At 31.1% G+C, this 57671-nt stretch carries 61 protein-coding genes, 1 tRNA gene and 1 pseudogene (2 of these 63 cut by a window edge); 21 read left to right on the forward strand and 42 right to left on the reverse strand.

Annotation, left to right across the window (positions count from 1 at the left end; all coding sequences use genetic code 4):
* Together N1F73_RS00235 and N1F73_RS00240 are read right to left on the reverse strand one after the other, a co-directional pair.
* On the reverse strand, window positions 1-1192 hold the 5' portion of the coding sequence (locus N1F73_RS00235; RefSeq protein WP_260359379.1) for a glycine--tRNA ligase. The gene continues 167 nt to the left of window position 1, outside the view; only the first 1192 of its 1359 coding nucleotides appear in the window; the start codon lies at window positions 1190-1192; the stop codon falls past the left edge of the window.
* Window positions 1193-1212: 20 nt separating this feature from the next.
* Window positions 1213-2799 (reverse strand): hypothetical protein, encoded by a 1587-nt coding sequence (locus N1F73_RS00240; protein ID WP_260359380.1) that lies wholly within the window; start codon window positions 2797-2799, stop codon window positions 1213-1215.
* Between the two features lie 237 nt (window positions 2800-3036).
* Between N1F73_RS00240 and N1F73_RS00245 the strand changes: the two genes are divergently transcribed.
* Genes N1F73_RS00245 through N1F73_RS00255 form a run of 3 tightly spaced genes read left to right on the forward strand, consistent with a single transcriptional unit; the run spans window position 3037 to window position 5930 of the window.
* A complete protein-coding gene (locus tag N1F73_RS00245) occupies window positions 3037-3384 on the forward strand; it encodes an RNA-binding protein (protein WP_259290331.1) in 348 nt (115 codons plus the stop codon).
* On the forward strand, window positions 3384-4628 hold the full coding sequence (locus N1F73_RS00250) for a glucose-6-phosphate isomerase (protein WP_260359381.1): 1245 nt from the start codon (window positions 3384-3386) through the stop codon (window positions 4626-4628). Before N1F73_RS00245 ends, N1F73_RS00250 begins: the two co-directional genes overlap by 1 nt.
* Before the next feature lie 15 nt (window positions 4629-4643).
* A complete protein-coding gene (locus N1F73_RS00255; protein ID WP_260359382.1) occupies window positions 4644-5930 on the forward strand; it encodes a glucose-6-phosphate isomerase in 1287 nt (428 codons plus the stop codon).
* Between the two features lie 34 nt (window positions 5931-5964).
* Here N1F73_RS00255 and N1F73_RS00260 read toward each other — a convergent pair whose 3' ends face one another.
* The 3 genes from N1F73_RS00260 to N1F73_RS00270 form a co-directional block, all read right to left on the reverse strand.
* Entirely contained in the window at window positions 5965-10521 is a 4557-nt protein-coding gene (locus N1F73_RS00260) for an AAA domain-containing protein (protein WP_260359383.1), read from the reverse strand.
* A gap of 131 nt (window positions 10522-10652) precedes the next feature.
* Window positions 10653-11240, reverse strand: a complete 588-nt coding sequence (locus N1F73_RS00265; RefSeq protein WP_260359384.1) for a hypothetical protein — start codon at window positions 11238-11240, stop codon at window positions 10653-10655.
* 8 nt (window positions 11241-11248) lie between these two features.
* Window positions 11249-11977 (reverse strand): phosphotransferase, encoded by a 729-nt coding sequence (locus N1F73_RS00270; protein WP_259290336.1) that lies wholly within the window; start codon window positions 11975-11977, stop codon window positions 11249-11251.
* Window positions 11978-12072: 95 nt separating this feature from the next.
* Between N1F73_RS00270 and lepA the strand changes: the two genes are divergently transcribed.
* From lepA to N1F73_RS00285, 3 genes are read left to right on the forward strand one after another with little or no spacing between them, the layout of a single operon-like run.
* Window positions 12073-13860: a translation elongation factor 4 gene (gene lepA / locus N1F73_RS00275; RefSeq protein WP_260359385.1), complete on the forward strand. Its 1788-nt coding sequence runs from the start codon at window positions 12073-12075 to the stop codon at window positions 13858-13860.
* Between the two features lie 14 nt (window positions 13861-13874).
* Window positions 13875-15650, forward strand: coding sequence for an MAG1210 family protein (locus N1F73_RS00280; protein WP_260359386.1), 1776 nt, complete (start codon window positions 13875-13877; stop codon window positions 15648-15650).
* Between the two features lie 31 nt (window positions 15651-15681).
* Window positions 15682-16350 carry a LemA family protein gene (locus tag N1F73_RS00285; protein ID WP_259290339.1) on the forward strand — a complete coding sequence of 223 codons (669 nt, stop codon included), beginning with the start codon at window positions 15682-15684 and terminating at the stop codon, window positions 16348-16350.
* Window positions 16351-16369: 19 nt separating this feature from the next.
* Here the strand turns inward: N1F73_RS00285 and N1F73_RS00290 are convergent, their stop codons facing one another.
* Entirely contained in the window at window positions 16370-17194 is an 825-nt protein-coding gene (locus N1F73_RS00290; protein WP_260359388.1) for an HAD hydrolase family protein, read from the reverse strand.
* Between the two features lie 120 nt (window positions 17195-17314).
* Between N1F73_RS00290 and ychF the strand changes: the two genes are divergently transcribed.
* The 3 genes from ychF (at window position 17315) to N1F73_RS00305 (ending at window position 19021) form a co-directional block, all read left to right on the forward strand.
* Window positions 17315-18415 carry a redox-regulated ATPase YchF gene (gene ychF / locus N1F73_RS00295; protein ID WP_260359389.1) on the forward strand — a complete coding sequence of 367 codons (1101 nt, stop codon included), beginning with the start codon at window positions 17315-17317 and terminating at the stop codon, window positions 18413-18415.
* Window positions 18416-18433: 18 nt separating this feature from the next.
* Window positions 18434-18507, forward strand: a tRNA-Trp gene (locus N1F73_RS00300).
* A gap of 85 nt (window positions 18508-18592) precedes the next feature.
* Window positions 18593-19021, forward strand: a complete 429-nt coding sequence (locus tag N1F73_RS00305) for a hypothetical protein (RefSeq protein WP_260359390.1) — start codon at window positions 18593-18595, stop codon at window positions 19019-19021.
* A 27-nt stretch (window positions 19022-19048) separates the two neighbouring features.
* Here the strand turns inward: N1F73_RS00305 and N1F73_RS00310 are convergent, their stop codons facing one another.
* The 22 genes and pseudogenes from N1F73_RS00310 to rpsJ form a co-directional block, all read right to left on the reverse strand.
* The gene (locus N1F73_RS00310; RefSeq protein ID WP_260359391.1) at window positions 19049-19441 is read right to left on the reverse strand and encodes a hypothetical protein; all 393 of its coding nucleotides are present in this window, start codon (window positions 19439-19441) and stop codon (window positions 19049-19051) included.
* A gap of 251 nt (window positions 19442-19692) precedes the next feature.
* Window positions 19693-20118, reverse strand: coding sequence for a hypothetical protein (locus N1F73_RS00315; protein WP_260359392.1), 426 nt, complete (start codon window positions 20116-20118; stop codon window positions 19693-19695).
* A 277-nt stretch (window positions 20119-20395) separates the two neighbouring features.
* Entirely contained in the window at window positions 20396-20839 is a 444-nt protein-coding gene (rplO, locus tag N1F73_RS00320) for a 50S ribosomal protein L15 (protein ID WP_396888600.1), read from the reverse strand.
* Between the two features lie 85 nt (window positions 20840-20924).
* Complete coding sequence (rpsE, locus tag N1F73_RS00325; protein WP_260359393.1) at window positions 20925-21545, reverse strand: 30S ribosomal protein S5; 621 nt, start codon at window positions 21543-21545, stop codon at window positions 20925-20927.
* A complete protein-coding gene (rplR, locus tag N1F73_RS00330) occupies window positions 21545-21901 on the reverse strand; it encodes a 50S ribosomal protein L18 (protein ID WP_260359394.1) in 357 nt (118 codons plus the stop codon). The genes rpsE and rplR overlap by 1 nt, the downstream gene beginning before the upstream one ends.
* A 21-nt stretch (window positions 21902-21922) precedes the next feature.
* Window positions 21923-22462, reverse strand: coding sequence for a 50S ribosomal protein L6 (rplF, locus tag N1F73_RS00335; RefSeq protein ID WP_259290192.1), 540 nt, complete (start codon window positions 22460-22462; stop codon window positions 21923-21925).
* 9 nt (window positions 22463-22471) lie between these two features.
* Window positions 22472-22867 carry a 30S ribosomal protein S8 gene (gene rpsH / locus N1F73_RS00340; protein ID WP_259290193.1) on the reverse strand — a complete coding sequence of 132 codons (396 nt, stop codon included), beginning with the start codon at window positions 22865-22867 and terminating at the stop codon, window positions 22472-22474.
* A 2-nt stretch (window positions 22868-22869) separates the two neighbouring features.
* Entirely contained in the window at window positions 22870-23055 is a 186-nt protein-coding gene (locus N1F73_RS00345; RefSeq protein WP_259290194.1) for a type Z 30S ribosomal protein S14, read from the reverse strand.
* On the reverse strand, window positions 23055-23603 hold the full coding sequence (gene rplE, locus N1F73_RS00350) for a 50S ribosomal protein L5 (protein ID WP_396888601.1): 549 nt from the start codon (window positions 23601-23603) through the stop codon (window positions 23055-23057). The genes N1F73_RS00345 and rplE overlap by 1 nt, the downstream gene beginning before the upstream one ends.
* Window positions 23603-23929, reverse strand: coding sequence for a 50S ribosomal protein L24 (rplX, locus tag N1F73_RS00355; RefSeq protein WP_260359395.1), 327 nt, complete (start codon window positions 23927-23929; stop codon window positions 23603-23605). Before rplX ends, rplE begins: the two co-directional genes overlap by 1 nt.
* A 9-nt stretch (window positions 23930-23938) precedes the next feature.
* A complete protein-coding gene (rplN, locus tag N1F73_RS00360) occupies window positions 23939-24307 on the reverse strand; it encodes a 50S ribosomal protein L14 (RefSeq protein ID WP_130429719.1) in 369 nt (122 codons plus the stop codon).
* Complete coding sequence (rpsQ, locus tag N1F73_RS00365; RefSeq protein ID WP_259290197.1) at window positions 24307-24576, reverse strand: 30S ribosomal protein S17; 270 nt, start codon at window positions 24574-24576, stop codon at window positions 24307-24309. The genes rplN and rpsQ overlap by 1 nt, the downstream gene beginning before the upstream one ends.
* Complete coding sequence (gene rpmC, locus N1F73_RS00370) at window positions 24576-24770, reverse strand: 50S ribosomal protein L29 (RefSeq protein WP_259290198.1); 195 nt, start codon at window positions 24768-24770, stop codon at window positions 24576-24578. Before rpmC ends, rpsQ begins: the two co-directional genes overlap by 1 nt.
* Window positions 24770-25201 (reverse strand): 50S ribosomal protein L16, encoded by a 432-nt coding sequence (gene rplP, locus N1F73_RS00375; protein ID WP_259290199.1) that lies wholly within the window; start codon window positions 25199-25201, stop codon window positions 24770-24772. The genes rpmC and rplP overlap by 1 nt, the downstream gene beginning before the upstream one ends.
* Window positions 25179-25853, reverse strand: a complete 675-nt coding sequence (rpsC, locus tag N1F73_RS00380) for a 30S ribosomal protein S3 (RefSeq protein WP_259290200.1) — start codon at window positions 25851-25853, stop codon at window positions 25179-25181. Before rpsC ends, rplP begins: the two co-directional genes overlap by 23 nt.
* Before the next feature lie 13 nt (window positions 25854-25866).
* Complete coding sequence (gene rplV / locus N1F73_RS00385) at window positions 25867-26202, reverse strand: 50S ribosomal protein L22 (RefSeq protein ID WP_259290201.1); 336 nt, start codon at window positions 26200-26202, stop codon at window positions 25867-25869.
* Window positions 26203-26204: 2 nt separating this feature from the next.
* The gene (gene rpsS, locus N1F73_RS00390; RefSeq protein WP_259290202.1) at window positions 26205-26480 is read right to left on the reverse strand and encodes a 30S ribosomal protein S19; all 276 of its coding nucleotides are present in this window, start codon (window positions 26478-26480) and stop codon (window positions 26205-26207) included.
* On the reverse strand, window positions 26480-27325 hold the full coding sequence (rplB, locus tag N1F73_RS00395) for a 50S ribosomal protein L2 (protein WP_260359396.1): 846 nt from the start codon (window positions 27323-27325) through the stop codon (window positions 26480-26482). The genes rpsS and rplB overlap by 1 nt, the downstream gene beginning before the upstream one ends.
* A gap of 66 nt (window positions 27326-27391) precedes the next feature.
* The gene (gene rplW / locus N1F73_RS00400; RefSeq protein ID WP_260359397.1) at window positions 27392-27823 is read right to left on the reverse strand and encodes a 50S ribosomal protein L23; all 432 of its coding nucleotides are present in this window, start codon (window positions 27821-27823) and stop codon (window positions 27392-27394) included.
* A complete protein-coding gene (rplD, locus tag N1F73_RS00405; RefSeq protein ID WP_260359398.1) occupies window positions 27823-28791 on the reverse strand; it encodes a 50S ribosomal protein L4 in 969 nt (322 codons plus the stop codon). Before rplD ends, rplW begins: the two co-directional genes overlap by 1 nt.
* Window positions 28792-28970: 179 nt before the next feature.
* Window positions 28971-29594 (reverse strand): annotated as a pseudogene (gene rplC / locus N1F73_RS00410) (50S ribosomal protein L3); the annotation flags it as partial.
* A 70-nt stretch (window positions 29595-29664) separates the two neighbouring features.
* The gene (gene rpsJ / locus N1F73_RS00415) at window positions 29665-29973 is read right to left on the reverse strand and encodes a 30S ribosomal protein S10 (RefSeq protein ID WP_259290207.1); all 309 of its coding nucleotides are present in this window, start codon (window positions 29971-29973) and stop codon (window positions 29665-29667) included.
* A 408-nt stretch (window positions 29974-30381) separates the two neighbouring features.
* Here rpsJ and recA point away from each other — a divergent pair, with 408 nt between their 5' ends.
* The gene (gene recA, locus N1F73_RS00420; protein ID WP_260359400.1) at window positions 30382-31371 is read left to right on the forward strand and encodes a recombinase RecA; all 990 of its coding nucleotides are present in this window, start codon (window positions 30382-30384) and stop codon (window positions 31369-31371) included.
* 4 nt (window positions 31372-31375) lie between these two features.
* Here the strand turns inward: recA and recO are convergent, their stop codons facing one another.
* Complete coding sequence (gene recO / locus N1F73_RS00425) at window positions 31376-32059, reverse strand: DNA repair protein RecO (RefSeq protein WP_260359401.1); 684 nt, start codon at window positions 32057-32059, stop codon at window positions 31376-31378.
* A gap of 90 nt (window positions 32060-32149) precedes the next feature.
* On the opposite strand from recO, the gene N1F73_RS00430 reads away from it, so the two are divergent.
* The 5 genes from N1F73_RS00430 to N1F73_RS00450 are packed head-to-tail and all read left to right on the forward strand — an operon-like array spanning window position 32150 to window position 38771.
* A complete protein-coding gene (locus tag N1F73_RS00430; RefSeq protein WP_259290210.1) occupies window positions 32150-32440 on the forward strand; it encodes a hypothetical protein in 291 nt (96 codons plus the stop codon).
* The gene (locus tag N1F73_RS00435) at window positions 32433-34058 is read left to right on the forward strand and encodes a DAK2 domain-containing protein (protein ID WP_259290211.1); all 1626 of its coding nucleotides are present in this window, start codon (window positions 32433-32435) and stop codon (window positions 34056-34058) included. Before N1F73_RS00430 ends, N1F73_RS00435 begins: the two co-directional genes overlap by 8 nt.
* Window position 34059: 1 nt before the next feature.
* Window positions 34060-35073 carry a phosphate acyltransferase PlsX gene (gene plsX, locus N1F73_RS00440; RefSeq protein ID WP_260359402.1) on the forward strand — a complete coding sequence of 338 codons (1014 nt, stop codon included), beginning with the start codon at window positions 34060-34062 and terminating at the stop codon, window positions 35071-35073.
* Window positions 35066-35755, forward strand: a complete 690-nt coding sequence (gene rnc / locus N1F73_RS00445; protein ID WP_259290213.1) for a ribonuclease III — start codon at window positions 35066-35068, stop codon at window positions 35753-35755. Before plsX ends, rnc begins: the two co-directional genes overlap by 8 nt.
* A gap of 43 nt (window positions 35756-35798) precedes the next feature.
* Window positions 35799-38771: an AAA family ATPase gene (locus N1F73_RS00450; protein WP_260359403.1), complete on the forward strand. Its 2973-nt coding sequence runs from the start codon at window positions 35799-35801 to the stop codon at window positions 38769-38771.
* Between the two features lie 51 nt (window positions 38772-38822).
* Here the strand turns inward: N1F73_RS00450 and N1F73_RS00455 are convergent, their stop codons facing one another.
* The 12 genes from N1F73_RS00455 to gyrA all read right to left on the reverse strand — a co-directional run bounded on the left by N1F73_RS00455 (window position 38823) and on the right by gyrA (window position 49941).
* Window positions 38823-40019 (reverse strand): YitT family protein, encoded by a 1197-nt coding sequence (locus N1F73_RS00455; RefSeq protein ID WP_260359404.1) that lies wholly within the window; start codon window positions 40017-40019, stop codon window positions 38823-38825.
* 82 nt (window positions 40020-40101) lie between these two features.
* Complete coding sequence (locus N1F73_RS00460; RefSeq protein ID WP_259290216.1) at window positions 40102-40833, reverse strand: DNA-processing protein DprA; 732 nt, start codon at window positions 40831-40833, stop codon at window positions 40102-40104.
* A 108-nt stretch (window positions 40834-40941) separates the two neighbouring features.
* Window positions 40942-41217, reverse strand: a complete 276-nt coding sequence (gene rpmA, locus N1F73_RS00465) for a 50S ribosomal protein L27 (protein ID WP_130429698.1) — start codon at window positions 41215-41217, stop codon at window positions 40942-40944.
* 7 nt (window positions 41218-41224) lie between these two features.
* Entirely contained in the window at window positions 41225-41524 is a 300-nt protein-coding gene (rplU, locus tag N1F73_RS00470) for a 50S ribosomal protein L21 (protein WP_259290217.1), read from the reverse strand.
* 136 nt (window positions 41525-41660) lie between these two features.
* Window positions 41661-41915 (reverse strand): hypothetical protein, encoded by a 255-nt coding sequence (locus tag N1F73_RS00475; RefSeq protein WP_259290218.1) that lies wholly within the window; start codon window positions 41913-41915, stop codon window positions 41661-41663.
* 89 nt (window positions 41916-42004) lie between these two features.
* Complete coding sequence (locus N1F73_RS00480; RefSeq protein WP_260359405.1) at window positions 42005-42439, reverse strand: MscL family protein; 435 nt, start codon at window positions 42437-42439, stop codon at window positions 42005-42007.
* Window positions 42440-42470: 31 nt separating this feature from the next.
* Window positions 42471-43295 carry a nucleotide exchange factor GrpE gene (locus N1F73_RS00485; RefSeq protein ID WP_260359406.1) on the reverse strand — a complete coding sequence of 275 codons (825 nt, stop codon included), beginning with the start codon at window positions 43293-43295 and terminating at the stop codon, window positions 42471-42473.
* Window positions 43295-44302: a heat-inducible transcriptional repressor HrcA gene (gene hrcA / locus N1F73_RS00490; protein WP_260359407.1), complete on the reverse strand. Its 1008-nt coding sequence runs from the start codon at window positions 44300-44302 to the stop codon at window positions 43295-43297. Before hrcA ends, N1F73_RS00485 begins: the two co-directional genes overlap by 1 nt.
* 378 nt (window positions 44303-44680) lie before the next feature.
* Entirely contained in the window at window positions 44681-44893 is a 213-nt protein-coding gene (gene rpmE / locus N1F73_RS00495; protein WP_259290222.1) for a 50S ribosomal protein L31, read from the reverse strand.
* Between the two features lie 20 nt (window positions 44894-44913).
* Entirely contained in the window at window positions 44914-45510 is a 597-nt protein-coding gene (gene rpsD, locus N1F73_RS00500) for a 30S ribosomal protein S4 (RefSeq protein WP_259290223.1), read from the reverse strand.
* Between the two features lie 193 nt (window positions 45511-45703).
* The gene (locus tag N1F73_RS00505; protein ID WP_260359408.1) at window positions 45704-47260 is read right to left on the reverse strand and encodes an MAG5620 family putative phospho-sugar mutase; all 1557 of its coding nucleotides are present in this window, start codon (window positions 47258-47260) and stop codon (window positions 45704-45706) included.
* A gap of 2 nt (window positions 47261-47262) precedes the next feature.
* A complete protein-coding gene (gene gyrA, locus N1F73_RS00510) occupies window positions 47263-49941 on the reverse strand; it encodes a DNA gyrase subunit A (RefSeq protein ID WP_260359410.1) in 2679 nt (892 codons plus the stop codon).
* A 242-nt stretch (window positions 49942-50183) separates the two neighbouring features.
* Here gyrA and cypl point away from each other — a divergent pair, with 242 nt between their 5' ends.
* The 5 genes from cypl (at window position 50184) to N1F73_RS00535 (ending at window position 55852) form a co-directional block, all read left to right on the forward strand.
* A complete protein-coding gene (gene cypl / locus N1F73_RS00515) occupies window positions 50184-51533 on the forward strand; it encodes an ABC transporter thiamine pyrophosphate-binding lipoprotein p37/Cypl (protein ID WP_260359411.1) in 1350 nt (449 codons plus the stop codon).
* Window positions 51517-52266, forward strand: coding sequence for a phosphonate ABC transporter ATP-binding protein (locus tag N1F73_RS00520; RefSeq protein ID WP_260359412.1), 750 nt, complete (start codon window positions 51517-51519; stop codon window positions 52264-52266). Before cypl ends, N1F73_RS00520 begins: the two co-directional genes overlap by 17 nt.
* Window positions 52230-53978, forward strand: a complete 1749-nt coding sequence (locus N1F73_RS00525; protein ID WP_260359413.1) for an ABC transporter permease subunit — start codon at window positions 52230-52232, stop codon at window positions 53976-53978. The genes N1F73_RS00520 and N1F73_RS00525 overlap by 37 nt, the downstream gene beginning before the upstream one ends.
* Before the next feature lie 78 nt (window positions 53979-54056).
* Complete coding sequence (gene gltX, locus N1F73_RS00530; protein ID WP_260359414.1) at window positions 54057-55457, forward strand: glutamate--tRNA ligase; 1401 nt, start codon at window positions 54057-54059, stop codon at window positions 55455-55457.
* Window positions 55448-55852: a hypothetical protein gene (locus N1F73_RS00535; RefSeq protein ID WP_259290229.1), complete on the forward strand. Its 405-nt coding sequence runs from the start codon at window positions 55448-55450 to the stop codon at window positions 55850-55852. Before gltX ends, N1F73_RS00535 begins: the two co-directional genes overlap by 10 nt.
* 225 nt (window positions 55853-56077) lie before the next feature.
* Here N1F73_RS00535 and metK read toward each other — a convergent pair whose 3' ends face one another.
* Window positions 56078-57208 (reverse strand): methionine adenosyltransferase, encoded by a 1131-nt coding sequence (gene metK, locus N1F73_RS00540; RefSeq protein ID WP_396888670.1) that lies wholly within the window; start codon window positions 57206-57208, stop codon window positions 56078-56080.
* A 307-nt stretch (window positions 57209-57515) separates the two neighbouring features.
* Here metK and rpmF point away from each other — a divergent pair, with 307 nt between their 5' ends.
* Window positions 57516-57671, forward strand: partial view of a 50S ribosomal protein L32 gene (gene rpmF, locus N1F73_RS00545; RefSeq protein WP_259290231.1) — the 5' portion only. Its footprint extends 45 nt past the window's final position; only the first 156 of its 201 coding nucleotides appear in the window; its start codon is at window positions 57516-57518; its stop codon lies off the right edge, out of view.

The raw sequence follows: 57671 nt of genomic DNA on the forward strand, positions 1-57671 counted from the left end.
CGTCAAAGACAACCGAAATTCCTTTTTCAAGCAACATCTCATACACTTCAGTTGCTTTTTCGTTCAATTTTTTCACTAAAGGTAAAACAGCAACTCGATATGGTGCAATATTTTTATCTAAACGCATAACAAGTCTTGTTTCATTTTCTAGTTTTTCTTCGTCATAAGCTTCAATTAAGATTGCAAACATTAGACGATCAAGTCCCATAGATGGTTCAATTACGTAAGGTATAAATTTTTCGTTTGTAGTAGGATCTAAATATTCTAAGTTTTCACCGGTTGCGTTTTGGTGAGCATTCAAATCGAAGTTAGTTCGATTGGCAATTCCTAGTAATTCACCTCACCCAAAAGGAAATTGGTATTCAATATCACTAGTAGCCGATGAATAGTGTGACAATTCTTTCGGATCATGAGCTCTTAAACGTATGTTTTGTTCACTTAAACCAAGTTTTTTAACAAATTTCATTGCCTTTTCTATGTAGTAGTTGAAAATTTCATCTGCTTGATTTGGATGAGTGAAAACTTCAAGTTCCATTTGTTCAAATTCACGTGTTCTGAAAATGAAATTACCTGGGGTTACTTCGTTTCTAAAACTTTTACCAACTTGGCCAATACCCATTGGTAATTTTGCTCGCATAGAACGTTGAACATTTTTGAAATTAACCATTATTCCTTGCGTAGTTTCTGGACGTAAATAAATTTTACTTTTGGTCTCTTCAGTAACACCTTGTTTAGTTTCAAACATTAAATTGAATTTTTTGATATCACTTCACTCGGTTTTGGCACCCTCGTATTGTGGAAGATTTTTAACTAGAAAATCTTTCATTTCTTCAAAAGATAATGTTTCAGCAACGATGCTAGGATCAATTTCTTCGATTAATTTATCAGCTCGATATCTCTTGCCATTAACTTTATTTTCAATTAAAGGATCATTGAAATTAACAACGTGGCCTGAAGTAACTCAAACTTGAGGGTTCATTAAAATTTTCGAATCTAATAAGAAGTTATTTTTTTCACTTTGAATAAAGAAACGTTTTCAAACCTGTTCGATATTATCCTTTAATGTAGCTCCCAGAGGACCATAATCTCATGTGTTTGCTAAACCACCATAAATTTCGCTACCTTGAAACACGAAACCTGACGATTTCAAATGACTTATTAATGTATTTATATTTTTTTCTTTATTTAACATATTTCCTCGTGTATTTTCAATTAGAAAATATCTACGTTAGCAATTAATTCGTATGCTCTTAAACCAACAAAAATTATTAATAATAAAAGAATCAATGACACGAATACTAGAGAAAATAATCATCAGAATTTTTTAGGATTTGACATGTAACGTGTTGGTTTAAGTTTTTTATCAGCATCTATCAAGTATGTTTGAACTTCGTGTAAAGTAACATTATCTTTTGTTTCATTTTTATCAGCTTGAACATCTTCATCAAATATTTGTTCTTCTGGTTGTTCTAATTCATCATTATTTTCAACAATTTCTGGTTCAGATGTTATTGATAATTGGTCAATATCGTCTAAATCTGTTTTAGCAACTGACATATCTTCAGAAACAGTTTCAATTAAAATTGGTTCTTCTTCAACAACTTGTTCAACTAAAACTGGTTCAGCATTTTCAATACCTAGAACAGAATATGGGTATGGATTAGAAATGTTAAATACAACTTGTTTATCATTATGAACAACAAATGAAGTTTGGAATTTTAAAAGATCGTTTTCATTTTGATTTAGTAGAGCCAAACCATCATTTTCTGGTTTATCTTCAGCATTGTAATCGATTACTAAATTATCTAAAATTTCATTGAAATCATGTTTGATATTGTCGTAAGCTTGTTTAGTTTCAGCTTTAAATGAGTATTTTTTGTGTGATAGTAGATCATCAAGTAACTCTTGAATGTCATTTAAGTTTTGTTTAGTTCTAAAGAAATCTGCTTGGCTAACAGTTTGACGTTTAAAGTTATTTTTAATTAAGTTTAATTTATCTGAATATTTAGTTAAAGCATGCAATAAATCTTCTTCTGGTAATGAAGTATAGTGAGTCAATTCTAGATAATCACCACCCAATACTTCAGTGTTATTTAGGTCCATATCTGTGTTATTAACATCTTCAAGCGCAATAGTTTCGTCAATCATTTCAGTTTGAATTGATTCAATATCGCTAGTTGATTCGATAGGTGTTTCTTCAATTGCCATAGATTCAGCTTCGATTAAAACTTCATTGTTTGGAATTTCTTCTACTGTTGAAGTTACAACAATTTCTTCAACAACTGGTTGTTCTGCCACTTTAGGTGATTCAACAGCAACATTAGTTTCTCTGTGTACTAATTCAGTTAATGCAGGGTATTTATAATCTTTAACTGGTACAAAAATTACGAATTTATCATCTACGATAACATATGATGTTGAATAAGAAGTCAATGAAAGTTGTTTATCACCTGCTAATTTGTGATATGCTCTTGTTTCAACTGAATCTGATGCTGTATAGTCGATTACGTATTTAGAGAATAGTTCGTTAAAATTCTCAACTATTGAAGCATATAAAACTTTAACTTCTTGTAAATAATTGAATCTTGAAATAGTTAATAAATCATCAATTAAATCTTCGATATGGTCGAAATTATATTTAATTCTGAAGTAATCAGTTTGGCTAATTGTTTGTCTCGTTGTTGCTTGATTAATGGCGCTAAGTAGTTCGTTGTAATTTGCAATTGCTCTATAAATTTCATTTTCATTTAGTCTTGTTAAATATTTAACTTTCAATAAAGTGCTTTTTTCTTTGTTCATATAATCCTCTTCCGTTTGCTTGCCTACTTTTTTGAAAAGACAAAAAAGATTAGCTATATAATTTATTATTAAAATTATATTACAAAACTGCTTTTTTAAATGGTAAATAAATTTAAAATTAAGCACTTAAAATGAGTTAAATTTGTCAAAAGTATTTTCCAACGAAAAATATTAATGACAAAAAAAGCCCTAAATAATAAAATTTTCATGTTTAAATTAATATTTTATAATTCAAATATGAATAAAAAAGGCGACATATTATTTGGAAAAATTATCCGTATAAATTCTGAAGGTTTAACAGTAATAACAAACAAAAATTACATCTTCACCATTCCAATAAAATTAATCACTGACTACAATTGAAAAAATATTTTTTATGAGTTCAGTTTAAAAGATAAGGTCAATTTTTATGTTGAAGAAATTAATCACGAAAATAAAACAGGAATTGGGAATTTCAAACAAAATCACCCATATTACTGCAAAAAGCCTTTCTCCGAAGAATTAAAAGAAACCAAACATGGTTTTAGCACTTTAAAAAAATCAATTGACACAGAAATTAAAAACTACGAAAACCGAGGTAATTAATGTCAAAATTAGAGATCAAGGCGTACAATTATCATCCTGATTTTAGTAACGAAAGTTTGATAAAAAAAGGCGTTGACATTTTGCGAGAAATTAAATTCAAAACTATAGATGGTTTTGAATATTTTGGTTTTCATGAATTAGCACTTAATTTTGGTCAAAATAACACCAATGAATTAAATAATTTTGCCAAAAATATCATTTATAACAATTGCAAAAATATAGTTATTTTTTGTGATACAAGAACAAAAAATAATTTCCAAAGCGCTCATAATTTTGTTTTAAAAAATGATGTACTGGTCGATAAAAAAATTCAATTTTTTTTTATATGTGATGACGAACCTTTTCAAAATTGATTCAATATATTTGAGTATTTAAAAGTAGATATTGATTTTAGTGTAACATCACTTATTTTGAGTAAAATGAATAAATTTAGCAATAAATTTATTGAATTTATCAAGATTTTTTACAATTTTGTTCAGCAAAATTACGGGTATTACAATACACTAAATAAATCGTTTTTTGTTGGTCGTGAAATCGCTGAAAAAAGCATTAAATTTCTGGATATTGAAGAAAATAACATTTTAATTACGCCTGATATTTTGCATCATCGCTTTGCATTTTTTAACGAAATCAATTTGTTGTTAATGCTGATTAAGGGCATAAATATTAATGAAGTCTTGCAAGGATATACAACAGCTACACTTGATTTTGTGTCTGAAAACATTAAGAATAATTATGCATTTCAATACGCATATATGTGTTCTGTCTTAAAAAAAGAGAGAAAACACAATTTACTGATTGGTTCATCACCAGAATTTAGTGAAATTTTCGGCTTATACTCACGAATGAGTAATGAAAAAGATCTAAAATCAGAAAAATGGACTAATTCAATTATTTTCCCTAATGATATTTACACTTATTCGCCATATACTTTAGGAATGGCATCGACATATTTTGCAACATTTTTTAAATTTGAGAAATTTAAAAATGACTATCGAATATCTCCTGAATTAAGTTTTAATGATGGTGTTCCAAAATTAGAACAGAACAGATTAAGTCAATTTACAAAAATCAGCAATCTTGGCATTGCCACAACTTTATCCGAAGTTATCAACGTGCCGACAATAGAAATTAAGCTAATTGAAAACAATGAATCAGTATTAGGTATGCTCATTTGCTTTTTGTACTGAGCAATAGTTTTTGAAGCATATCTCAATAAACAAAATCCATTCGAATTGAATTAGATAAAAGGAGTAAAAATGAAACCAATAAATTTAAAATTAGATAAAGCAATAAATACACAAAATCTACTCAAATTTCAAGACAAAGTAGACAAAATTCACACAGCTTTGATGAATAAAACAGTAGTCGAAAAAGATTGACTTGGTTGATATCAATTACCTTTCAATTTACACAATGACGAATACAATAAAATGCAGAGAATTGCAGAAAAATGAACCAACATGAATATTGATGTATTAGTTGTTATTGGTATTGGCGGTTCTTATTTAGGGGCTGCTGCTGGCTATGAATTTATTTATGGGCCATATAGCCAAAATAAACCAAAAATTGAATTATTATTCAGTGGAAATTCTTTAAGTTCAGATTCCTTAGCATCGCAATTATTGTATGTAGAAAACAAAAAATTTGCTATAAATGTGATTTCAAAAAGTGGAAAAACATTAGAAACTAGTATTGCATTTAGAGAATTTCGTAAATTACTTGAAGCTAAAGTTGGCTCAGTTAGAGCAAAAGAATTAATTGTTGCAACTACTGATAAATCACAAGGAATTTTGTATGACTTGACAGTGAAAAAAGGTTATGAAAAACTAGTTATTCCTAGCGATGTTGGTGGCAGATTCAGTGTATTAAGTCCAGTAGGTTTATTGCCATTTATGTGTGCCGGAATTGACACAGAGCAATTATTAAAAGGAGCACAAAAAGCTCTTAGCGATAATAGCACTAGCAATATCAATTCAAACGATGCTTACTCATACGCCTTAACTCGTTATATTATGGGAAAAGATTATTCGATTGAATTATTAGTAAGCTATGAACCAAAATTGCGTTTTCTTCAAGAATGATGAAAACAATTATTCGCTGAAAGCGAAGGCAAAAATGGACGCGGAATTTTTCCGGCTTCATCACAATTTTCAACTGATTTGCATTCTATAGGTCAATTCATTCAAGATGGTTCAAAAGTTTTATTCGAAACAAATTTAATACTGAAAAACCCTAATCAACATTATTTAATGACACGTGAAAGCGAAGACATTGAAAGATTAAATTATTTAGATGGTAAATCAGTACACAAAGTTAATTGAGCTGTTTTTGAAGCAACAATCAAAGCACACAACGATACATCAAAAATACCGAATATTGTAATCGAATTTGAGAAAATGGATGCTTACAATCTTGGTTATTTATTCCAATTCTTTATGATATCTTTAACAATGTCGGCTTACTTGTTAGGCGTTAATCCATTTAATCAACCTGGTGTTGAAGTGTATAAATCAAATATGACAAAAACTTTAAGTGAAATATAAAAATATCAAGTCCAAAGTGGCTTGATATTTTATATTATTTACTTTCCAAATCTAAATCGTACAGAATCTTATCGATTGAATTTTGCTCAATATCGCGGCTCAGATCATTTTCCATTGTTTGTTCTGATGCATCATCAATAGAATCATGCAATGCTTGAATTTGCGGATCATACTTATTTGCAATATTTTGATTTGAATTATATTCATTGTTTTCTAACTCTGTTGATTGAGTATCTGACTGTTGTGTAAATTTGCTTAAATTATCAGAATCTGAATCTTGTTCAGTGTGTGCATTGGAAATTTGCTCAATATCATTGTTCAATTCCAACAGCTCAGTTTCAGAAGGTTCATCAAATTCATCTGTGTATTCGACACTTTGACTATCGTCAATATCAACTTCAGACGAGTTAGCATCAATATCGCTATTTAGTTCTAATAGCTCAGTTTCAGAAGGTTCATCGAATTCTGCCAACTCATCCTCATCAACATTTGTTTGGTCAAAGTTAGAATCACTTTCTTGATCTACATCATTGTTTAATTCAAAAAGTTCAGTGTCAGAAGGTTCATCAAATTCATCTGTGTATTCGACACTTTGACTATCGTCAATATCGTTATTTAGTTCTAGCAACTCAGTTTCAGAAGGTTCATCAAATTTCGCCGACTCATCCTCATCAACATTTGCTTCATCAAAGTCATTTTCTTGGATTACTTCATTGTTTAATTCAAGAAGCTTAGTGTCAGAAGGCTCATCAAATTCGTTTGTGTATTCTTCTGATTCATTATTGTGATCATAATCATCAATTTGTTGATCTATCTCTTGCTCGCTTGTATTATCAATGTCAACACTCTCATTATCATTCAAGATGTTATTTATTGCAGTATTAATATCTTCACTAAATTGTTGATCTGACTTTTCTGTTTCGCTGTTTGCAAGATCATAATCATGATTTTCAGTTAATAATTGATCATTTTGTGTGATAACTTGTGTACTTTGTTCAGTTACAACTTCTTTTGTTGAATTTCTTCTTAGAATTTCGTCAATATCGTAAGTATCATCAAACTCAGTATTATCATAATTATTGTCTCTAATAAATTTGCTTATATCATCAAGCTCTTTATTCATTTTAAATATTTCCGATGATTCAGCAACAATTTCTTTATCGTATTGATGATTTTCATCGTTAATATCAGTGTGTATATTGAGATTTTGGTCGCTAATTGTTGATTCACTAAGAGAAGATAATTGAATTAGTGTGTCATTTGTAACTTCATTAGTTACTGTTGCGATGTTCTCGTTATTAATATTTTGAGTGTCAACTGTCTCACTTTGTGTTTCTTTGTCTAAAATTTCTGAATTGTCGCTTTGTTCATTTTCAGTGACCGGATTAGACAATTCATTATTGTCAATAAACATCTCCTGACTATTTTCACTTAAATCAGCATATTCATTATTATCTAGATAATTATCCGGCAGAGTTATTAAACTTATTATTTCATCTATTTGGTGTTTATTTTGTTCTCATAATGTTCTGTCAAATTTAAATGTCTTATATTCTTTTGCTGCAATAAATTTAATATTGTCATGGAATTTTAAATACTCACTAGGTTTATTAGCGTATTCGTAATCATCAACAATTAAAGCAAAAATACTTTCTTCGCCTTTTTTCAACATTAAATCAACATTCATTGTCCCTAAATTGTAATGAGTGTGTAATTGTATTCAAGGTTTACCTTTAATTAATTCAAGAATATATTCCTTAATTTCGCCAAATAACTCGCTTTCACTAGCTTCGTTATTTAGGTTAATTCCACGTGTTTGTTCAAGGTCAATAGATAAGAAATCTTTCTTTTCTTGATCGCTTAATTCAAGAAATTCCAATCATTTCTTGAATGTTTCCATGTCTTCATTAATACCGTTCATTCCAGTGATACTTACATCGCTTGAATGCAATGACTTAATAACTACCATTTTTTCTTTAGCTCGTGATATAGCAACATTTAAGGCGTTTCTACCACCAGGGCGACCAACATATGTTGAATAAATTTTCGCATTAGCGTCATAACCTAAAGTTGCAACTACTAAATCGGCTTCATCACCTTGAATATTTTCAATATTTCTCAATAATAAAACGTTGTTTCTCAAAGCATTTTCTAAAGTTGGTCTAGATTCAAAAATTGTTTTAGTGATAGCTTCTTGCTGTTTAGCGTTAAAGCATAGCAAAATCATTTTTTTGTAATTTTTTAAATTTTTCTCAATAATATTCAGTGCAATTTCTGCTTCAACAGTATTTTGTGAATCAATTCATTCCCCATTAGCTTCAATAACTTCAATAGCTTTAGATTGAGAAGTAACATGAGCTGAATCAATAACATCGAGACTAGAATTGTAAAAATGTTTTGAACTAAACGTCATCAATGACGCATGGTTTGAACGATAATTTTTGTTTAATAAAATTGTGTGAACTCCTGTATTTTTAGCAAAATCCAATAGAGATTCAGTAATTCCATACACAGTTTCTTCATCCGTTACCCTGATTCCAAATCAGTTAGATGGTTTCATTTGTTGATCATCACCAGCTAAAATTTTAATTTTCGCTAGATACAACACCGGCAAGCCTTTTTCGATAAAAATTTGGCTAGATTCATCCATTATTGCGTAGTTGAATTCTTCTCGTTCTCAAGCTGATAAATCCGCTTCGGGTGTAACTATAATGATTGGGAATATTTTTTTAATAATACGAGCAAAATTGCTAATGAATTTATATGGTTCTGTTTGCCCATTTCTAATAGTCAATGCAAATTCACCATAGGTTTGTTTGTCTTCATCACTCAGTGTTTCATAACGCTCTACAATTAGGCGCGCCACATGTTTTTTAATTTCTTCTTCATCGCTAACTTGTGGTTTATCTTCTGAAGGTAAAATTGATAATAGTGAACGAATGAATTTAAAATCGGACATTTCGCTATTTCTTGTTATAGCGACCAAATGTTTAATATTTAGATTTGAACCATTGAATTTATCAAATAGCTTATCGGCAATATTAATAACAATTTTTCGTTTTTTATCAAAAAATTTCAAAATGTTAAAACCGTTATTTTTTAACATTCATTTTTGCAGTTCTTTTTTATCTGAAAATTTAATGATTTCTGGGTATTTATAAAAATCAGGCAGGGTTAAAATTGTCTCTCATTTATCCTCCTCTAATTCTTCTAAGTATTGGTTAATTTCTGGGATGATTTTGGTAATTTCAATAAAACGAGAATCTTTAGCATAGTTGCCTATTTCTTTAATGTATCTCAATTCTTTATTGGTTAGAACACGCAAGGCTTTTAATCTAACATCATCGTCAAAATGTTCAATGTAATCAATATATTCTTGCAGTGGTTTATAGAATGATTTTTTGCTTCCTTCTGATGAGTTAAACATAAACAAACAAAATTGTTTTAATGCCCCCATCCGATTAGCTATGACTTCCAAGGCAGCTTTTTTCTGTGAACAAACTACCGCTGTGCGGCCATATATTAAAATATTTGTTAATAGATTGACAATTGTTTGTGATTTACCAGTACCTGGAGGACCTCATATAACAGTGTTTTGTAGCAATGATGAAGCAATAGCTTGATCTTGACTGAAATTAGTTGGCGAAATTTTAAATAAACTCTTTTTAGGATCCAAAATCATTTCGTCAATTTTTTTGACATAACTATTTTTATTGAAAGAAACAGGAATAATAGTTTTGATAGCGTCTTTTTCAATAATTTCAATCATTCTATTACGTATATAACCACCAGCAGGTTGAAATAAACCTAAAACAATACCTGGCGCAAAAGTTAATGCTTCATTAGTAATTTGTTCAGGGTTTAATTGTTCAAAATTAGCACCAATTTCAGTGATATTTGGATAAGTATTGACTCAGATACTTTTTACATCTTCATACAATTCTTTGATTGTTTGACGAGAAAATTTCGAACTTGTATCAACATCAAAATCGTAATGTTTTAGTAAGAAAAATAATTTGTCGTTAGGTTTAATTTCACCTTTTGAAAATAATTTAGGACGGGCATTTTCGAAAGTTAAATAAGCCTCTTTTAAAAACAAAGGAGCATAAATAGATTTATCACCTACATTTACTTTAACGTATAAAAAACCTAAATGGATAGGTCAAATGTTTGTTTGTTCGTTGATTTCTTTTGCTCTGTTAAAAAACATTTTTCACTTAACTGATTGCTTTTGAAATTGCATCTCTAATTCTTCAGATATTTTTTCAATACCTTGTGCAAAATCTTTTTTCAATAAACGTTTTTTAATATCGCTAATTTCTAGATCAAAATCTGCAATAACTTGCATTGCTGATTCATAATCTTGAGTTTGTAATATTTTATCTTTTGCGTGTTTTAATCTTTCTTCAATTAACTCGATTTTAAACTCTTTTTTAGTATAAATTTTCTCAAAAGCTTTTTGACCAAACATCTTGTAAAAATCGAAGAAATAATTATTATCTACACGTGTAAAAACAGCCTTATCATTAGGACTTAAATCCAATAAATTATTCAGTATAGCTTCGAATTTTTTTTGTTTATTACTAAACATACACACCCCCTATTCTTAGTTATTTAATTATAAATTAAATACAAATTTTAATTCATTTTATTTTAAATTTAAGTTGTTTAATGATAATTTTAAATTAAAAATTCCACCTGATGGCGGAATGATTTATATGTTTATTTTCTATATTTAAACACACCTATTATTGAAAGAATCAATGTTAGGGTATTCAATACAAATATAGAGATAAATTGTGAGTGTAAGAAAGAAAATAAAACTTTAATTTGGTTTGGATTTTGGGTTGATTTAATTTTGATTAAATTTGTGCCAGATAGTATCATCAATAACGCTACAACAATAGTTATCAATATGATGATTGAAGGGATTGTGAATCTTTTTTTGAAAAATAAGATAATTGAATAAATAAATGTTAAGAATATTCAAATAAACACTGAAGCAATTACAATAAAACCATACAAAACACCAGCGAAAAAGACTATTTTAACTAATGGTGAAGCCGAAGAGCCAGCGAAGTTCTTGTAAAATTCCATTGTCTCTGAAAAGTTTCTGAAAAAGTTAACAGTTACTGATACAATCCCTGAATAATTTTTTTCTAAATAACGATAAAAATTTGTGTTTCTAAAATTGTTTGAACTATGATCAACCACAACACGAACTAAAAATTGTTCAATAAAAGGAATCAATAATATGACTGCCAAAAATATTGATAATAATAAAATTTTTTTAAAATTTTTGCTTTTCATTTTCACCTCTATGAATTTAACATTTCTTTCAATAATTGGTCATATTTATAAATTCTTTGTGCGTACTCATCAGTATTGAATGGTGGTTGTGTTTGTGTGTGTACTCATAAAATAACTAAGTAATTAACTAACATTTTGTGACGCAATAAAAAGACCTCGTTGTAATCCCCGTATGCTTGCAAAAACTTATCTTCAACTTCTTTACTCATACTGCTTGCCTCAATAATATAGGCCAATTCAAAATGTTTATCACCTAACGTTGCGTATTCTCAATCTATAAAGAAAATTTTATCATTTTGTTCAATCATATTGAAAGGTCATAAATCATTATGTAAAGGCGTATCTTTACGCATGTTGGCTAAAGTTTTGTTGATTGGGCGATAAAAATCCTCAAGCACCTGCACACTACGTTGACATTCTTTTAATTGACGGCGGTAAAACTTCACTCTCGCAGCATGATTAGACGGTGGAAAAGGCAATTTTGATTCGTGAATCTGTCTAACTTGTTTTGCAATTAATTCAGCATTTTCTAAAGTAATTGTTGGTTGAGCTCCTTCAATAAACTCTCAAACGATTTCTTTTTGCTCTTCTTCCAATAATTTGGGTACAAAATCAAATTTTTCAAGCAAGGTGTAATCAATCTTGTGATTGAAACCGTTATAAACTTTTTCTTGAATAAATTTATCTCCGTAACGATATGAAATATTAGTATGTCCTTTTTCAATTTTTATTTTCATATGTCTCCTTAGAATATAATAATTGTTAATTATAATAGATATTATATTAAAATTGAATAGCAATATTTTACACAACAATTTAAAAGGAGGCAAATATGGATAAATCAAAAATTCGAAACTTTGCAATTATCGCACATATTGATCATGGTAAGAGTACATTAGCAGACAGAATTTTGGAACTAACTGAAACTGTTGCTAAAAGAGACTTAGAAGAGCAAATTCTAGACACAATGGATCTAGAACGTGAAAGAGGAATAACGATTAAATTAAACGCAGTCCAAATTAAATATAAAGACTACATTTTTCACTTAATTGATACACCAGGTCACGTCGACTTTACATACGAAGTTTCTCGTTCGCTAGCAGCTACCGAGGGTGCTTTATTGATTGTTGATGCCACCCAAGGTATAGAAGCACAAACGTTGGCAAATGTTTATTTAGCATTAGAAAACAATTTAACAATTATTCCTATCATCAATAAAGTTGACTTACCTTCGGCCGATATTGAAAGAACTAAAGCAGAAATTGAACGTGTAATCGGTTTGCCTACTGATAACGCTGTTGCGGTTTCTGCTAAAACAGGTTTAAACATAGACAAAGTTTTGGAAGCAATTGAAAAATATATTCCCGCTCCTGTCGCTGACGACAATAAACCGTTAAAAGCTTTAATATTTGACTCGTATTTCGATGAATATCGTGGTGTCGTTATGCTTGTGAGAATTGTTGAAGGTAAATTACACAAAAACGACAAAATCAAATTTATGTCCAATAATAAAATTAATCAAGTTGCTGAATTAGGAGTTAAAAGTCCATGAGAGGTTAAAAAAGATTATCTTGAGGCCGGTGAAGTTGGTTGAATTGCTGCCACAATTCGCGACGCGCGCGAAGTGAGTGTTGGTGATACAATCACATTAGTGGATAATCCCGCCGAAAAACCTTTACCTGGTTACAAGAAAAAACAACCAGTGGTCTTTACTGGATTTTATCCAGTAGATACTCGTGATTATATGGAGCTTAAAGAGAGCTTAGAAAAAATAGCATTGAGCGATAGTTCAATTTCTTGAGAACAAGAAACATCAAAAGCATTAGGTTTTGGTTTTAGAGTTGGTTTTTTAGGCATGCTACATATGGAAATTCTTCAAGAAAGACTGAACCGTGAGTATAAAATCGGTGTTATTGCAACATCTCCATCAGTTGAGTATAAAGTTTATCGTACAAACGGCACATTAGAAATGGTATCTAACCCAGCCCTTTTACCTGATAAAACATTCATTGATCGAATAGAAGAACCATACATTTACGCAACTATTATTGTTCCTGACAATTACATTGGTAATGTAATGGAATTGTGTCAAGGAAAACGCGGAATTTATCGTGATATGGAAACTTTGGACGGTAATCGGAGTAAAATTACTTATGAGATGCCTTTAGCTGAAATTGTTGTCGATTTCTTTGACCGATTAAAATCATCAACCAAAGGTTATGCTTCTTTTGAATATGATTTATTTGGCTATAAAGAAACCGATTTAGTTAAAGTTGATGTAATGTTGAATGGAGATAAAATTGATGCCTTTACCATAATTACACACCGCGACAACGCATACTCCCGTGGTAGAGAATTATGTCAAAAACTAAAAGAAGCAATACCTAGACAAAACTTTGAAGTACCAGTGCAAGCAGCTATCGGGGGTAAAATAATTGCTCGTGAAACTATAAAAGCATACCGTAAGGATGTTACAGCTAAATTGTATGGTGGGGATGTTACACGTCGCCAAAAATTATTGAAAAAACAAAAAGAGGGTAAAAAGAGAATGAAAATGTTAGGTTCTGTTGAAGTTCCTCAAGAAGCATTCTTAAAAATTCTTAAAACCAATATTGATTAAAATTTGGAGAAAAAATGGAAAAAATTATTTATATAGATAAACCAATCGATGAGTATGATGCATATCGCGAAAAACATGAACAAAAAACAAACGAATATTTTGATGAACTAACTCGCATTTCGAAAATTAATGTTGAAGAAAATCGTGCGCAATCAAAAAAAATTAACGACTTGTTTGCCAAACACGAAAACGCAAAAAATAAATATAAAAAAATTAAGGCCGGAAGCGTAATCAATATCATTTTATTTATTTTTGCTTTTATAATCGGTGGATTGTTATTATGAATGGGGATTGTATCAAGCGAATCAAAAGTTAATACGATTTTGATTTCGGTTGCGATTCTAAGTCTTCTGATTGGTATAACTTTATTCACTATTCAATTTGCCGTAATACTGAAAAACTTAAAAAATGCCAATGAACTTGAACAAAAATTGCAAGAAGAATACAATAAAGAACGTGAAATCGGGTATGAACAAACTGCTCCTCTTCGCTCTTTATTCGGACCTGGGATGAAGGTTAAATTATTTCGCGAAGCAATCCCATTCATCAAACTTGAAAACTTTTTAAAAAATGAACAACTTGCAAAAATGGTTGAAGAATACGGCATGGGGCGTCTAACAAATTCAGAAAGCAATATTGACTATGTTCAATCAGGAGAAATATACGGTAACCCATTCCTATTTGCTCGTGTATTAGAACACGAATTGGGAACCAAAATTTATACAGGACATTTAACCATTAGATGAACAGAAATGGAAAGGGGTTCAGACGGAAAAATGAGAACAGTTAATAGAAGTGAAGTATTAACTGCAAGCGTTGAAAAGCCATATCCGTTTTTTAATAAGGACACAAAATTCATTTGAGGTTCACAAGCTGCGCCTGATTTGTCATTTGAAAGAAATTTTGCTCACGTCGAGCAATATAGTGACAAAGAAATACGAAAATTAATAAAAAATACTGAAAAATTATTGAAAAAAAGAGAAAAAGACGACATCAATTTCACTTCTCTATCTAACACTGATTTTGAGGCTTTATTCAATGCTTTTGATCGTGATAATCAAACCCAATTCAGACTAGCATTTACTCCTTTAGCTCAACAAAACATGGTTGCTTTGTTACGTGACAAGGAAAAAGGCTTCGGTGATGATTTTACATATGAGAAAAATAAGAAAATAAATATTATTAAACCCGAACATTTAGCTGATGCTTCTTTACAAGACGTTTTAGGCGTTTATTACAATTATGACTATGATGAAATTAAAACTAGTTTCAAAAATGAAATGCAAAATTATTTTAGACATGTTTACTTCACTTTTGCACCAATGTTTTCTGTTCCTATTTTCCAACAAACTAAATCACTAGACTTCATTTATAAAAACTGAATTAACGGTAATTTAAACGAGTATGAACACGAACACCAACTATCATACTTGCCAAGAAGATTATTCACTCACCGTAAAGTTAAAACTAACTCAATCATCAAAACTCAATTTATTCAGAGTGAAGGAGAGCAAGACACAGTTAGAGTTAGCTCATTCGGTTACGATATTAAACCACGTATCGATTATATACCTGTTTATGGTAGCGACGGAAATTATCATGATGTTCCAGTTCACTGAGATGAATATATTCGCTTAGATAACGATGTCTTAGCTAATATAACCAAACTTAATTCAGATCCAACCGATAGAAACGCATATGAAAGCGAAATAAATCAAAAAATTAAACAAAATCAAGATAATAAGGATGATTCCTTATTCTCGCCACATTCAATCATTAATATAATATAATTAAAATGCAAATTAAATTAAAGGAGAAAAAATGGCTAACCAACTAGATGAAATTAACGGCCCAGTAATGGATGGCGGTCGTGACGTCAATGTTATCAACAAACCTATCGAAATTAAAACCGGTGCAGGTTCGATATTTTTTGAAGTTATGCTTTGAATTTTATTTATTATTCCAGGAATAATTTTTCAATTCAAAAAAACAGCAGCCAAAAACCGTTTGGCACAACTTGAACAAAAAATTCAACACAATGCATCACAAATCGACAACTTCTTAGAACAAAGAGTTATTATCCTAACTAACGCTGCATCAATTTTGGATAAATCAATTAATTTAGATAAAGGCGTAATGGAAACAATCGCTGCATACCGTAGCGGAATTAACTTAAACAACGAATCAAAACCTGAAATGTGATCATCAGTAGATTCAGCACTTCGTTCAATTAATGTTCAATTCGAAAATTACCCTAATTTAGAAGCTCACGGGGAATTGAGAGATGTTTTACAACAAAACTCATACCTACAAAAAGAAATTACTGCTGCTAGAGAATTGTATAACGACACAGTATTCCAATGAAATAGAGAAGTTAATGAATGACCTACAAAAATGATTGTAGCTTCAAGATTACACTATACAACAAGAATCCCGTTCGCTACTTCAAAAGAAGTCAAACAACAAGCAAGAACTAATTTCTTCAAATAAACAAAACAAAACAGCCTTATTATTCGGCTGTTTTTGTTTCGTAATTTTCAATCAAACTTATGATTTTACCCACGCCACCGTTTTCTTTATTTGCCCCAACTCAATCAGCATTTAATTTTACATCCTGCGGAGAATTGCCCATAGCAATGAAATAACCAATTTCGGGTTTGGCACTAACATCATTACCAGAATTGCCAATATGTACGCTCTTTAATGGGTCAATATTCAACAATTCACACACAAATTTAGCACCTTTTCCTTTGGTGGCAGCAGCATTTGTAATTTCAATTGAATAACCACCAGAAACCATATGAAAACCTAAATCACTAAATTCTCTCTTTCATCTATTAGCCAATTCATTCATTTGTTCTATAGAAGCGCCAAAAACAATAAACTTATAAATTTTAGCTGCCTTGTTAATTTGCTCATAATTTAGACGTTGATAATTTTTAGCAAAATTACGCATTAAACTTATATTCGATGAGCTATCACAATATAAAATTGGTTCTTCATTGATTATTAAAAATAAATGTTTATCAATAATGCTATTAATAACTGCGTGGTTAAATTGAATTAAATGCTCTTTAATAATTTGGCCTTGATTATTGACAATTTGTGCCCCGACCATCGCCACAGCATATGGCGAATTAATTTGTTGCATTAAATCGTGCAACTTAGCATCGTATTGACGTCCTGTTGAAACAATGAAATACTTATTCTCGTTGACTTTACGTGCGACCATAAGATTAAATTGAGAAATAGGATCATCATAACTAGCTTGGTCAAAAAAAGTACCATCCAGATCGACAAAATAAGCTTGGGGATTAATAGATAATTTATTCATAATCAAAATTATAAAAAATATATTGTAATTTGATTGAAATTAACGCAAAAAAACACTAATTTACGAGCCTAAAATTACTTTTTGGTAAAATATACATATTAAATAATTTTGGAGGTAAAAATGTCATTAAAAGCAGGTATTGTCGGATTACCGAATGTGGGCAAAAGCACCCTTTTTAGTGCTTTAACTAAATATCAAGTTGAGGCAAGCAATTACGCATTTACAACGATTGAGCCTAATATTAGTTCAGTTCCTTTAAAAGATCCACGTTTATATAAATTAGCCTCACTGGCTAAGCCAAATAAAATTGTGCCTGCAACCTTTGACTTTGTTGACATCGCCGGTTTAGTTCAAGGTGCTTCGCGTGGTGAAGGTCTTGGTAATAAATTTTTAGGAAACATTCGTGAAGTTGATGCAATTATTCATGTTGTTCGCTGTTTTGAAAATAAAGACATAATGCACGTGGCTAACGAAATTAACCCTGTTAATGATAAAGAAGTTATTAATCTTGAATTAATTTTGGCTGATTTAGAAACTGTTAAAAATATACAAAATAGAGTAGCAAAAAAAGCCAAAGCAGGAGATAAATTGGCAATTTTAGAACAAAATTTATGTGTTAAACTACAACAAAATTTAGAAAATTCAATTCCGGTAAGACAACTAACAAATATTAGTGTCGAAGAAGAAAAAATTATGCGTGGTTATCATTTACTAACTGCTAAACCAATGATTTATGTTGCCAACTTATCAAGCGAACAAATAGCTAATTACAAAGAAGATGCGTTATACAATAAGTTTGTTCAGTCTCTAGATGAAAATGACAAAGTATTGCCAATTAGTGTGCAACTTGAAAGCGAAATTACGCAAATGGATGAAGATGAAGCGGCTGAATGACTTGATTCATATGCTATTAAATATAGTGGCCTAGATTTATTAACTCGTGAAGCCTTTGATTTATTAAAATTAAAAACTTATTTTACTGTTGGTGAAATAGAAGTTAGAGCCTGAGTTTTCAATGATGGTATGTTAGCACCACAATGTGCCGGAATTATTCATAGTGATTTTGAAAAAAAATTCATTAAAGCTGATATTATCAGTTATGATGATTTTGTTACCTTTGGTTCAGAAAACGCAGTTAAAGCTGCTGGTAAAATCCGTTCAGAGGGGAAAAATTACATTATGCAAGATGGCGATATTTGCCACTTTAAATTCGGAAAATAATAGCCTTCGGGCTTAAATGGGGGTTTAGTATAGTGGTAGTACTGCAGTCTCCAAAACTGCTTGCAAGGGTTCGATTCCTTTAACCCCTGCCATTTGAAAAAAGGCTGTTAAAAGCAGCTTTTTTTCATTAAACTAGATAATGATATAATTATTTCGATTAAATTACAAAGGAGAAAAATGAAAGAGTTAGAAAAAGCGAAAAAGATTGCTGTTCCGTTATTAGTTTTAAGCATCATTCTTTATTGTTCAATGATAATATTTGTTTATGGACAAGGACTTTGATTTGTAAAATTCGCAGGAACAACTTCAAACGAATCGAATAGAGAAGAAGTACGCTCACTTAGCGTAGCATTACTGATATTCATACCATTGATATTACTTGGTATTTGAATTAGTGCATTAGTTTTACAAATTTTATTAACGATCCGCGCAAGTAAAATTGACCAAACAGCAATGATATTATTAATTGTTGGTTTCGTGGTTCCTATTGTATCAATAGTTGGAACAATCTTTATATTAGTCAAAAAAGATAATGACCCAAAACCACTTAACAGTGATAGCATTGAAACTACAGCCGAAAATATTACTGAAATTGATAAAAATTAATTAAAAAAAATCGCATCAGCGATTTTTTTAATCCGTTTGACTTGTACGATAAAGATTGTAAGATAATGATTTATTAAAAGATAGAACATCTAACCATTTACTTTGTTTTTCAATTTTTTGTTTTAACCTATCGTGATTTTTTTTGTCGGTTATTTCTTTTATTCGTTCTAATTTATACACAAAACTATTAATTAATATCAGAACCATAAAAACATAAATCCCACTAAAACCAAACAAAAAAACAATAAAGCCATAGGCGATATATCAACTTCTAATATTTTCCTGAGCAAAAGGAAAAACCTTGTTAACCCATAAAAAAGAAATAACAACAGTGATAATTGAACTAACAACTAAAACAAGATAATAGATCTTGCCAAAATATTTATATTTTTCGTACTTATTCTTTTCTAGATTTTGCATGTTGAATTATTATACTAGAATTAATGCGATATTTTTAAGGTATTTTTGTTAAGGTGTTTTTGTATAACTCATATGGATATGTTGCTCAAAAAATGTTTTTATGTTTCATATTCATAGATTAAACAAATATAAATAAAATAATTAATTGAAATTTTTATACGATAATAACCAACAATATGTTTGATATTTCCATAAACATATTTATTAAAAACATCAAAGCTATATGCAATGATGTTTAAATTATAAATTAATTAAGCTGTTGCGTGTTCATCAGCAGGAGCTGGTTGTCCTTCACCTGTAGAAGTTGATCCACCTTCGTGGCCTTGTGCGCCGTCAGCAGGAGCTGGTTGTCCTTCACCTGTAGAAGTTGATCCACCTTCGTGGCCTTGTGCACCGTCAGCAGGAGCTGGTTGTCCTTCACCTGTAGAAACTGATCCACCTTCATTACCAGTTGTTGAAGGGTTAGTTTGTGTTGTGCCTTGGTTTCCAGTTGTTGTACCGTTGTCGGCTGGTGTTGTTGATGGGTTAGTTGGTGTTGTACCTTGGCCGCCAGCTGGTGTATCAGGTTTTGCTGGAGTTTCTTTATCTTTATTAGCAGCACATGCACTTGCGACAAATGGGATTGTTGTTAGTGAGCTAAGTGCTGCTAATGTTAATGATAACTTAAATTTTTTCATGTTTTTCCTTTCAGTATTTTTTTATGATAAAATTATACGTAAATTTTAATATTAATGAATAAATTTATCGATAAAAATATCAATATTTTTTGCAAAAATAGCGTTAATATGCATTATTTCCACATTATTATTAATTATTTTTTCAAAATTGCAAAATTGCTTGATTTTAGCATTTTTTTAAGAGAGTAAATAATTGTGTTTTGTAATTTTATTTAATTAAAAAACAGAAGAACAAGCTTCTGTTTAGTGTTTTTTTGCCCGTGGGCAAAGAAAATTATTAGGTTAAAGATAGAGTTTCGAATTTTCCACCAGCAGCTTCAATTGCTTCTTTAGCACTTTGTGAGGCAGCGTGGGCAAAAACAGAAAGTTTTTTAGTAAGTTTACCGTTTGCTAGAACTTTGATTGGTAAGTTTCTTTTAATTAAATTAGCTTCAATTAAGGTTTCGATATTAACAGTATCATTAGCACTAAATCTTTGTTCTAAATCTTTTAAGTTTACAACTTGGTATTCAACGTGGTTAACATTAGTAAATCCACGTTTTCCGATACGACGGAATCAAGGAGTTTGTCCCCCTTCGAAACCAGGTCTGTGTCCGTGACGTTTATTTTGTCCTGATTGTCCTTTACCTGCTTGTTTACCTTTACCAGCGGCATGACCTCTACCTACACGGTGTTTATCTTTACGTGATCCGGCAGTTGGTTTTAATTCATGTAATTTTATTTCCATAATATTTCCTTTCATGTAATTACTAATTCGAAAAGTACTTTTGAAACTTGTGTTTCAAGTTGCTTAACTAAATTAATAATTATCTTAGGTCTTTAACTTCTTTACCTCTGATATCGGCAATAGCTTCAGCAGTACGCATTTGAGTTAGGGCTTTTAAAGTTGCTCTAACAATGTTTGATTTTGAACGTGAACCATATGTTTTTGAATAAACGTCGGTGTAACCAGCAAGTTCAACAACTGCACGAACAGTTGAAGAAGCAACAATCCCTGTCCCTTTTGAAGCAGGTTTAAGCATAACTTTAGATGCTAGGAATTTTGCTTCATTTTCGTGTGGAACTGTCCCTTTAACAACTGGTAAAGTAATTAAATTGTTTTTAGCATCTTTAATTGCTTTTTTAATTGAATCAGGAACTTCGTTAGCTTTTCCGTGTCCAAATCCAACACGACCTTTTTTGTCTCCGACAACAACAAAGGTTGAGAATGAGAATCTACGTCCACCTTTTACAGTTTTAGAAACTCTCGAGATTGAAATAACTTTTTCACTGAAACCATCATTGAAATTGTCATTTCTACGACGAGCTGGACGAGCTGAACGTTCACGATTGTTTCTTGGTTTTGCTTCTTTTTTAGCTTCGACTTTTGCTGGGTTTGCTTTAACCACTTCGGTAGTTGCAGCTGCGTTTTGGTTTACTTGTGACATTAGAATTTAACTCCTTTCACGTTTTCTCTGACTGCTTCAGCGAACGCTTTTACACGCCCGTGGTAAATGTAACCTGAACGGTCAAAAACGATTTGAGTTAGATTTAGTTCGTTAATTTTTTGTGCCATTAATTTTCCTGCTTCAGCAGCTGAAGCGATGTTACCATGAAATTCACCTTTTACTAAAGTAGAAACACTAGCTAGTGTTACGCCTTTAGAATCATCAATTAATTGTGCGTAGAAGTTTTGGTGTGATTTGAAAACGCTCAAACGTGGTTTAGAAGCGGTACCAATGATTGATTGACGCTCACGTAAATGTTTCTTTTGACGAGCTTGGTTTCTTGATAATATAGCCATATTTTTATTTTCCTTTCACAACTACTTAGCAGCAGTTTTCCCTTCTTTACGACGAATAACTTCATCTTTGTAAGCAATTCCTTTTCCTGAGTAAGGACTAGGTTTTCTAGTAGCACGTACAATTGCAGCGAATTGTCCAACGCTTTCTTTTGAAATTGATGATAATGTGATTTCAGTTGGTTTTGGTAACTCAACGTTAACATCGGCTGGAATGTCTAGTAATTCTAAATGTGATTTACCAACTGCTAATTCTAATTGTTGTCCTTTAAGTACAGCTTTGTAACCAACCCCTTTAATTACTAATTCTTTTTTGAAACCTTGTGAAACACCAATTAGCATATTGCTAATTAATGCGTTAGTAGTTCCGTGTAATTGTTTGGTTGATTTTTCTTCGTTTGCTCTTAAAGTGCTAATTTTGTCTTCTTCAATTTTAATGGCGATTAAAGGTGAAAAAGTTGCTTCTAAGCTTCCTAATTTACCTTTAGCACTAAAAGTTGTACCTTCTAGCTTAACTTCAACGCCTTGAGGGATGCTTAATATTCTGTTTCCAACACGTGACATATTAACCCCCTATCAAATGATAGCGATAACTTCACCGCCAACATTTTCCTTGCGTGCTTGTTTTTCAGTCATCATTCCTTTTGAGGTAGAAACGATAGCTGTTCCGTATCCTGATAATACGTTTGGTAGTTCTTGAGCTGAAGAATAAACTCTTAAACCAGGTTTTGAAATACGTTTGAAATCAATGATTGCTCTTTGGTTTCCTTTGTATTTTAAACTTACTTCTAATACTTTATTGATTCCTTCGCCTTTAACATTTAAGGCTTGGATGTAACCTTCTGCTAAAAGAATTTCTAGGATTCTTTGTTTTTTATTTGAGAATGGAATGTTAACTGATTTGAATTTTCTTTGGTTGGCGTTTTTAATACGCACAATCATATCTGAGATTGGATCTGTAATAAACATAATTATCAACTCGCTTTCTTGTATCCTGGAATTTGTCCAGCGTGTGCTTTAACACGGAAACAAATACGGCAGATTTTAAATTTTCTTAAAACTGCGTGTGGACGACCACATATTTCACAACGAGTGTAAAAACGGGTTGAAAATTTCGCGTGTTTTTTTTGTTTTGCTTTTAGTGATACTTTAGCCATTATTTATCTCCTTTAACAAATCTCATTCCAAGTAGTTCAAGTAATCTTTTAGCTTGTGCATCTGAATTTGTAGATGTGATTAGTTGAACATCTAATCCTTTAATTCTTCTAATTTTGTCAAAATCAATTTCTGGGAAAATGATTTCTTCTTTAATACCTAATGAGTAATTCCCTCTACCATCAAAGGCTTTAGGATTAGCACCACGAAAATCACGAATACGAGGCATTGCAATGTGAATTAATTTTTCTAAAAAGTCTCACATTCTATCTCTACGAAGAGTAACTTTACCCCCCATAGGCATGCCTTCTCTTAATTTTCATGAAGCGTTTGATTTTCTAGCAACAGTTTGGAAAGGTTTTTGGCCAGAAATTAATGTTAATTCGTTTAGAACTTCTTCGATTGCTTTTGAATTTGTTACTTCTCTACCTGCGGTCATATTTAAAACGATTTTTTCAAGACGTGGAACTTGCATAATTGATTTAAATTTAAATTCTTCCATTAAAGCTGGAACGATTTTGTCATTGTAATGTTTCTTTAAGTTCATAATTAATATTCCTTATTAGTTTTCTTGATAATTCTTGTTTTTTGACCATTTTTTGCCACTTGATATCCGATTCTTGAATACACAGGAGCACTAGTTTTAGTACCTTTTTTAGCAACTACTGCCACGTTTGAAGCGTGGATAGGACCTTCTTGTTTTTTAATGCTTCCTTCGCTTGCTTGTGATGGTTTTTTATGTTTAATTTGCATGTTAACATCTTTGATGTATACTGTATTATTTTTAGCATCTACACGAACGATACGCCCTTGTTCTCATTTGTGAGAACCGGCAATAACGATAACTTCGTCATTTTTCTTGAATTTCATCTTCATATCGCTCTCCTATAATACTTCCGGTGCAAGAGAAACAATTTTTAAATATCCCTTGTCACGTAATTCACGAGCAACTGGTCCAAAGACACGAGTTCCTCTCATTGATTTATCATCTTTAATAATAACTACAGCATTGTCATCAAATTTAATGTGTGATCCGTTTGGTCTTTTAATACCGTAACGTGATCTAACAATCACAGCTTTAACTACTTGACCTTCTTTAACAGCACCGTTAGGTAATGCTTTTTTAACTGAACACACGATTACGTCACCAATATTAGCAGTTTTTTTACGTGATCCGCCTAATACTCTAATTACACCAACTTCTTTAGCTCCTGAGTTATCAGCAACTTTTAATTTAGATAGTTCAATAACCATTATTCTTCACCTCTTTGTACTTTGTGTTTAATTTCTACTAAACGGAAGTGTTTGGTTTTTGAAAGTGGACGTGTTTCCATGATGCTAACGATGTCACCAACTGATGCTAGTAATTTTTCATCATGAACAGCAAAACGTTTAACAACTCTATATCTTTTTGAATATAAGTTGTGTGAACGGTAGCTTTCCACTTCGACAAAAATAGTTTTATCACCACGAACAGATGTAACTTTACCTGTTAGAGTTTTACGTGTTGTTAATCTTTCCATTATTTGTCTCCTTTAAGTTGTGCAATAGCAGTTAGAGCTTTAGCGATATCTTTTTTAACTGCGTTAATTTTGTGACTTTGGTCTAATTGTCCAGTTCTGTTTTTAAAACGAAGGGTTAGTAATTCTGCTTTTAGGTCGTTAACTAGTTTTTGTAATTCTTCAACTGATTTCGCTTTTAAATCTTTAAAAACCATTATTGTTGACCTCCTTGTGAATCTTCTTTAGTAACAATTTTTCATTTAACAGGTAATTTGTGACCACCTAAACGAAGTGCATCACGAGCAATCTCTTCTTTAACACCTGATACTTCAAACATCATAGTGTTAACTTTAACTGGTGTATATCATTTTTCTGGTGACCCTTTACCTGATCCCATACGTACACCAATTGGTTTTGATGTTTTTTGGAAGTGAGGGAAGATTCTAATGAAAACTTGCCCTTCACGACCCATACGACGAGTAATCGCAATACGGGCTGATTCGATTTGACGAGCATCTACTCATGCTGATGTAACAGCTTGAAGTCCGAACTCACCAAATGATACTTTATTACCTTTATGTGCTTTACGTTTGTCGTGACGTAATAAGAAAGGTTTTCTGTATTTAGTTCTTTTTGGTTGAAGCATTGTTTAATCCCCCTTCCAAAATTTCACCTTTAGAAATTCACACTTTAACACCAATAGCACCATATGTTGTACGAGCGGTTGCTTGTGCGTAATCAACATCTTGTCTTAAGGTGTGTAGTTTCATTTCACCACGTGAATATCCTTCGGTACGAGCCATATCAACACCGTTTAGACGGCCTGAAACAGCGGTTTTAATACCTTTTGCTCTTGCTTTTAACGCTTCATTAATAACGTATTTTTGAGCAATTCTGAAGCTTTCACGATTTTCTAATTTAATCGCAATTGCTTCGGCAGCTAAACGAGCATTTAATTCTGGTTTAGCAATTTGGTTAACTTGTAGATTAATATCAAGTTTTTTGTCTTTTAAGTGTTTGTGTAGAGCAACATTTAATGCGTTAATGTTAGCACCACCTTCACCTAAAATTCTTGCTGGACTAGCAACATGTAAAACAACAGTTATTTTATTTGCTTGTGTTCTTTTAATTTCGATTTGACCGATTTGGTATTTACGTACTAATTTATCAAAGAATTTGTAAATTTTGTCATCTTGAACTAATAATGTACCAAATTCTTTTTTCTCTGCAAATCATGTTGTATTACGTTGTTTGGTTACGCCGTAACGAAAACCATTTGGATTAACTTTTTGTCCCATAATTTTGCCTTTCTTAGTTTCTTTCTTCTAAAACTACTGATAAATTTGATGTACGTTTGAAAATTGAAAATGCTCTACCTTGTGAGTGAGGTTGAAATCTTTTAAGTGTTGGACCTTCATTAACTAAAACTTCTTTAACAAATAATTTAGATGCGTCCATTCCATGGTTGTTTGTTGCGTTTGCAACTGCTGAATTGATTAATTTAATAAATAAACCCGATGCTTTTTTGTTGGTGTTTTTAAGAATACCTAATGCTACCCGCACATCTTTTCCACGGAAAAGAGCGGCAACTAAAGCAGCTTTACGTACGCTAATACGTTGAATTTTAACGTGTGCTTTTGCTTGCATAATTATTTTTTACCTTTATCAGCACCATGACCTGTGTAGGTTCTAGTTGGTGAAAATTCACCAAGTTTGTGTCCTACCATATCGTCAGTTACATAAACATCAATAAAGCTTTTACCGTTGTGTACTTGGAATGTTAAACCAACAAAATTTGGGAAGATTGTTGAACGTCTTGATCAAGTTTTGATTGGTTTTTTTGCTGCGCCACCTTCGACGATAGCTTCAACTTTTTTCATTAAGTGGTCGTCGACAAATGGACCTTTTTTAAGACTACGAGCCATTATTTAGCATCCTTTCTTCTTCTTAGAATCAATTTGTTTGAAGATTTTTTAGTTTTTCTAGTTTTAACACCAAGAGCTTTTTTACCTCAAGGTGTAAGAGGTGATTTACGTCCAATAGGTTGTTTACCTTCACCACCACCATGTGGGTGATCTACTGGGTTCATTACTGAACCACGTACAGTAGGACGAATACCTTTGTAACGATTTCTACCTGCTTTACCTAAGTTAACTAGTAGATGTTCTTCATTTCCAACTTCACCAATTGTAGCACGAGCTCTTGCTAAAATACGACGTGTTTCGCCTGATTTTAGACGTAGAACTACATATTTACCATCATCGTCTTTACCTAAAATTTGAGCACTAGCCCCAGCTGAACGAGCGATAATTCCGCCCCCTCCTGGTTGCATTTCAATGTTGTGTACTAATGTACCTTCAGGAATTGATGATAAAGGTAGTGTGTTACCTACTAAAATATCAACATCGTTTCCTGAAATAACTGTTTGTCCTACTTTAAGACCTTTCGGTGTTAAAATGTATCTTTTTTCTCCATCAGCGTATGCTAATAATGAAATATTAGCCGAACGGTTTGGATCGTATTCAATTGACTTAACCACTGCTGGAATATTGTCTTTATTACGTTTAAAGTCAATTAATCTGTAAAATCTCTTTACACGACCTCCATGGTGTCTTACTGTAATTTTCCCTTGGTTATTACGACCAGCTGGGTTTTTCAAAATTACTAGTAATGATTTTTCAGGAGCATGTCCTGAAAGATTTTTACCATAGTCAAGAGATGACATATTACGACGACCGTTAGTAGTTGGCTTGTAATGTTTAATTGCCATTATTCTCTCCTTTGCTTAAATATATATGAGGAATTTGTCATTTAAGCAATTTAAAATCCTCTTAAATTATTTTTCATCTTTTTTTGATGATTTTTTAGTTGTTTTTTTAGCAGCAATTTTTTGTGCTAATTTTTCTTCAGCTGCTTGATCTGCTTGTTTAACTTCTTGAGCTTTAGCAGCTTTTTGAGCCATTTTCGCTTCGTCTTGTGCTTCTGCTTCGTTAGGGTAGAAAACAATTTTGTCTTCTTTAGCTAAAGTAACAATAGCTTTTTTGTAACGGTTTGTAAAACCGTTGAAACGCCCAACTCTTTTGGCTTTTTTACCAACTTTAATTGTGTTAACATTTTCCACTTTTACTTGGAAAATAAATTCCACTGCATTTTTAATTTGGTATTTGTTAGCGTGATAATCAACTTCGAAAGTGTATTTATTTTCTTGTTGTAGAAGGTTTGTTTTTTCGGTTAGGATCGGTTTACGAATAATTTGAGTTAATTCCATTATTTAGCTCTCCCTTCGAATGTTTGTAGTCCTTCATTTGATAATACTAACACGTCAGCTCAAATTAAAGCTTCAACAGTAACTGATGCTGGTTTGATAACCGTAACGTTAGCTACGTTTGCTAGTGATTTATATACATTAACATCACTTGAAACAACTAATACGTGTTTTACGTTAGCAATATTTAAACTTTGTAGTTTAGCAACTGCGTTTTTGGTTGAAATGGTTTCTAATTTGAAATCATCAACTAAAACAGCTTTGTCTTGTGCTAATAAGGTTAAAGCACTCAAGAAGGCTGCTCTTTTAACTTTTTTGTTAACTTTTAGACTGTAGTTTCTTTCAGTTCTAGGTCCAAAAGCACGTCCACCACCTACTCAAATTGGTGATCTGGTTGAACCAGCACGAGCACGTCCTGTACCTTTTTGTCTTCATGGTTTTTTACCACCACCTCTAACTTCAGCACGTGTTTTAACTGAGTGAGTTCCTTGTCTTTTTGAAGCTCTCTCTGACATAATTGTGTCAAAAATTGCTTGTTCGTAAATTTTTTCTAAACTAAATACATTAGCAGGTAATTTAGAATTGTCAAATTCAAATTTAGCATTTTCATCGACTTTTTTAACTTCTACTTTTTTAGCTTTAGTTTCTTTTGTTTTATTAGTTGAAACATCAACTAGTTTTTCTTCGTTTAAGAATTTAATTGTTTCTTCGTCTTTAACGTTTTTAGATGCTAAAGTGTCGATAATAGTTTTAACTTTAGTTGTAGCAATTGAACCAGAGAATTTACCATCTCTGTGGAATCAAACTCTTGATTCACCTTCAAGTTTAGCAGCATCTTTTTCAAATTCTTCTAAACCTTCTTTAAAAGTTTTGAAGTTTTTGGCTTTTTTAACACCTTCTTTTTTAAGGTTGAATGAGATGTTTCTGTCTTTGTCGAATTTTTCTGATAAATAGAATTTATTAACAGCCATTATTTATCTCCTTCTGCAGCTTCATTTGCTTCTGCTTCAAGAATTAGAGGTTCTAATTCATTTGAACGCATTCCAACTTTAACTTCAATACCGTATTTTTTTGCTCTTTCAACTAAGTCATTCATTTTAACAACTTCTTCAACGTCAACCAAGACAACTGGTTTGTGCGCTGGTAAACCTTTAACAGCTTCTTTAACGATAACTAGTGATTTTTTAGGTCCTGGAATTGAACCTTTAACTAATAAAATGTTATTAACAACATCTACCTTAACTACTTCTAAGTTTTGTACTGTGGTTTGAACAGCACCTAAATGTCCAGGCATTGTCATACCTTTGAAAACCTTGTTTCCGGCGATATCACCAAGTGATCCTGTTTGTCTAACTGGTTGGCTACCACCACCACCACCGTGTGATTTAGGTCCGATGTGTTGGTTTCATCTTTTAATTGTACCGGCGAAACCTTTACCTTTTGAAGTTCCGGTAATGTCAACTAATTGTCCTGATGTAAAAATATCTGCTTTAATTAGTTGTCCTAATTCGTAACCTTCCATGCCACGAATTTCTTTAATGTAGCGCTTAGGTGTTGTGTTAGCTTGTTTAAATTGACCAGCAAGTGGTTTATTAACTGCACTAGCTTTTAATTCTTCAACAGCTAATTGTGTTGCAACATATCCATTTTTATCAGCTGTTAGAACTTTTGACACAACATTTGGTTTAACTTCGATTACTGTAACTGGAACTGATAGTCCTTCTTCAGTAAAAATTTGAGTCATACCAATTTTACGTCCTAAGATTCCTTTCATATTTTCTCCTTCACGTTATAAATAACGACCATTGCTTCATTTGAAGTTGGATTTGTTTAAAATAAATTAATTAATTTGTTTTAATGTCGCTGATTTGTACTCCAGCTGGAAATTCGAATCTACGAATTTGGTCTAAAGTTTTCGCATCAGCATCAATTAGAGTAACGATTCTTTGGTGTACTCTTGCTTCGAATTGTTCACGAGATTTTTTATTAATGTGTACAGATCTAAGAATTGTAACAACGTGTCTTCTTGTTGGCACAGCTACAGGACCTGAGAACTTAACATTATTTTTTTGTGCGATTTCAACTATTTTTTTCGCAGCAAAATCAAGTTGTTCATGTTCGAAAGCTTTTAGCTTGATATTGATTTTACTCATGTTGTCTCCTTTGTTCATTTTTGAACGATACTCCACATAAATTTCTTAAGCAGTCCTCAACAACTCATGGCCGCTTAACAACCTTACGCTTCTAAGTATAGTTGCTTAAATATTCTAATATAAAATCAAAAAAAGCGAAACTAAAAAAATAAATATTTTTAACACGAAACACCAATAAGCGTTGTTGATTCTCATTTTTTCATTTTTTTTGGAACACCGACAAGCGTTGTTGAATAAGAATGGAGCAACGAAATATAATAAGTAATATAATATAATAATTAAATAAAGAGAAATAATAGATGTTGCTGTCTTTTCGGAAAAAAATAATGTTATTGGGCTAAAAATAATAAAAAAATTTTTTCTTAGCAAAAAAGACATGAAAACTTTTTAGTATAGCGAAAGGAAATTATGGACAAAGATCAAAAAGAAATAAAATTAAATCCTGCTGTACAAGAAGCAATCAGTGAAATAACTAAAAAATTTGGTAAAGAGGCAATAACTTTTTTTGACTCACAAGATTTAGATGCTACCGTTGATGTTATTCCAAGTGGTTCGTATTTATTAAACCAAGCATTAGGGATTGGTGGCTATCCACAAGGTCGAATTATCGAAATTTTTGGACCGGAAAGTGGCGGAAAAACTACTTTGTGTTTGCACGCTATTGCCGAGGTGCAAAAAAAAGGTGGTGTGGCAGCTTTTATCGATGCCGAACATTCAATTGACCCTGTTTATGCCAAAAATTTAGGAATTGACCCTAATAAAGTCATAATCTCGCAGCCAGATAGTGGCGAACAAGCCTTGGACATTGTCGATTACTTGGCAAAAAGCGGTGCAATCGATTTAATCATAGTCGATTCCGTTGCCGCTTTAGTTCCTGAAGCCGAACTAAACGGCGAAGTTGGTGATAACCAAATTGGATTACACGCACGTTTGATGTCAAAATCATTAAGAAAAATTGTAGCATCGTTAAATAAAACTAATACCACGATCATTTTTGTCAATCAAATACGGGAAAAAATTGGTGTAATGTTTGGTAACCCTGAAACCACAACCGGAGGTCGAGCCTTGAAATTTTACGCATCGATCAGATTAGAAGTGCGTCGTGTTTCAAGTATTGTTGAAGGTAAAGAAATTGTGGGAAATGACATTAAAGTAAAAGTTGTTAAAAATAAACTTGCTGCCCCATTTAAATCATTCCAAACTGAAATAATTTTCGGTAAAGGAATTGACTCATTAGGTGAATTAATTGAGTTAGCAACTCAAAAAGGAGTACTAGTTAAAAAAGGTTCTTGGTTTGCTTATAAAGGCGAAAATATTTGTCAAGGTAAAAAAGCCCTAAAAGATATATTGAGTCAAAATCCGGAGTTGCGCAGCGAATTAGAAACACTGAGTTTGTAATTTATTAAAAATCAAAATAAATTCCGTTACTTTGATAATAGTCTAACAATTCGTGCTTTATTAGGGCAACAATACTGTCATTAGCCATAGCAAGAAATTTATCTAAATCATAAAACATAAAATAAATTGTTTTTAACTCTTTATTTCATCTAATGCTTTTTTTGTGATTATCACACAAAAAGCCGCCTAAATATCAACTAAAATCGCACAAATTTGTGTATTTTTGGCAAATAACACACCTATCAGGAATTGGCATAAGACCAAAATATGATAAGGCATTGGCCAGGACAAATAAAAGCAATCTTTCATTATAACCTTCGTGTAATTTTTGAATAGCAGATCAGTAAGCATCAAAAAGTCTTACTGATTTATTTTTAATTTTTTCAAAAATTACCAGTATTTTACTGACAAATTTCAAATTTTGTTCATTGCTATAATCAACATTTTCGAGTAAATTTGAACGTTTAAGACGGCCAACACTATTGATTCTGCGAGCCTTAAAATATTCAATTTGTGCTACTGAGCCAATTTGTAAATTAGCACGGTTTTTAGATTGTGCTTTATTAATGCCTTTTGCTAATAATCTAATGCGACCACTCGTAGTGAAAAAATCAACAAAAGAATCGTCAACACTTGTTGGCGAATCACTGATTCCTAAAATGATTGCGTTTTCTATTGTTTCTGCCATATTTTTATATAATACATTATATTTATAATTTAATATATAATATGATAACTTTATTTACTCGTTGGCACTAAATAAAGTAATGGAGGCAAAGTGGATAAATTAGATGTAAGCAAAATTTTTATTGACATTCTCGAAACAACACCTGGCGTTTTTAGTATTAAATGTCCTTACGATGAACAATCACACATTCATGATGATTGTGTGATTGTAAATTCGCGTGATAACGTGTGAGATTTTACAGCTTCAATAACAATTTTAAAAAATAGTAACTTAAAAAATATTGTTACTTCGATTAATTCTTTACTAAGATTCGCACTTAGAAAGAAAAATCAAAAATTAGGAAAACTAAATATTTTAATAGGAGGTCTAAATAATGACTAATAAATTAGACGGTAAAATGTTTTATGATTTGTGTCTGTCCGGGGCAAATAATTTAATTAATGCAAAAAACAGAATTGATGCATTAAATGTTTTTCCGGTGCCTGATGGCGATACTGGAACAAACATGTCTTCAACAGTGAAATCAGCTATCGATGCAATTGACCGCAGCAACGCTAACTTGGGAGAAGTGGCGAAAAAGTTTTCTAAAAGCATGCTATTTGGTGCTCGTGGAAATTCAGGAGTTATTTTAAGTCAAATTTTTAAAGGATTTTCACTTGCTTTCGAAAATGAAAAAAGTGTTGATGTTCTAGGTTTGTTAAATGGATTTAAAAAAGCTACTGAAAAAGCTTATGCTTCAGTGTTGAAACCAATTGAAGGAACTATATTAACCGTTATTCGTGAAACAACCGAGGAGTTAACTAAGATTATTGATAAAAATACAACTTTTGAAGTATTTTTCGAATTAGCAGAAAAATTTGCTCGTAAAGCTTGTGACAATACACCTAACTTATTAAAAGTTTTACGTGAAGTTGGTGTTACCGATTCAGGTGGTGAAGGTTTTTACACAATTTTAGTAGGGATGAATTCATTTATCAAAGGACAACCAATTGCAATTAGTGAAGAGTCAAGCGATGTAAATACTTTCATTCAAGATGGCGAAGTTTATGATGGCGAATTTGGTTACTGTACAGAATTTATAATTGAGCTAAATGATTGCAAAAATTTTGACAAAAAATATTTTGAAAAAGAAATCGGAAAACAAGCCACAAGTTTAGTTGTTGTTCAAGATAATGAAATTTTAAAAGTACACGGACATACCTTAAAACCAGGTAGTTTGTTGAATTTTGGTCAAAAATACGGTGAATTTATCAAAATTAAGTCTGAAAATATGAGTTTACAAGCCGAACAAACACGTAATAAAAATGTTACTTTATCAAACGCTGTCTTATCTGAGGACGAAAAAGAATGCGCAATTATTTCATGTAATTTAGGAGCGGGCATAATTTCGAGAATGCGTGAGCTGGGCTGCGATGCGATTATTGAAAGTGGTCAAACACAAAATCCATCAGCCCAGGATATTGTTGACGCAATTAATTCAGTAAATTCGAAAAATGTTTTTGTTTTACCTAATAACTCAAACATTTTCCTAGCTTCTGAACAAGCCGGAAAAATTATCAATGATAAAAATGTTTTTATTATCCAAACAAGAAGCCAATTACAAGGAATTGCCGCAATGTTGAATTTCAATCATGATTTAGATGCACAAAGCAATCTTGAATTATTAAACGAAGCAATAAAAACAGTTACAACTGGTGAAATCACACAAGCAATTCGTACAACAAAAATGCACAATATCAAAATAAAAGAAGGTAATTTTATTGGTATAGCGGATGGCAAAATTATCACTAGCCAGTCAACTTACATAAAAGCAGCCAAGGATTTAATTGATAAAACAATTACCGAAGATCATGAATTTATCTCAGTATATTACGGTAATAATATTTCAGAAAAAGACGCAAGTGAAATTCAAAGTTTTATTGAAAGTAAATATGATGTTGAAGTTGAAATATACAACGGAAGTCAGCCAAATTACCACTTTATTATAGGATTTGAATAAAATGAATAGACAATTTAAAATCGCTTTCGATATTATGGGTAATGACAATGGAATTTTAGCAGCATTAAAAGCATCTTACAATTTTGCAAAATCAAACCCTAATTTCACCATAATTTTGGTGGGTGATGAAAATGAAATTAATACAACAAAAATTCAAGGTTTTGACCAGAAACCTAAAAATATTTCAATTGTGCACTCACCGAACTTGGCTAATGATCCAGAAAATTTCAGAGCCTCTTTACACGAAAACACATCAATGAATACTGCAATCGATTTAGTAAAAAATAATGAAGCTGACGCAGTTTTAAGTTCAGGAAATAGTGGATTATATTTAGCGACAAACACATTTAAATTAAAACGACTAAAAAATGTTTCCCGTGCCGCATTTATGCCAATTATGCCAACTATTACAGGACGCAAGTTTGTCATGTTAGATGTTGGTGCTAACATTGATGTTCAACCTGAATATTTAGTTGAATGAGCCACAATTGCCAATGTTTTTGCACAAGTTATGCTCAAAATCAACACTCCACGAGTAGCCCTAATTAATATCGGAACTGAAGATAATAAAGGAACTGAAAACATTAGAGCAGCACACCAATTACTTAAACAAAAACAAGAAATTAACTATATCGGTTTTAGAGAACCACGGGAAATTTTAAATGCTGTTTGTGATGTAGCTGTTATTGATGGTTATGGTGGTAATTTAGTGTTAAAAAGTCTTGAAGGAGCTGTCTTAAGTTTTAAAACATTGCTAAAAAGTAAAATCATGCTTTCGCCATGAAGAAAAATTGGTGCCTTAATGGCCAAAAATGCTTTTAGAGATGTTGCTGAAACACTAGATTATCGTAACGTTGGTGCTGCATGAGTAGTTGGAGTTAATGGTGTAGCTATTAAATCACACGGTGGTAGTGATGAGAAAGCTTACACAGGCGCATTAAATCAAATCAAAATAGCACTTGAAGGCGATGTTTTACAAAAAGTAAAACTTGCTTTAGAAAGTAATGATGAATAAAAAAACGATTGATGACTTTGTTTTATTTTTAAAGTCTTACCAAATTAACTACAAAAAATTTTCTGATTACGCAGCAGCTTTCACACACCCAAGCTTTAAAAATAGCCGTAAGCAAGCACCCGAAGCAGTTGATTATCAATGTTTAGAATTTTTAGGTGATTCAATTTTGCAGTTTTTAAGCTCAAAATTTCTTTACTCTAAATATAGCAATTCAAATGCGGGAAATTTAACTTTGATGCGTTCTAAACTCGTTTCAACAAAAAGTTTAAACTCTTTAAGCAATAAATTAGGCTTAAAAAGATTCCTTTTAACAGGACCAGGAATGATGTATGAAGAAATTATGCGCTCTGAAAAAGTTGGTGCTGATATATTCGAATCATTTATTGGTGCTTTATATTTGGATCAGGGTATTCAGAAAGTCAATACATTTTTACAACAAACGCTTTTTAAAACTGAAATCGACGAGAATAAATTAAAAGACTCAAAAACGTTATTTCAAGAATATATTCAATCATTTTCACGTAACTCAGTTACTTACGAAACGGTAATGGTTGAAAACAAATTTTATTCCAAAGCAATGCATGACAACCAAATATTTGGTGAGGGCTATGGAAAAAATAAATTGCAAGCTGAAGAAAATGCAGCAAAAAATGCTTTAACTAAACTTGCAAACACTGAATAATATACAAAACGCAATATAATATTTGTAAAAGTCAGGAGGAATAATGAAATTAATAAAGGTAGAAGCACATGGGTTTAAATCATTTGCTGATCCTATTGCACTGACGTTCGATGGCGGTGTAGCAGGTATTGTTGGTCCTAACGGTTCAGGAAAATCGAATATTAACGATGCCATTCGATGGGTTTTAGGAGAAAGAAGCGCTAAAGAACTTCGTGGTGACAAAATGGATGATGTTATTTTCCAAGGTTCAGCCACAGCAAAAGCCATGAATCGTGCTGAAGTTACTTTAACATTTGACAATAAAGAAGGAAATAATTCAATTCCACACGAAATTTTTACTATTTCGCGGGTTTTAGAACGTGGTAATGGTTCAAATAAATACTATATAAACGGTGAAGAATGTCGGCAAAAAGATATTTTAGAAATTGCGATGGAATCTGGAATTGGTAAATCAAGTCTTGCGATCATTTCGCAAGGTACTGTTTCAGACATTGCCCAATCAACAGCTGAACAACGTAAAGCAATTTTTGAAGAAGCGGCCGGAGTATCAAAATATAAATTTAGAAAAAAAGAAGCATTAACTAAATTAGCTCGTACTCAAGAAGGTTTGGAAAAAATTGATATTAGAATCAAAGAAATCGAGCGTAAATTAATTCCGCTACGTAAACAAGCGGAAAAAGCAAAAATTTTTATTGCTAAAAATGATGAATTAAAAGAAGTTGAAATTGGTCTTTTAGTTGATAACATCAAAACTTTTGGCGAAAAATATGAATCTCTTTCGCAAGAGTTAGACGGTGTGCAAGAGACAAAAATAAATCTAGACGAACGCATTAAAGAGTGCGAAACTAAAATAAGTCAAAGCACTAGTTTTAGAATTGAAGCACAAAAACAATATGACGAACTAGACATTGAGCTAAAAAAAATAAACGAAAGACTTCGTAACATCGAATTAGTCCTTAAAGAAGAAACAGCGCGTGAACGTTTAATTGCGCAAGGTGAAATTAGTGCAAGTAACGAAGAGAGAATTAATGCATACCAAAAATTAGCCCAAACCCACGCCAAAAACATTCAACAAGTTGACAGACAAATTCAAGTCTTAAACATTCGTGCCAGCGAAAATAGAATGACACTAAAAAAAGCTGAAGAAGCTATTAGTTTACTAAACATTCAAAGAAACAAAAAAGATAACGATTTAACAAAAATTCGTACACATCTTCAAGTTTTAGAGCAACAAAAAGAATCAAATACTCTATTATTTAAAGGTACAAGAACAATTTTAGAAAATAAAGCCTTTTTTGGAAAACCACTAAAAGGTACAGTAGCAGACTTAATTAAAATTGACAACCAATATATTCGTGCTATTGACACAGTTTTAGCAAATGCAACTCAACATATCGTAGTTGATAAATCAGAAACTGCTGTGAAAGCTGTTAATTTCTTAAAACAAAATGATGGCGGGCGTGCAACATTCATTCCGTTATCGTCAATTCAAGCAAAATTTGTTCGTGATGATCATTTGTTAGGTATTCAAGGTCATCCAGGGTTCGTGGCCGTTGCCTCGGATTTAGTTGATACAACTAACGAATTTGACATTTTGAAAAAATTCTTATTAGGTAACGTGATTGTTGTTACTGACATTGATCAAGCCAACAAAATTGCAAACATATTAGAGCGTCGTTACATGATTGTAACATTAGATGGAGACACAATTAGACCTGGTGGGGTTATAGTTGGTGGTGCTAAAGATAAAACTCAAAGTTTATTAGGTTTTGATGAAAAAATTAAAGAACTACAAGGTTTAATTCCCGGAATTAATGCTCAAATTCAATTAATTTTAACTAAATTACATGAAGTCGAAAACTCGAGAAAACAAGCATACGAACTTGAAGCATCATTACAAAGTCAAATTTCAACATTAAATTCTAAAAAAGCTAATGAGCAAAATGCTCTTGATAGTTTTGAAATTAAGTTGAAAAACTTAAATGCTCAAATTTTATCGTTGAACAACGAAAATAAAGAAAATGTCAAAACAGCACAGAGTGATTTAGAAGCTTTAAACACCAAAAAAATAACTCTTGAGTCTGAGTTAAATGCTAAGGCACAAAGAATTAGATTATTGAACAATGACATTGAACAAACTAATTTAACACGTAATGATTACTCATCAACACTTAATCAATTAGTTTTATCATACGCTAACAAATTAAGTGAAAAAGATCGTTCAAAATTATTATTAGACCAGTCAAGAGAAAGACTTGCTTCACAATACAAAATGACTTTTGAGTCGGCTTCTGAAAATTATAAACTTGAACTTCCACGTGAACAAGCTGAAGAAATTGTTCGTGATTTACGTGAAGAAATAGACAAATTAGGAAACGTAAACATTGAATCATTGGAAGCTTTAGTTGAAGAAGAAGAAAGATTTAACAAATTCAGCAATAGCTTTGCAGAATTAACTGATGCCAAAAATAAAATTGAAAAATCAATTGAAGAAAACGATAAAATTATCATTTCAAGATTGACCGGTATTGTTGATGATGTTAATGGGCCATTCAACGATGTTTTTGCAACCATGCTTGGTGGTGGTAAAGCTGAATTATATTGAACCGACCCTAACGATATTTTAGAATCAGGTATTGAAATTAAAGCTCAACCTCCAGGCAAAAACATTGCCAACATTAAATTGTTCTCTGGTGGTGAAAAATCATTGATAGCAATTTCGCTATTATTTGGAATTTTAAAAGCACGTCCTTTACCATTGTGTATTCTAGATGAAGTTGAGGCGGCGCTTGATGAAGCTAACGTTGTTAGATATGCTGAATATCTACAAGAATTAAAAGCTAAAACACAATTCTTAGTAATTACACACCGTCACGGTACGATGTCACGTGTTGACTCATTATTTGGAGCAACAATGCAAAACCGTGGTGTTACAACATTTTTCAGCCTTCAATTAGCTGATGCTAAAAAACTAGTTGCAGATGAACAAAAAGAAGTTGAAGAAGATATTCAATAATAATAAAAACATCATGGTTGTAAGCCATGATGTTTTAAATTGATAATTATTCTAATTTTCATCCACGTAATGGGTATTGAAATTCCCGTGTATTTGATAAGTAGGTTTAATACTAATTCAAATATTGGGGTCAATTGCTCTTAAATCTTTGATAATATTTTTCGTTTCTAATAAAAGCATTGTCGTATTGATTTTGTATACTTTTTCCCCAGTATAACCACTTTCAGTGGTAAATATTGAATATGCATGTCAGTATTTAATTTCTTTAAAGTACTCAACAATACGCGCAAATGATGCACCACACGAAATTTCGACATTAACTTTTTTATATTTTGGATATAAAATCGAAATCAAGCCATTTACAACAAATATGTAAACAAATGTAGTTAATTCACGCATACCAATAATTACACGTTGATTGATAACTTTATATTGCTGTGTACCATCTGCAAAGTGAATTACTTTAGCTGCTGGATAATGTTTACGAGCAAAAGAGAAGATAACTAAGAAAATAATTGTAGTCACAATCGCAAACACTGATAACATTCAACTTACACTTTTTTGTTTTTTAGTTGAAAAGTAATAAGCAATAATATCTGTTCCGCCGGTTGAACCACCGAATTTTCACGCAAGCGAGATTGATATACCAACAAAAACCGAACCAATTAAACCATTAGCAATAATAGGTCATGTTATTGGGTTTTCGAATTTTTGTGAAATTCCTGTCTTCTCGTTAATAACTTCAATAACTTGTTCTCAACCCGGAGCAATATTGAAAACTTTTTGTGATCATGAGGCCACCGAGTTTTCACCCCCAATTGTTAATAAAAAGTTAATTACAATTTGAAAGAGCATAAATTCTAAAGTATGGAGTGTAAAGGATAATTTTGTTTTTCGTCAAAACACGATAAACAGTGGAACATTACACGCTAAATATAAAACTGCGAAATATGGTTTCGTGCTAGATCAAACCAAAGTGATTAGCATTGGTATTCCGGAAAGTCCAGAAGGAATAGTTTCGGATTTTTGTAAAAAAACAATTACACCAAAGTTGAAAAGAAAGGCCACCAAAAACATGTAAAATGTTCGTTGTAAATATTGCAACTTACGTTTATGTTTAACCTCTTTTTCGTGTGGATTTTCAAAATCATAAGCATAGGAACCCATTTTAAATTCTCTAATTTTTTGATTCACTTTACGAACTGCCAATGGTTCGGTTTTTTTATTCTTATTGTTTTGATGATTCATAGAGATATTATAATTAAAATTATTTTTTTAGTATATATATTTATATATAATTGGGCAATATTTTTTCCTGTTCAAATCAAAATTAATAAGTAACTAAATCAGCAATATGAGTAATCAAATTAGCTCCATTTTTTAGTAGAAAATTATTGCCATCTTCTAAATTTGTGCTCGGATAACAATAAACATTTTTACCAAAATCAGTAAAACTATACGCTAAATTGATTATTCCCGAGCCTTCCTTTGAACCATAAATTACTAAATGCTTTCCGATCGCTGCTGTTAAAATATTCCTTTCTTTAAATCTTTGTAATTTTGGATTCACTTGTGGTGGATACTGACTTATATACAACTCGTTTTCAATATTGACATTGGGACTCAAATATGAGTGGCCACTTGCTAGAATGTGTAATATTTGATTATTATTTTGGCGGAAATATTTAGCTATGTTTCGGTCCATTTGACTAAAATCGGTTGTTATTAATGCAAAGTTTTTACTGAAATTATCAATACTTTTTTCAATAAATTTGTCTGTATCATTATTATTTATATCGCCAGTTAAACAAATTAGATTTTTATTCAAAATGTCTAAATTGCCCTTGTAGTAAATTACATATGGTGCATATTTAAGTGCTTTTAGTGCTTGCGGATATTCGTCATCAAAAACAGTGATATATTTAACTCCTTCTCTTTTTAAATTATTCAACACTTGTTGAATATTGGACTCTTCGACTCGCTTTTTATTCACTAAATCCTTAAAAATTTTATAATTATCGCCTCTATTGATATATGAGAAATAAATTAGTAATTCATTCATTCTACCTCCGATATTTCAACAAATAAATTGATTTTTATTTTAAAAAAAGAACTTTTTTATTACTTTCTAAATTTGAAAATAAAAAATCAGCTTGCGCTGATTATAATATTATTTGTTTTTTGGAGTTACAACTCTCTCTTCATATACTGAGGCATATGTACGGTTTCTACGTTTTTCAAATTTAACGTATCCTGTAATTAAAGCATAAATTGTATCGTCTTTACCAATTCCAGCATTTGTACCAGGAAAAATTTTTGTTCCTCTTTGACGGAAAATAATTGATCCTGCTGTACAGAATTGACCATCACCTAGTTTTATACCAAGTCTTTGGCCGCGACTATCACGACCATTTTTGGTAGAACCACCGGCTTTCGTGTGTGCCATTTCTAAATTATCCTACTATTTTGTTTACTAGAACACGTGTATAAGGTTGACGGTGTCCTAATTTTCTTTTGTGAGTTGATTTAGCATTGTGACGGTATACGATAATTTTTTTGCTTTTGCCTTGTTTTTGGATTTCTCCTTCAACATACGCTTTTTCAAGATATGGTTGACCAATTTTTTCACCAACCAATAAAACCTTGTCAAATTTAACTTTTGAACCTTCTTCACCTTCGATTTTTTCGATGAAGATTGTTTGTCCTTCTTTGACTAAAATTTGTTTGCCTCCAGTTTCAATAATAGCGATCATATCTATTAATCTCCTGAATTTTGTGGCTCATCTTAAGGGTGATGCGAAGCATACTTGTAAACCCGTTCAGAATGGTTACAAAAGTAACGTTGTTATTATAATACATAAGCCCGTAAAGAAAAGAATTTTTATTTAATTAATAACTTAAATAAATACTTTTTGTTTTTGTGATTGAATTTTCTACCGCTTTACCCGGTTCATTGTTTCATTTTATTGAATTGGTTCCGGTTTTACTTTCACCTGATTTAGAAGTGAACATTCTAATTACATTGGCAATTGCACTAAAACCTGATATCACAATTGGTGCAATTGCTGTGAATGCCGAAAGCGCACTACCACCGTAAATTTTTGCTTGTTCTTTGATTGGAATTTTTTTGATATTGTATTTCATTTTACCTCCCAATTGACATATACGATTTAACGAATTTTTTTTCAAAAAAGGAAAAAAATAATAAAAAACCGCAGTTGTGCGGTTTGTAATTATTGTCTCTTTTCAAAGTTTTCATTCATTTTTTTCAATTCAGCTAAAATCAATTCTTCAGTGGTTGGATCTGGTTTTGGTTTTTCTTTAAGTTTTAACAATTTTCTAAAATCAACTACTGCTTTTATGATAAACACTGTCATCATTACTAAATAAATAACAATTGTGACAATAATAAAAGCAAGCAAAGCTGCTAGGAATTTACCAATTAAAATGTTCTCCCCAATAGTTCATTTTTGAATTTCACTAAAACCGAATAATGATGCGATTGGTGGCAAAATAACATCATTAGCTAATGATTTAACTACTGTATTAAATGAAGTCCCGATTAAAAGCCCAATAGCCAACATCAACATGTTGCTCTTTTTGACTAAACTTCATGCATCTTTGCTAGCGGTTTTAAATTTATTTAAATGTTTATTATCTTTTTTCATAGTAAAGTTTTTCTCCAATTTAATATTGAATTTATTGTTCTTTTTTACTCAAAACCACTATCGCAGGTTTTATTACTCTATCAAAAAGCATGTAAGCATCAGAATTTACTTTCACAATTGTATTTGCTTCTTTATCGTTATCAATAACAAAGTCGATTGCTTTTTGAGAATTAGGATCGAATGCATCTCCAATATTTGGTTTAACAATTTTGAGTCCATGTGAGCCAAAGACATTTTCGACCATCGATAAAACCATTTCAAACCCTTTAACATAGGTCTTGACGTTATTGTCGGGAGTATTAACCCCTGATGCAATTGCCGCTTTTAATGTTGAATAAGGATTGCTAAATTCTTCAAAAAACTTTTGCAATGCATATTGTCTAATTTTTTTAATTTCGTCTTCAGGAACTGTAATTCTTTTGTTTTCGGCAATTTTATTAGATAATTCACGCACTTTTTCTTTTAAATCTTGATTAATTTCTTCCAAAACAACAAATTTTTCGTTCAGTTGTTTATTGATTTTGGTTAAATTTTCAATTTCTGTGTTCAAATTGTCAATCTTTTGTTGCTCTTTGTTTTCTTTTTTTGAATAACGTTTTTTGAAAGTAAGGTTAAAAATTTCAATATTTAAAGTTTTGCCTTCAATATCAGGGTCATTTGTATTCTGAAATAAATGAGGAATAGTGTATTTTTCCATTCATCCAGCTTGAATGATTTTATCATCAACATCTGGGGCAATTTGATTTTTACCTAATGTCATCAAAAAATTACGTTTTGTTAATTGTTTGATAATTTTGCCTTGATTAAATACTTTAACGTCAACTTTTATTTTTGAACCCAATTCTAATTTTTTCATTATTTTTCTCCTTTATCGATAATTAAATCTTCTAATAATTTGATTGCTGCGATTGACTTATGATAATTCATTCTATTTGAGCCAACTAGACTTATCTCTCTAATTTTACTGTCGCCGCCTTCAATTTTCTTAGTAATTATTGAGCTATGATCATCACGTACTGATATTTTAAGTGTTGAATCATCATCGCTCTTGTCTCCTTCAATTGTTTTTCAAATTGATTGATTTTCTATTAAATATAAAATGTTCGAAAGATCTCTACGTGATATTTCGTCAACTAGAACAATTTTATCTTTTCCATATACAACGTTTTTGTTTTGCAATTCAAAGTCAAATACATTATTAACCATGCTTTCAAGTATTGATTCATAATTTTTAATTTGTGCCGCTAAAATTGGAGCTAGACTATCCGCTGTTTCTCTTAATTTTAAAATTGGAACATTAATCATTCTCTCTTTAAAAATTCTAATAGCAATTCTTAAATCCTCCATGTCGCTTTTGGTTAAATCAATATTTACAGTTTTATGGCTTACTTCACCAAATGAAGTAACTAAAACTATTGTTGCCATGTCGTTACTCAACGGAACTAATTGAATACTTTTTAATGTTGAGTTTTCGTTAGTTTCACTGGTAATTAATGTTAATCCTATTGTGTCCGAAATAGCTTTACATGCTTCTTTAATTGTTTCATCAACATTGGCTCGACGATTAGCAAAAATATCTTTAATTTTTTCTCTTAATGAATATGAATCGTGAAGAACAAGGAAATTTGCATAGTATTTATAACCCTTAACTGAAGGGATTCTACCACTTGATGTATATGTTTTTTCTAAATATCCCATTTGTTCTAAATCGTTCATAATATAGCGAACTTTTGCGCTTGAAAATTTAATACCAAATCTTTCAACAAGTGTTGTTGAACCGACTGGTTGTCCTGTCTCAATATACAAATCTATAACTGATTTTAAAATCAATCGTTTGTCTGGATTTAAATCATAATTATTCATAAAATTATTATACCATTTTTTAGCAAATTTACCTTTTGAGTGCTAAATTTAGTTCAAAAAAATGTGAGTATATTATTGAAATAAAAGTTTAAAGCTTTAAGAAAATTAAAAATAATTAAGAGCTTTATTTTTGGCTAGCCTTAAATTAAACACGCAAACGCTTTAGTAAAACAAGAACAATAAATTAAAGGGTATTTTATTCAAAAAGCTGAATATTTTATTGATTAAACTACTGAATTTATTGATATTTTATGTTTTTTGTTGGCAATACTATTCGTTCAATTTATTGACTTTTAGGTCAGTATTATTTTATTTGTTTTTGTGCTATGTTTTAGCATAACAAAAACAAAAAACGCCAATTGGCGTTTTAGTGAAAAATTATTTTTTGCCTGATTTTGCAAGACGTTGATTAAATTTGTCAATCATACCTGTTGCTTTAGTTTTAGCTCTATCACCTGTGTAGGCTACGTGGCAACCTGAACAAACGTCAACTGAAATTGATGATTTTGTTGTACCGAATTCGAATTCTGTATTACATGTTGAACATACAACTTTAACAGTGTTGTATTTTGGATGTATATCTTTTTTCATAAATGTCTCCTAAACCTTAATTATTTTGAGTAGAACTCAACAACTAGGTTTTCTTTAATTTCTGGTAATACTTCAGTTCTTTCAGGTAGACGATCGAAAGAAACTTCGAATTCTTTTAATGTCATTCAGCCTGCTGTACGTTTTTCAGCTAAGTTTGCTGTAATTTGTACATTTTTTTGTGATTTTTCTTTTAGAGCAATTTTTTGACCAACTTTAACTAACATAGATGGAATATTTGCTTTTTTACCATCTAATGTAAAGTGGTTGTGAGCAACTAATTGTCTTGCTTGTCTTCTTGTGTTAGCAAAACCAGCACGGTATACTAAGTTATCTAAACGTGATTCAAGTAATTGAATTAAGTTTGTACCTAAAACACCTTTGATTTTTGCTGCTTTTTCAAATAATTTTCTTAATTGTTTTTCATTTAAACCATAAACAAATTTAACTTTTTGTTTTTCGTATAAGTGTAGACCGTAGTCTGATAATTTTACACGTTTGTTACCGTGTTGTCCTGGTGCGTAAGATCTCTTTTTACCTTTTGAAAACTCTTTACCTGTTTCCAAAATTGAGAAACCGTAACGACGTGATTTTTTAAAAACTGGACCTGTGTATCTCATGTTTCCTCTTTCTGCATAAAACGTCAAAAGGGATAATCTCCAGCTAATTAATATTTGTTTAATGATTTCGGTTTTCAGCAATCCTACTTTCAAATCCATTATGAACAAATATGTCATAGCCATGGTTATCAGCTGTAATATGCTTTTGAATTATAATATAAATGCAAATTTATCAAAACAGATAATTTCATTTTTAAATAGACATTTTTTGCTTTTGTTTTTCTATTTTTTTCTGTTTTTTTACATAATTTCTAAGATTGTTTGTTATTTTTCAAATTTTAAACTGTATATTCGAGTGATCTAAGAATGAATAATTAGAGCGATATTCGTATATCATACACATTTTTAAATCAACGCAAATCTTGCTTTTATAAAAGTCATAATAAATTAATATTTCGTGTTTTTTAATTGTTTCAACTCTAAATAAATAATATTTACCATTATCCCATTTCTCAATAACTTCCATTTGAGCTCATTGCTTGTCTTTTTTACCGTTGTATAAATTTCTTATAAAACTAGAAATGTATTTTATGTTTTTGGGCTGTAATTTATATTCTTCATGTTTGGTCTTAACAACGCCAAAATTTTCTATCAGTTTGTTGTATCTAAAACTCAATAAATTATTTCTATTAACATATGAATTTAACATTCATTGTAGACAAGCGAAAAAATAATAATTGTTAAACTCTAGGGAATATTTGGGGTTAGGAATAAAATTATTTTCAGTGTAAGCAAAGACAAAATTTTTGTCGTCTTTATACATTCTATAGGTGTTTTCGTCAAAATATTCTCATTCAATATGGTATTGAGATAACAAATCCTTAACAGCATAATTAGCAGTATAAGGAATTAAAATTTTGAATTGAGAAACATCAACTTTTCCTCTCTTATATTCTTCTAAATAAAAATCAAGATAAAGAAGGGCAAGAAAATTAGAATTTAGAAAACGGTATTTATTGTTAATCAATAAACCGACATTTAACTCAGATAATTCATCTATATGGAAAATGTTATTTATGTTTCTTTTTAATAATCTTCTTTTATTAAACCAAGTTAGAAATTTTAAAAACTTAAAACTGTGCGCTTTCCGAGTGGTTTTGAATGTATCTTCACTGCCGTTATTGATTAGTAATTTTTCCAAAATTTTTGAATTACTTTTAACTGTGTATGAAAGCAAGTGAGTTGATAAATATCTTTGCTTAATGTTTAAAAAAGGTTTCAATATTTGTTCTTTGGAGGTCAATAAATCACAGTATTTTTTATACTCAATTTGCTCGAATGGTTGCAATTCATAATCAATATTAAACACTGGATTTTGATCATAAATTTGAGTGATTTCTTCAATGTCTTTCTCGTTCAAATTTTCAAAATTTTTGTCCTTGATTTGCACTTTTACAAACTTGTTTTTAACAGAAATACTGATTTTAATTAAATAATCTATCGGTTCATTTTTAACAACAAATTCATCAACCATTAGTGGAATAGAAATGTGCTTATCAAATTCGTATATTTTGTGTCCTTGTTGTTGTAAAAAACACGCTATTTTACTGATATACTGATTTTGTGTTACTCCTTCAATTGAAATTAAAATATTTGAATTAGCTTCAATAACCGAATTAATTCCTTTTGCTAACAAAATTAATGAAGACTTAGAAATTGGTTTTTTTTCTGTTTTTTGTTTAAAAATTAAAGAATTATTGACTAGCATCAATAAATCTTTAGGGTTATTTTTATTTGAATTTAATTTCATAATTATTGAGTATCGTTATTAGTTTGGGTTTCTGTTACATCATCTTCATTTTTAATAATTTCAACAGCTTGGATTGTTTCTTTGTTTTTTAAATTAATTAGTTTAACACCTTTGCTTGCTCTTCCAACAACCGAAATATCTGCTATTTTTGTTCTAATTGTTGTTCCAGATGAGGTGATTATCAATAATTCGTCAGTTGGATTAACGAAACGTGAAAAAACAATGTTTCCGGCCAACTTAGTATTAATACCTTTGACACCTTTTCCACCACGTTTAATCAATCTAAATTCATCATGTCCGGTCAATTTGCCATAACCATGACTACCAATAGTCAATACGATATCACCTTCCAAATTCGACGAAGCAGAAACAACATATTCATTTTCATCTAAAGCAATACCTTTAACACCATACGCAGTTCTTGATAGTGGGCGAAAATCTGATGAAAGAAACTTAACAACTCTTTCGTTACTGTTTGCCAACATAATTATTGCATTATCATCAACTTTTAGAGCTCTAACCAATTCGTCGCCTTCACGTAAATTAAAGGCATATTTACCACCAACATTGATTCTTTCATACTCTTTAAGAGATGTTTTTTTAATAATACCTAGTTTTGTGGCAGTGAATAAATACTCATTTTCGTTATATTCATTAATTGGCAATATTGAGACAATTTTTTCATTGTCTTTTGTGTTAAGAGTTGGTACTAAATTGATAAAAGGTACTCCTTTTGATTGTCTAGATAATTCAGGTATTTCGTGTGCTCTAATTCTATAAACACGAGCTAGATTTGAAAATAGCAATAAATCTGTGTGTGTTGAACAGGTAATAAGAGACGAAATATCATCGTCGTCATAGGTTTTCATTGTTGTAATACCAACCCCACCACGTTTTTGTGTTTTATATTCTTCTAAATCAATTCTCTTTACATATCCATTTGAAGAAGTGGTAATTACAATGTCACGCACTGGAATCAAGTCTTCGTCAGTTATTTCACCACCGGCTTCTAAATCAATTTGAGTTCTTCTTTCATCTGAGTATTTTGATTTGATTTCGTTTAATTCATCAATAATTAATTGAATTAATTTATCGTGATTTGCCAAAATTGATTCAATACGTTCAATTTCCGCAATCAATTGATTCATTTCTTCAATCATATTCTCAATAGCAAGACCTGTTAAACGACCTAAACGCATATCAACTATTGCTTTAGTTTGTCTTTCACTTAAATCAAATCGTTTTCCTAGACGTTCTTGTGCTTCAGCATCGTTTTTAGATGACTTAATAATTTTGATAACTTCATCAATATTTTCAACCGCAATTTTTAGACCTTCAAGAATATGCAATCTATCTTTTGCTTTTTCCAAGTCAAATTTCAGTCTTCTTGTCACAACTTCTTCTTGATGTTTTAAATAAACTTCAATAGCTTCTTTGATATTTAACAATTTAGGTTCGCCTTCAACCAAAGCAACAAAGTTTACATTATAGTTAAGTTGCAAATTAGTTTGACGATACAATTTATTCAACAAAATGTGTGGGTTTACATTTCTTTTTAAATCAATAACTATTCTGATTCCTTCTCTATTTGATTCATCACGTAAATCAGAAATTCCCTCAATTGACTTGTCTTTTACTAACTCAGCAATTTTCTCAATAATTGCTGTTTTTTTAACTTCGTAAGGAATTTCGGTCACAATGATGCGAGACTTACCATTTTTAAATTCTTCAATTTTAGACACTGAACGCATTGTAATTGAACCTTTTCCGGTCTTATATGCATCTCTAATACCTTTAACACCTAAAATTGTGGCCCCCGTTGGAAAATCAGGACCTGGTAAAAATTTCATTATTTCATCAATAGTTATTTCAGGATTTCTAGCTAATGCAATAGTAGCATCAATTGCCTCGCCTAAATTGTGTGGCGGAATATTAGTTGCCATCCCAACCGCAATACCAGAACCACCAGTAACTAGCAAGTTAGGAAAACGTGATGGTAAAACAACCGGCTCTTTTTCGCTGGCATCATAGTTATCGACGAAATCAACAGTATCTTTTTTAATACCGTCTAGCATTTCAGATGCAACCTTACTCATTCTCGCTTCAGTATAACGCATAGCAGCAGCGCCGTCGCCGTCAATTGAACCAAAGTTACCGTGACCATCAACTAATGGATAACGCATTGAAAATTCTTGTGCCATACGCACCATCGCTTCATAAACTGATGAATCACCATGTGGGTGATATTTACCTAATACGTCACCAACGATACGAGCACTTTTTCTGTGTTGACTTGAATATGTGATACCTAATTCACTCATGTCATAAAGAATACGTCTATGTACTGGTTTTAGTCCATCTCTTGCGTCTGGAAGGGCTCTAGAAACAATAACACTCATTGCATACTCAAGAAATGAATTTTTCATTTCACGATCAATTTCAACTGGATGCAAGCCATCAGTTGGAGTGTCAATAATTTGTGATTGAACAACATAGTCTTCTTTGCTTTGTGGGCTACGTTCTTCTTCCTCGTCCGCAACTTCTTCTACTTTTTCTTCCTTAAACGCTACGAATAATTCTTCATCAGGAATTGAATTTTCATCAAATTCCTCAATTTTTGGCTTATTTTGCTCATTTTCAATAGCGATTTGGTCTTTTTTATCTTCTTTATTATTGGACATTTTGTTCTCCTTGCTATTAATATTAAATTTTAATATTTAAATTATACAATAGTTAACTAATATCTCTTATATTTACTACAATTTGAAAATTAAATATTTAAAGTAAAGTAAATAATTTCACGCTCGTTTATAATTATAATAACAAGGGTGCTGGTAAAACGGCTGAGAACATACCTATAGCGGATCATGGTAATTCATGCGTTGCTAGTTCTTTAAATATTATTCCTTGTTAAGGAGAAATAATGAAAATAAATAAAAAAATAGTGTCATGACTGAGTCCGTTGGTTATGTCATCTATTTCAGTATTGGCAACTAGTTGTATTAATAAAACAGTTGAAAATAAAAATGATATTGCCGACAACTGAGACACAAATATCACAATTGTAAACTCGTGAATAAATCCAGGTTTTAAATCTGAAAACGACAAAGGTCAAAGCGAAATTGAAAAAAACTTTTTAACACTATTGGCTCAAAGATTCAATGATTTTAAAAATAAGGATGAAGAAACAAAAGATTTACCTGATGTTAATTTCTTTATTGAAACAAATCAAGACAAGGACACATTTTATAGTAAATTAGAGAGTAATAATCCTACACTGGATTTGATGATTGCTAACTATGCTACTTATCTTAATTCATTTGCCGATGAAACCGGCAAGGTAAATGATCTACACGGTATTAAACTAGTTTCACAAACAAGCACATTAAAATTCAATTGACAAGGCAGCGATAATGACACATATTCTAATGGTTTAAGCGATGATAAATTACGCCAGGCCGCCGATAGAAACAATCAAAGTTGAGTGAAAAATACTGGATATGAATATCCAGATTGGCAACAAGCTGTCAGTGAAAAAAAATTGAGTTTTGACGGTTCTAAATTCATACAATTTTACGAAAATAACGCCTTGACATATGTATATCACGGGGCAATTTATATCGCAGGAAATAAAGCACAAAGAGATCAAATAATTCAAGATTGAAATAATAAAGATTGAGATGCGTTTGTTGCACACGGTATAGCATTCAAGAAAAATACAAGTTCTGGTGGTTATAAATACCAAGTTGCTCTTTTAGCAAGACACTTCAACAAATCTTTAAGAGAAATTAACACATATTTAGAATCAGATTCAGAAAACATCATTAAAGGTCAATCAATTCAGGACACACTGGGCAAAAGACATAGTTCAAACATAATTCCTTTAATTGGTTTTGATGATGAAGGAGTGTATAACTGAACAAACAATGCTAAACATGATACATATTTCAAACCTGAAGGTTTTGTGTCAAATCAACCATACGATAGCGAAGATAACGTTGTGATTAGAACACTAACCCTAACTAATCCAGCAGCTTATGATGTTGTTTTAGCACGTACAGGAATTAGTCAAAAACAAACAGATTTAATTTCTAAAGCCCTTAATTCACTTTCACTAAACGAAAACACTTATGGTATCTACACTGGCTATAATAAATTTCAACCTCTTGATTTAGAAACATTCCAAAAATTTATGTATTTACAAGTACAAGCTGAAACAAAAAATGATAAAAATGTTTCAATACCGGAAATAACCGATGCAAGAAATAATTAAAATTAATGATCTTAGTTTTGCATATAACAAAAAATCAGAATTTGTATTGCAAAACATAAATTTAAAAATTGAAAAAGGTTCAGTGGTTGCCATTATTGGGCCTAGTGGTGTGGGAAAAAGTACATTATTTAAATTAATCGTTAAGGCAGTTAAACCGCAGAGTGGTTATATTGAAGTTTTCAATCAAAACATAAACGAAATCAGTAAAAAACATTGAAAAAAAATGATGAAAAAAATCGGGTTTTTAACCCAAAAAGCCAACTTGATCAACACTGAAAATGTCTTTGAAAATATCAAGCGAACCAATGTTAATTATTCAAATTTTTTTCAAAGATTTTTCGGAATACTGACCAAAAAAGAAAAAATTAAAATTTTTCAAACTCTTGATGAATTAGGAATTTTAGATAAATCTTTTTATCGTGTTAGCGAATTGAGTGGTGGACAACAGCAACGTGTTGAAATAGCTAAATTATTGATTCAAAATGTGGATTTAATCTTAGCTGATGAGCCAACGTCAAATTTAGATAACCAAACCAGCCAAGATGTTTTGGAATTGTTAAAAAAATTAGCTAAGCAAGGTAAAACCATATTAGTTAACATTCACGATTTAAGTTTTATCAAATCGCACTTTACACACGTAATTGGCATCAAAAACAAACAAGTTGTTTTGGCTAAAAAAACAAGGGATGTTGAACAATGAGAACTTATTCAAACAGTGAAAACAACTCAATAATAAAAGAAAAAAAATTATTTCGCTACAGATACAAAAGTTTAAAAAGTAAGCAAAAAACAAGTTGAAAAATACATCCAATTTTCATTCACTTGATAATATTGTTGGCAATTGGTTTATTAGCGTATATTTTCTACGAAAAATCTAGTAAATTAAAATTTGATAATACTGGTTTTATAGTGCAAAAAATACAGAATTTATTCAGTTTTGGCACTAAAAGCTATCGTCTCACTGGGCGTACTAGCGGTGAATACACTTCACTATTAATGGATTCAATTACTGCTCTTTGAATATCAATAAAATTAGGTTTAGTGGGGACATTTATCGGGTTTATTTTAGCTGTTGTTACGAGTGTATTATCTTTTTCAAAAGCAACCAATAAATACAGTGCATTTGCTTTTAAATCCATAATTTTGATTTTAAGAGCAATGCCTGAACTTGTGTTTATTAGAGTAATTACTTTTACAGCTCGTAATGAATTGAGTTTGCTATTGGTGTTTGTTTGATTTACTTGGTTGTGATTACATAAATACTATATTGAGATTTTTGAAAATGTTGATTTAAGCCCTTATTGAAATTCTATAAGTCAAGGCAACAATAAATTCAAGGCTTTTTATAAAGAAATATGACCAAGAGTCAAACATAGAATTTATTCATTGTTTTTGTTTTCTTTTGAGTCTAATATGCGTTGATCATCAATTTTAGGTGCCCTATCACTTCCTGGAATTGGTGTGTTAATTTCATACGGTGCTAGTCAAACTGCCAATTTTAAAGAATTAGGTATTCCGCTACTTTTTCTAATGTTGTTTATTGTCTTTTTAGAAATAATTAATATTCTTTTTAAAAAATATTTAATTGAGGCCAAAACAAAGAAAATTTCAATAAATTCGCAATTTAAATATATTAATTACAAACAATTAGCAAGACAATTGAATGTAAGAAAAATCGTTTATTCAGTGATATTTAGTTTATGTTTAATAGTAACTGCTTATGTACTAATAACAACTAAATGGCTTTTCTTTGAATTGTCGGCCACAAAAGGTTTTTTCGAATACTTTTTTAGACCGGATTTTACAGTTTTTGATTTCAGAAGTTGAAATTTAGCCAATCCGTTCTATGTTTTATGAGAATCAATGTCTTTTACAATTCTCGCTCTCATAATTTGTCTGCTTTTAACTCTTATTTCAATAAGATTGCAGTCGCTACACCTAAATAATAAATACTGAGCAATCACATGAAGAATACTCAATGTATTGATACGATTAGTGCCAACAATTGTGTATTTCTTCGTTTTGCAACCATTATTTCAATCGGCATTGTTTTTGATAATCTTAATTATTTCATTGCACGAAATGTCAAGTATTTCGAAACAATTAACCGAGGCTATTGATAATTTAGATGAGGAAATAATTTTGAATATGAGACTGCAAGGTTTTAGTAATAATCAAATTTATTTCAAATATGTTTTACCAGCCATTAAATTTGACTTTATTGCTTTATCATTTTTCTATTTTGAACTAATTTTTAGAAATTCAATAACATATTCAATTTTTGCACCTTCACAATTAAACATTGGAACTAAAATTTGAACTAATTTGAATACTAGAAATTATCATCCCGAAATAGCTATGGCCTACACATGACTGGCAACTTTTGCAATATTATTGATAAATTTTGTTGGAAAAACAATAACAAAACGATTAAAAACACATTAAACACCTTAATTGGTGTTTTTGTTTTGTTTTTAATCTAATATTAATATAAAATTTATAAATAGATTTTAAAGGAGTAGTATGACCAAAAAAATTAGAACAAGATACGCACCCAGTCCAACTGGTTATTTACACATTGGGGGAGCGAGAACAGCATTATTTTCTTACTTATTTGCTAAACATTTCAATGGTGAATTTGTATTCAGATTGGAAGATACCGATGTGAAAAGAAACGTTGAAGATGGCGAAAGAAGTCAGTTAGAAAATTTAGCATGATTAGGAATTATTCCTGACGAAAGCCCATTTAAACCTAACCCAAATTGTGGTAAATATAGACAAAGCGAAAAATTAGATAGATACCGTGAAGTAGCACAACAACTGCTAGATGCAGGACTAGCCTATAAAGCTTATGACAATAGTGAAGAATTAGAAGCTCAACGTGCAGAAAGCGAAGCTAAAGGTATGCCGTCATTCAAATATGATAAAAATTGATTAAAAATCAGTGATGAAGAGAAAATGAAACGTGAGCAAAATGGTCAATTTTCAATTAGATTGTCGATGCCGAAAAATAAAGAACTAGGTTGAGATGATTTGGTAAGAGGCCCTATTTCATTTAATTCATCAGATATCGGTGATTGAGTTATTGTTAAGTCTGACGGCTATCCTACATACAATTTTGCAGTTGTTATTGATGACCATGATATGTCAATATCGCACGTTTTACGTGGTGAAGAACATATAACAAACACACCTAAACAACTTGTTATTTATAACGCTTTAGGTTGAGATGCTCCTTCATTTGGCCATTTAACTGTTATAACAAATATGGAAGGTAAAAAACTTTCAAAAAGAGATACATCATTAAAACAATTTATTGAAGATTATAGAAATGAAGGCTATGTTCCCGAGGCAGTATTCAACTTTTTAACCTTGCTAGGTTGAACATCTGAAGATGCAAGCGAAATAATGTCTAAGGAAGAAATCATTGCAAAATTTGACCCACAACGTCTTTCAAAATCGCCATCAAAATTCGATATTGTTAAAATGCACTGATTCTCTAAACAATATTTCAAAAACCTTGATAACACCTTAATCGCTAAGAGTTTAAATATTGATATTAATCAAGAGTGAAGTAAATTATTCATTGAAACATTTAAGGAAAGTGTTGGTACAATCAGTGAATTAAAAAATCACCTACTTATGTATAAAAACACTCAAGAATCACCAACATTTGAGTTAAATGCTGAAGAAATTAATGTAGTTAAAGAATTTTTTGCACAATTAAAAGACTTAGAGTTTTCAATTGAAAACATTCAAGCAGCAATCAATGAAACTAAACAAAATCTAAAAGTAAATGGTAAAAAATTATTTATGCCAATTAGAAAAGCAACAACCTTCGCTGAACACGGACCTGAATTAGCCAAAGCAATTTATCTTTTTGGTAAAGACAAAATTATTGAAAGATTAAAAATATGACAATAAAGTTTCGCTCCGATTACAATCAAGAAGGTAAAGAACAATTTACCGAATTTGAAGCAGAAGCAAAATACTCAAAACAAATAATTAAACACCCACTGGAAAATAAAGAATTTGAATATGATATCTATGAATTTAGAGATCCACAGAATCAACAATTAACCAGAATTGAAATAAATCCCAAAAGTGTTAACGTTATCACTAGTAATGCTACCTTGCAACTGCGCTTCAAAAAATACCATGGTGGTTCACAAATCAATTTAGACAAAAATAAATTATTTTTAAAAACGCTAATGGATAAATGTATTGTCGATCCGGAAAAAGCCCACTTTCAATATGAATTATTCAGTATCGCCGACCAACCTATGGGTAAATTTAAAATCACAATTTCTTATAAATAAAAACAGGGAGACAAAATGTTCTCTCTGTTTTTATTTACCAATAAAGAAATTAAGCTTGTTCTCTAGCTGCTCTACGAGCATCTCTAGCTTGCTCTTTTTGTAATTTGTGTAATCTTTTAGCAGCACGTTCTTTGTTTTTTTGTCTAACTATTTTTCTCATAATACTCCTTCATCATTGTTGTGTGGTTAATTTAACATAATATGTTTGAAATTATAACATAATGATTATTTGTTAGTTTTTAAATATTCTCTAATTTCGTTGATTTTATTCAATCTTTCTCAAGGTAAATCAAGATCATCTCTACCAAAGTGCCCAAAATAACTTGTATCGCCAAAAATAGGAGATTTTAAATTTAAGTCTTTAATTATTGCTCTTGGTCTTAAATCAAAAACATTTTCTACTATTTTCTTAATTAAAGCATCATTTACTTTATTGTCTGTTTTGACACTAATTGAGACCGGTTCAGCAATACCAATCGCATATGAAACTTGAATTTCAAGCGAATTACATAAAGAACCTTCCGCAACGATGTTTTTTGCAATTCAGCGACAAGCGTAAGCGGCAGATCTATCAACTTTAGTTGCGTCTTTACCGCTGAATGCCCCACCACCGTGGCGAGCATAACCGCCGTATGTATCAACAATAATTTTACGACCAGTTAAACCAGTATCGCCAATTGGTCCGCCAATTACAAAACGGCCTGTTGGGTTAATTAAAATTTTCTTTGGCAATTCTAAATTATATTCTGTCAAAACCGGTTTAATGATATTAGCTTTAATAAAGTCTTTAAATTCACTTTCAACATAATCATCAGCGTGCTGAATTGACATTAAAACCGTATCAACAGTGTTGTTTGAGTAGTTGATGGTTACTTGGCTTTTCATGTCTGCTTTAGCTCATTTAAATTCGCCACTTGTTCGTAATTTATCAGCCCTTTTCACTAACTCATTTGCTAAGGTAATTGCTAAAGGCATATAATTTTTGGTTTCGTTAGTTGCGTAACCAAACATGATGCCTTGATCTCCGGCTCCAATTTGATCTTCAGATAAAACCACACCTCGACTAATATCAGGGCTTTGTTGTTTAATATCAGTGATAAATTTAACATTTTCTATCGAATAACCTAGTTTTTCAAATACAGACTTAGCGATTGCGATAGCATCAACATTGGCTGTTGATGAAACCTCTCCAGCAACAATAACCATATTTCCTGTCGCCACTGTTTCGATTGCTGTTCTAGAGTTAGGATCTTGTTTTAAGTAAGCATCTAAAATACGATCTGAAATTTGGTCACAAACTTTATCTGGGTGTCCTTGTCCAACACTTTCAGATGTGAATAAATTCACATCATTTAAAATAATATTTTTGTTCATAAAAAAAACTCCTTTGTCAAATAAAACAAAGAGTAAGCAAAAAAAGTTTTCAACATGTTAAAGAAATCTCTTCCTGACTTTCCACCTTCCAAAATGGGGTTGGCATGCCTCAACGCTGTCGAGCTAGGCAACTCTTTATGTTATCTGGAATAATGTTACACTAATTTTCACGTAACAAAAAAATTTATATATTTTTGTTTTTTACTTTTACTTTTTGCATTTTGTCTTATAATAACTTTACGTTATTTTAAATAAATAATAAGATCTTATAATATTTGAAGGAGGAATAATGGCTATAGTTCCAAAACGTAAAACCTCGAAACAACGTAAACACAAAAGACGTACTCATGATGCGTTAAAAATCCAAAACCTTGTTTCATGTAAAAATTGTTCTAACTTTATCCAACAACATAGAGTTTGCCAATTTTGTGGATTTTACAGAGAT

This window comes from Mycoplasma sp. HS2188 (assembly GCF_025209835.1).
Lineage (GTDB): Bacteria > Bacillota_I > Bacilli_A > Mycoplasmatales > Metamycoplasmataceae > Mycoplasmopsis.